A 57,671-nucleotide genomic window follows, 5' to 3' on the forward strand; every position below is an offset into this window, starting at 1 on the left:
CCTGCGCGGAGCCCTGCCCGTCCTGTCCCGCTTGGCCTGCGTGCCCCGCCTGGCCGGGCCCGCCCGGTCGCTGCCCGGGTCCTCCCGGCTGCGGGAGCTGCCCGGGCTGCGTGACCTGCCCCGGGTCACCGGGCCGCCGCTGGCCCGGGTGGCCGCCCGGCCCGGTCTGGCCGGGCCGGACCGGGTCGCCCACGGGAGCGGAACCGCCGGCCGGCGCGCCGAAAGCGGCGGTCCGGGCGAAGGGGTCGGCAGAGGCGAAGGGGTCGGGCCTGGCGAAGGGGTCGGCGGAGGTGAACGGGTCGGGCCTGGCGAAGGGGTCGGCGGCGGGAGCCGGACCGGGACCCGCGGCGGGCGGAGGGTTCCAGCCGGGCCGGGAGTCCGTGCCGTGCGGAGGTGTCAGGTCGGGCCGGGAGTCCGTGGCGGGCGGAGGGTTCCAATCGGGCCGGGAGTCGACCCAGGCCGGGGTGAAGGCGGAGTTCGGCGTCTCGGAGGAGGGGACGCCCCACCCGCCGTGCTCCGCGGGAGCCGGCGCGGGCGGGCGCGCGGCGGCGCCTTCGCCGGACGGGGCGGGCTGCCGGGCGCCGTCCTGAGGGGCGGAGGCGTCCGTGCCGAACATCTGCTGCCACGAGCGGTTGCCGGGGACCGAGGCCGGCCGGGCGGCGGCGCCTCCGGGCGGCCCGTCCTGGGGAAGGGGGAGCCGGGGGCCGGTGCCGAGCGGGTCGCCCGCCCGCGCCGACGGGGTCTCGGGTCCTTCCTGCCATGCCGAAGACTGCTGGGGCCGGCTGGAATGATCCGAGGCCATGGATTCCTTACCTCCCGCACGGGTGCCCGAATTATGGGTATTGGGCATGGTCTCATGTGGGGCAGGGTGATTCGCAGGAAAACGGGAGAACGCTTCCCTGAACTGGAGGCCGGTGGGATCGGTCGGAGGGTCCTGCAGGGGCAGGCCCGCCTCCATGGGATCCGGGCCCTGCCCCGGCTCTGCTGAGTGCGCCACGGTGAAAAGGGTAAACGGCAGGGACGGGCGAGGTCACAACGGATCTATCCCCATAGTGTCTCGATCACCCCGGATGCGTGGACGTCCCCATTGTGCTGACCTGGTGGTTCCGGTGTCTTGGTTTTGCCGTGATCGGGCCCGTCGTTCCCGCTCATGAAGGAGGATTGCGAACTGCGATAGGCTTGCACTATGCGTGCCGCGGCCCTGCTGCTTACCAGGCCGCATCGGCTCTCCCGGCGTTAGGGGGCGCCCCGCAGATCTCGCCGCGCGAGGCCGTACGGCCCGCAGCGACAGGCGCAGGATCGACGGGGTGCGCTCCACGCCTCACCGATGCGGCTGCCCTTCGCGTGAGCGGAGGGTTTTTCTATTGGGGCCGGATGGGTCCAGATCATCTGCGCAGACGTACACCGAGGGAAGAAACGTGAGCGAGCAAGCCGACATGCGACGCGAAGAGCAGCACTACGACCCGCAGGCCCTGCAGGTCAAGTGGGGGCGGCGGTGGGAGGAGCTGGACCCCTTCCGGGCCGCGGACGACCCCGCCGACACCCGCGAGAAGCGCTACATGCTCGACATGTTCTCCTACCCCTCCGGCGACCTGCACATGGGCCACGCCGAGGCGTTCGGCATCGGCGACGTCGTCGCGCGCTACTGGGTCCAGAAGGGCTACAACGTCCTGCACCCCGTCGGCTGGGACTCCTTCGGCCTGCCCGCGGAGAACGCCGCGATCAAGCGCGACGCCCACCCCGCCGAGTGGACCTACGCCAACATCGAGACCCAGGCCGCCTCGTTCAAGCGCTACGGGGTCTCCTTCGACTGGTCGACCCGGCTGCACACCAGCGACGCCTCCTACTACCGGTGGACCCAGTGGCTGTTCCTGCGCTTCTTCGAGCGCGGGCTGGCCTACCGCAAGGGCGGTCTGGTCAACTGGTGCCCGAACGACCAGACGGTGCTGGCCAACGAGCAGGTCGTCGGCGGCAGGTGCGAGCGCTGCGGCGCCGAGGTGGTCCGCCGTGAGCTGACCCAGTGGTACTTCAAGATCACTGAGTACGCCGACCGGCTGCTGGAGGACATGACGCAGCTGGAGGGCGGCTGGCCCGAGCGCGTGCTGAGCATGCAGCGCAACTGGATCGGCCGCTCCGAGGGCGCCGACGTCGACTTCGCGATCGAGGGCCGCGACGAGCCGGTCACGGTCTACACCACCCGCCCCGACACCCTGTACGGCGCGACCTTCTTCGTGGTCGCCCCGGACGCCCCGCTGGCCGAGGAGATCGTCTCCGACGGGCAGCGGGCGGCCTTCGAGGCCTACCGGGCCGAGGTGGCCAAGCTGTCGGACATCGACCGGCTCTCCACCGACAAGGAGAAGACCGGCGTCTTCCTGGGCCGCTACGCGATCAACCCGGTCAACGGCGAGCGCATGCCGGTCTGGGCGGCCGACTACGTGCTGTCCGACTACGGCCACGGCGCCATCATGGCGGTGCCCGCGCACGACCAGCGCGACCTGGACTTCGCCCGCGCCTTCGACCTGCCGGTCCGGGTGGTGGTCCACACGGGCATGGCCGACCCGGGGGAGACGGGGGTGGCGACCTCCGGCGACGGCGTGATGGTCAACTCCGGCCCCCTGGACGGCCTGGACAAGACCTCCGCGATCCGCAGGATCATCGAGATCCTGAGCGAGCGGGGCACGGGCAAGGCCACGGTCAACTTCCGGCTGCGCGACTGGCTGCTGTCCCGCCAGCGCTTCTGGGGCTGCCCGATCCCGATCATCCACTGCGTCGACTGCGGCGAGGTCCCCGTCCCGGACGAGCAGCTCCCGGTCACCCTGCCCGACCTGCGCGGCGAGGCCCTGGCGCCCAAGGGCGTCTCCCCGCTGGCCTCGGCCGCGGACTGGGTCGAGGTGGCCTGTCCCAAGTGCGGCGGCCCCGCCCGGCGGGACACCGACACGATGGACACCTTCGTCGACTCCTCGTGGTACTACCTGCGCTACGTGGACCCGGACTACACCGGCGGCCCGTTCGACGTGGAGAAGGTCCGCCAGTGGGGCCCGATCGACCAGTACGTCGGCGGGGTGGAGCACGCGATCCTGCACCTGCTGTACTCCCGGTTCTTCACCAAGGTCCTGCACGACATGGGCATGGTCGACTTCACCGAGCCCTTCACCCGCCTGCTCAACCAGGGCCAGGTGATCAACCAGGGCAAGGCGATGTCCAAGTCGCTGGGCAACGGGGTGGACCTGGGACAGCAGATCGACGCCTTCGGCGTGGACGCCGTCCGGCTGACCATGATCTTCGCCGGTCCGCCCGAGGACGACATCGACTGGGCCGACGTCTCGCCCGCCGCGTCGCAGAAGTTCCTGGCCCGCGCCTTCCGGGTGATGACCGACGCCGGTACGGCCTCCGCCCCGAGCGTGGACTTCGCCACCGGTGACCTGGAACTGCGCAGGATCGTGCACCGGACCGTCGACGAGGTCACCAAGCTGGTCGAGACCCACCGCTTCAACGTCGCGGTGGCCCGCATGATGGAGCTGACGAGCGCGGCCCGCAAGGCCATCGACTCCGGCCCCGGCGCCGCCGACCCGGCGGTCCGGGAGGCCGCCGAGGCGCTGGCCGTCATGCTGTCGCTGGTCGCCCCGTACACCGCCGAGGAGGGCTGGGAGCGCCTGGGCCACCAGGCCTCGGTCGCCAGGGCGGGCTGGCCGGTCGCCGAGGCCGGCCTGCTGGTCGAGGAGTCCGTCACCTGCGTCGTGCAGGTCGCGGGGAAGGTCCGCGACCGGCTGGAGGTCTCCCCGGAGATCTCCGACGACGACCTGCGGGCCCTGGCCCTGGCCTCGGAGAAGGTACAGGGCTTCCTGTCCGGCGCTCCGCGCAAGGTCATCGTCCGCGCGCCGAAACTGGTCAACATCGTCCCCTGACCGCGCAGGGCGCGGCCCGGGACCCCGGCCGGGGTCCCGGGCCGCACCCGCCTCCGGTCCGGTTCTCCCGTACGGCCCGCCTCCGGGGCGCACGCCGTACGCCGGGGGCGGGCACGACATCCCATCAGTGATCAAGGCTCCTGACCACCGGTGAGGGCACGGTCTGACCCCAGGACTCGAATATCGGTCCAGCGGAGGAAAGTGCTCACTCACCAGCGGCTACCAGGCACCGAGTCTGCCCGATCAGCTGACCCGGTAGCTCCCATTAGCGGAAGAGGATCACGACCGGGACTTCACGGCCCGGGTGATCCGGTCCAGGATCTCCGAGAGGACCGGGCCCGAGGTGGCGAAGTTCAGCCGGGCGAAGCCCTCGCCGCCGGGGCCGAACGGCGGACCCTGGCTGAGCATCACCCGCGCCTCGCGCTTCAGGAACTCGGCGGGGTCCTCGCCCAGGGCCAGGTCCGTGAAGTCCAGCCAGGCCAGATAGGTGGCGTCGGGGATCCGGTAGCGCACGCCCTCGGGGAGCCCTCCGGCGACCAGGCTCCGGTTGCGGGCGAGCACCGCCCTGACCTCCTCCAGCCAGCCGTCCCCGCGCGTCCAGGCCGCGACGGTCGCGTCGACCCCGAACACATGGGCCGCGCCGTACATGTGCCTGGGCTGGGCGGCCATGGCGGCGCGCAGGGCGGGCGGCCCGAAGTGCGCCACGGAGCAGCGGATGCCGCCCAGGTTGAAGGCCTTGGTGGCGGAGGTCAGCGTGACGGTCCGCTCCGGCAGCAGGGTGGCGAAGGGGACGTGCGCGGACGGGGCGTGGGTCAGGTCGGCGTGGATCTCGTCGGAGACGACGAGCAGATCGTGGCGTTCGGCCAGCTCGGCGAGGACCGTCAGCTCCTCGCGGGTGAACGAGCGCCCGGTCGGGTTCTGCGGGTTGACCAGCAGCAGCACCCGGCAGCGGCCCTCGGCGAGCCGGGCGGCCAGGGCGTCGGCGTCGAAGCCCCAGGAGTCGCCCACGGGCTCCATCGGGATCGGGAGCGGCGGCCGGCCCATCTCGGCGAGCGTCTCCAGGAAGGGCGGGTAGGTCGGGACGTGCAGCGCCACCGCGTCGCCGGGCCGGGTGGCGACGTGCAGGACGACCTGGAGGGCCTGGTTGATGTCGGTGAAGGAGCGCACGTGCGCCGGATCGGCGCGCCAGCCGTGCCGCTGCTCCATCCGTGCGGCGAAGACCTCCGCCAGCGGGCCGTCCCCGAGCTGGTCGAGCCAGGCGGGATAACCGAGGTCGCCGTGGATCCGGCGGGCCAGGGCCTCCCGTACGGCGGGGGCGACCGGGAAGTCCATGTCCGCGACCCACGCGGGGATCACCCCGGGCTCGGCGAGGGACCACTTCGCCCCGTCGCGGGTGGTCAGGCTCTCCAACGTCAGATCGTTCAGATCGGATATGTCGCTCACCGCCCCAGCCTAGGCCGGGGCGGTGAGCGGCGCGGAGAACGTGGCCCGGGGCGCGCGAACCGGGCGGGCCCGGGGCCCCCGGCCGTGCGGCCTTCACCGGGCGGAGCCCGTGACTCAGAGCTTGCGGAGGACCGCCACGACCTTGCCGAGGACGGTCGCCTCGTCGCCCGGGATCGGGTCGTAGTTGGGGTTGTGCGGGACCAGCCAGACGTGGCCGTCCTTGCGCTTGAAGGTCTTGACCGTGGCCTCGCCGTCGATCATCGCCGCGACGATGTCGCCGCTGTCGGCGACCGGCTGCTGGCGCACGACCACCCAGTCGCCGTTGGCGATGGCAGCGTCGATCATCGAGTCGCCGGTCACCTGGAGCAGGAAGAGCGTGCCCTCGCCGACGAGCTGCTTGGGCAGGGCGAAGACGTCCTCGATGCTCTCCTCGGCGAGGATGGGGCCACCGGCGGCGATCCGGCCGACCAGGGGGACGTAGGAGGCCGTCGGACGGTTGACGGGCGCCTCGTCGGCGCCCGCGTCGGGGTCCACCCAGAGCACGGGCTCGCCGGGCAGACGGACCTCAAGCGCGCGGGGGCGGTGCGGGTCGCGCCGCAGATAGCCCTTGCGCTGCAACGCCGTCAGCTGGTGGGAGACACTGGAGGTGCTGGTGAGCTGCACCGCCTCGCCGATCTCGCGCATCGACGGCGGGTATCCCCGCTGCTGCACGGAATCACGGATGACCTCGAGGATCCTGCGCTGCCTGGGGGTGAGGCCGAGGGAGTCACGCCTGCGCACCGCCAGGTCACTGACGGCCGCACCGTTCTCTTTGCGCTCGCTCATGCGATCTCCTCGCCTCCCGGTCTGTATTCCTCATGTCGCACACAGCGACCGTACCGCCGTCGAAGATCATCTTCAAACAATTGTTCGAGTCTTCCTCGAAATCGGCGACGGCGTGGTGTACAACATCGTACGGGAGTTCGATCGACACGGTGTTCGATTCACCGATCTTTCTTCGACCTGTGTTCGGCCAGGCCGGGGCGACGGGAGGGCCATGGAGGCGACCACGCGGACGGGGCGGTCCCGGCGGGGGCGGGCTGCGGGGCAGGCCACGGGGCGGACGGCGGGGCAGCCCCGGCCGCACCTGCGGCTGATCGAGGGCGGAAGGGCGCGTCTCCGGGCGGCGGACGGCGGCCGCCCGCGGGCGGCGGGTGAGGGGCGTCCGGGGAGTGCGGGCGAAGTCCGTCCGCGACCGGCTGCGGCGGGCGGGGGGCGGTCGCGCCCGGCCCCGGGCGGCCGGGCGCGCCGGAGGCCGGGGGCCGGGCGGAGGGCGGAGGCGCGCCGAGGGGTCCGCAACCCCGTCGCGCCGCCTCTCCGGCTCACCCGCAGAGGCCGGGGCGCGGCGGTGGCCGCGCTGCTCCTGGCCGCCCTCGTCGCCCTCTGGATGATCGCCCGCCTCGTTCCCGTGTAGAGAGCGAAGGCCGCGGGATTCCCGCGGACCGTGCCCGCCGACGGTTCCGTGCGGCGGAGCTGCGGCGCCGGGCCGCGTCCGCTCCGTGACCTGGTGCGGGAGCGCACCGGACCGCGCCCCGCCCGTGACACCGTGCGCGGGATCCACGCCGGGCCGTACCCGGCCGGTCGCTGCGCGTGCGGGACTCCGGCCTGCCCGGACGGGCGGCCCGGAGGGCGGGGCGGCGACGACACGCCCGGGTGGCGCCCCTGATCAGCGCCTTCACTCGGGACACTCCGATCAACTTGCGTTCATCGTCGCGCACTTCTACGGTTGCACCACAACATCTAGTGGCACCACCCACCCCGTTTCACCATAAGTTGTGTTTCTGTTACCGCACCTCACCTTCGCGGGTGAACGGGTGCGGGCATTCCGCATGGAATGACACGGGGCGTGTGGGGCAGGTGAGCCGGTCAGGGAGGCGACGCACGTGCACTGTCCGTTCTGCCGCCATCCTGACACGCGGGTCATCGACAGCCGCTCCACGGAGGACGGCGGGGCCATCCGCCGCAGGCGCACATGCCCGAAGTGCGGGCGCAGGTTCACCACGCAGGAGACGGTCCTGCTGATGGTGAGCAAGCGCAGCGGGGTGACGGAGCCGTTCTTCCGGGAGAAGGTGATCGCCGGGGTCCGGCGGGCGTGCCAGGGACGGCCCGTCAGCGAGGACTCCCTGGCGCAGCTGGGCCAGCGGGTCGAGGAGAGCATCCGGGCGACCGGATCCGCCGAGATCCCCGCCCACGAGGTCGGGCTGGCGATCCTGGGTCCGCTCCGCGAGCTGGACGAGGTCGCCTACCTCCGCTTCGCCTCCGTCTACCGGGGGTTCGAGACGCTGGCCGACTTCGAGGCCGAGATCAGGCAGCTGCGGGCGGACCGCTCCGCCCCGCAGGACTGAAGAATTCGATCCCCGGGCGCCGGGGGACATGAGGCGGCGCATCGATGTGGTCCGACTCGCGGGCTCCGTTCGGAGTCCCGGAAGGGGGAAAGTCATGACGGAGACGGTCAGCGGCACGGCGGCGCGCGGAGGCAAGCGCCCGCGCAAGGGGCTGAAGATGAAGCGCATCTTCACCACGCCCGGCGTGCACCCGTACGACGAGGTGGCCTGGGAGCGCCGTGACGTCGTCATGACCAACTGGCGCGACGGCTCGGTCAACTTCGAGCAGCGCGGCGTGGAGTTCCCCGCCTCCTGGTCGGTCAACGCGGCCAACATCGTCACCACCAAGTACTTCCGGGGCGCCGTCGGCACCCCGCAGCGCGAGTGGAGCCTCAAGCAGCTCGTCGACCGCGTGGTGGGGGTCTACACCAGGACCGGCGTCGAGGAGGGCTACTTCGCCACCGACGAGGACGCCGAGATCTTCGACCACGAGCTCAAGCACGCCCTGGTCAACCAGGTCTTCAGCTTCAACTCGCCGGTCTGGTTCAACGTCGGCACCGCCTCGCCGCAGCAGGTCAGCGCCTGCTTCATCCTGGCCGTGGACGACCAGATGGAGTCCATCCTCGACTGGTACAAGGAAGAGGGCGTGATCTTCAAGGGCGGTTCGGGCTCCGGCGTGAACCTCTCCCGGATCCGCTCCTCCAAGGAGCTGCTCTCCAGCGGCGGCACGGCCAGCGGCCCGGTCTCCTTCATGCGCGGCGCGGACGCCTCCGCCGGCACCATCAAGTCCGGCGGCGCCACCCGCCGGGCGGCCAAGATGGTCGTCCTCGACGTCGACCACCCCGACATCGAGGAGTTCATCGAGACCAAGGCGCGCGAGGAGGACAAGATCCGCGCGCTGCGCGACGCCGGCTACGACATGGACCTGGGCGGCAAGGACATCGTCTCCGTCCAGTACCAGAACGCCAACAACTCCGTGCGCGTCTCCGACGAGTTCATGCGCGCGGTGGAGAAGGGCGAGCAGTTCGGCCTGCGCGCCCGCCTCAGCGGAGAGGTCATCGAGAAGGTCGACGCCCGCGGCCTGTTCCGCAAGATGGCGACCGCCGCCTGGGAGTGCGCCGACCCCGGCGTGCAGTACGACGACACGATCAACGACTGGCACACCTGCCCGGAGACGGGCCGCATCACCGCCTCGAACCCGTGCTCGGAGTACGTCCACCTGGACAACTCCTCCTGCAACCTGGCCAGCATCAACCTGCTGAAGTTCCTCCAGGACGACGGCTCCTTCGACATCCAGAACTTCGTGAAGATCACCGAGCTGATCATCACCGCGATGGACGTCTCGATCTGCTTCGCCGACTTCCCGACCGAGAAGATCGGCGAGACCACGCGCGCCTACCGCCAGCTCGGCATCGGCTACGCCAACCTGGGCGCGCTGCTCATGGCCACCGGCCACGCCTACGACTCCGACGGCGGCCGCGCCGTCGCCGCCGCCATCACCTCCCTGATGACCGGCGCCTCCTACCGCCGCAGCGCCGAGCTGGCCGCGGTCGTGGGACCGTACGACGGCTACGCCCGCAACGCCGACGCGCACAAGCGCGTCATGGGCAAGCACTCGGCGGCCAACGACGAGCTGCGCACGCTGGACGCCGTGGACGGCGCCATCCACGCCGAGGCGACCCGGCAGTGGACCGAGTGCCTCAAGCTCGGCGAGCGCAACGGCTACCGCAACGCCCAGGCCTCCCTGCTGGCGCCCACCGGCACCATCGGCCTGATGATGGACTGCGACACCACCGGCATCGAGCCGGACCTGGCGCTGGTCAAGTTCAAGAAGCTCGTCGGCGGCGGCTCCATGCAGATCGTCAACCAGACGATCCCGCGGGCGCTGGAGAAGCTCGGCTACCCCGGCGAGCAGATCGAGGCGATCGTCGAGTTCATCGCCGAGCACGGTCACGTCGTCGACGCGCCGGGCCTGCGGCCCGAGCACTACGAGGTGTTCGACTGCGCCATGGGCGAGCGGGCCATCGCCCCGATGGGGCACGTCCGGATGATGGCCGCCACCCAGCCGTTCCTGTCCGGGGCGATCAGCAAGACCGTCAACCTGCCCGAGTCCGCGACCGTCGAGGACATCGAGCAGGTCTACCTCGAGGGCTGGAAGCTCGGCCTCAAGGCCCTGGCCGTCTACCGCGACAACTGCAAGGTCGGCCAGCCGCTCTCCGCCTCGGGCAGGAAGGCCGAGGAGAAGGCGGACAAGGCAGACAAGGCGGAGAGCCCCGCCGAGCCGCAGGTCAAGGTGGTGGAGATCAGCCGCCCGACCCGCCGGCGGATGCCCAACCAGCGCCCCAGCACCACGACCCGCTTCACCGTGGCCGGGGCAAAGGGCTACATGACCGCCTCGTGCTACCCCGACGACGGCCTCGGCGAGGTCTTCCTGAAGATGTCCAAGCAGGGCTCGACCCTCGCGGGCGTCATGGACGCCTTCTCCGTGGCCATCTCGATCGGCCTGCAGTACGGCGTGCCGCTGGAGACCTACGTCAGCAAGTTCGTCAACATGCGGTTCGACCCGGCCGGCATGACCGACGACCCGGACATCCGCATGGCCGCCTCGGTGATGGACTACATCTTCCGCCGGCTGGCCCTGGACCACCTGCCCTACGAGGAGCGCGCCGCCCTCGGCGTCTTCTCCGCCGCCGAGCGGGCCGCCCAGCAGCGCGGTGAGGACCCGGCGGCCGTCCACTCCGAGCAGGTCATCGCCGAGCTGGCCACCTCGGCCCCGATCGAGCGGCCCCAGCAGCGTGGCGAGGCCGCGCCCGAGGCCGCAGCCGGAGCTCCCTCCCGGGCCGTGGCCCGGCAGGAGCCCGGTCAGGGCGGTTCCCTGGAGTCCCACCAGGGCCGCACCGCCGACGCACCGCTCTGCATGACCTGCGGCACGAAGATGCGTCCCGCCGGCAGCTGCTACGTCTGCGAGGGCTGCGGCTCCACCAGCGGCTGCAGCTGACTCCCCGCACGGGGCGGACACGGCGTCCGCCCCGTGCGAGCCGGTGACGGCGGAGGAACAGGGGAGCGGCGAGCCGATCGCCGCCCCCTCGTTCACGATGCGCCGAGGGCCCGGATCCGGGGCGGGCGGAGAGGCTCCCGCAGTCGGTCGAGAGGTCACGGCGCGAGCCGTTCCAGGACCTTCGCGACGCGCTCGACGTCGGCCTCGGTGGTGCGCCAGTTACTGAACGCGGCGCGGAGCGCCGGCACCCCGCCGTAGACGGTGGGGGTGAGGAAGGCCTCGCCGGACTCGATGATCGCCGAGACCAGCTCCCCGGCGCGTTCCGGGGAGTCCTCCGGCGTGAAGCAGACCACGTTGAGCCGGACGGGGGCCAGCAGGCGGTAGCCGGGCAGCGCGGCGACGCGCTCGCCGAGCAGCCCGGCCAGTGCGATGTCGCGCCGGACGATCTCGGCGTGGCCCTCGCGGCCGTAGGCGGTGAGCGTGAACCAGGCGGGCAGGGCGCGCAGCCGCCGGGAGTTCTCCGGGGTCAGGTGGACCAGGTCGACCCGGTCCAGGTCGTCGCCGAGCGGTCCGAGGTAGGCCGCGGAGTTGGCGAAGACCCGGACCTGCAGGTCGCGGCGGCGGGTGAACTGGACCGCGCTGTCGTAGGGGACGTTCAGCCACTTGTGCAGGTCCACGCAGACCGAGTCGGCCTCGCCGAGCCCGTCGAGCAGGTGGGCGTGGTCCGGGGAGAGCGCGGCGAAGGCGCCGAAGGCCGCGTCCACGTGCAACCAGAAGGGATACCGCTCGCGCAGGGCGGCGATCGCACGCAGGTCGTCGAAGTCCACGGTGTTCACCGTCCCCGCGTTGGCGACCACGATCGCGGGCTCGCCGCCGAGGGACTCCAGCGCCTCCTCCAGCCGGGCCGGGTCGACGGCCTCCCGCCCGGGCAGCGCGTCGACCCTCCGGAGCGCGGAGCGTCCCAGCCCGAGCATGGACAGGGACTTGCCGACGCTGGAGTGCGGGCTCGCCGAGAGCACGGGGACGGGGCCGAGGGCCGCCGCCCCCTGCTCGGACACGCGGACACCGCGCCGCTCGCCCACCCATTCCCGGGCGACGGCCAGGCCGGTGAAGTTGGACATCGTCGCGCCGCTGACGAAGGCCCCGGCGTGCTCCGGGGGCAGACCGAACAGCTCGCGCAGCCAGGCGACGGTCTCCCGCTCCAGGTCCGGGGCGCTGGAGTCGATGCCGGAGGTGGGGTTCTGGTCCAGCGCGCCGGTGAGCCAGTCGCCTGCCAGCGAGGCGGGGGTGGCGCCGCCGGTGACGAAGCCTAGGTAGCGCGGCCCGGCGCTGGCGGCGAAACCCGGCTCCCAGCGCCGGGCGAAGGCCTCCAGCGCCCCCGCCGCGCCTGTCCCGGTGACGGGCAGGGGCTCGGGCGCGGGCGGCCCGGTGGTCAGGGCGACCGGGCGGTCGTCCAGCCCGGTGAGGAGCCGTACGGCGTGGGCCCGCGTCTCGTCGAGCAGGCCGGGCAGTCGGGCGAGGTCGTCGCCGAGTCGTGCGTGCATGGCACGACCGTAGGGGGCCTGTGCGTGTCCGGTCCCGGTCCGATCACGGAAACCGGACCGGTGTCCGGCATGCCGCTCGGCCGGGCCGCGGTGCCGCTGCGGGAAGCCGCGAGTGCCCGGCGCCGCCATCGGAAACGGTGTGCACCCCTCCCGTCACGTAAGGTCGCACAGGGGGGAGCGGTCGCCTCATGGGTTGCGCGGTGACCGGGAGCAGGGGGGCGGCCGTGCGGGATCAGGAACGGGAAACGGCGCTGCTGGCGCTGCTGGACGGCGTCACCGCGGCCCTCAGCGCCGGCGACGATCTGGAATCGGCGGCACGGGCGACGCTGCGCGCTATCCGCAAGGCGACCGGTTGGCCACTGGGCCACATCTGGGTGCCGGAAGGCGGCGGCGACCGGTTCGTCTCCTCGGGAGCCTGGACGGGCGCGGTCAAGGAGTTCCCGCTGCTGTACCAGGCGACTGCCGCCACGCGGATCCCGGCCGGGACGGACATCGTCGGCCGGGCCGCGGCCACCGGCGAGCCGGTGTGGTCACGCGACGTCACCCGCGACCCGCTGTTCACCCGCGCCCGGCACGGGGCGGACGTAGGGGTGCGGGCGGCGTTCGCGCTTCCGGTGGTGACCGCCGACGGCGTGGCCGCGGTGCTGGAGTTCTTCTGCCATGAGGCGGTCGAACCGGACGAGTCGCTGCTGCGGGTGCTGGCCAGCCTGAGCCGTCAGATGGGCCGGGCGATCGACCGCCACCGCGCCCGGCAGGAGGCCGAAGCCGCCCGGCGCCGGCTGGAGCAGGTCGTCGAGACCTCGGTGGAGGCCTTCGTGTCCGTCGACGCCGACGACCGCATCGTCGGCTGGAACGCCACGGCCGAGCGCATGTTCGGGATCCCGCGCGACCGGGCCATCGGCACGGTCCTGCACGAGACGATCATGCCGGTCCGCTACCGGGAGGACTACCAGACCGACCTGGCCCGCTTCCTGGCCACCGGACGGTCCCGGCTGATGGGGCGGCGGCTGGAGCTGGCCGCGCTGCGCTCCGACGGCAGCGAGTTCCCCGCCGAGATGGTGTTCTGGGCCACCCGCCAGGCCGATACGTGGATCTTCAACGCCTTCGTCCACGACATCACCGACCGCCGCCGCGTGGAGCAGGCGCTGCGCGAGGCCTACACCCAGCAGCAGGCCGTCGTGACGCGGCTGCAGGAGCTGGATCGGGCCAAGGACGAGTTCATCGACGCCGTCGGCCACGAGCTGCGCACCCCGCTGGTGAGCGTCCTCGGCTACCTGGAGATCCTCACCCTCGGCAACGACGACCTGTCGGCCGACCGGCGGCTGCGGATGCTGGACGCCATGACCCACAACGCCATGCGGTTGCAGCGGCTGGTCGAAGACCTGCTGGCGGTCACCACCACCGCCGGCGGGCTGAGCGTCACCTCCGCCCCGACGCCGGTGGACGAGATCATCGCCGAGGCGGTGCAGGCGATGTCCGCCCAGACGCGCTCCAGCGATCACCCGGTCCTGGTGCGCGTCGACGAGGGTCTTCCCCTCGTCCGGGCCGACCGGGGCCTTCTGGTGCGGGCGCTGGGAGCCCTGCTGTCGAACGCGGCCAAGTTCTCACCGGCGGACAGCCCGATCACCGTGTCGGCCTCGGCGGCCGGTGACACCGTGTCGATCGCCGTCAGCGACGCCGGTGTCGGCATCGACGCCGAGGACCTGCCGCACGTGTTCGACCGGTTCTACCGCACCCGCTCCAGCACCGAGGCCGCCATCCAGGGCATCGGCCTGGGGCTGACCATCGCCAAGGCCATCGCCGAGGCCCATCACGGCACCATCACCGCCACCAGCGTCCCGGGTGAGGGCTCGACCTTCACCCTCCGGGTCCCGGCTCCCGGAGAGGCGCCGGCCGTCCGGGACCTGTGCGGCCGGCGCGAGGCTCCACCGCCGTGAGGGGCGGATCCCGCCGCGTTCCCGCCGGTGGCCGCGACGACGGAGAGGCCGTCCGCTGAGACCGCTCCGCTCCGGCGGACGCCTCCGGTGCGGTGGCCGGGCCGTACCCGCAGGAGGGCGGCCCGTGCGGGCCCGCCCGGTGTCAGGCGGTCGACCAGCGGCGGCCGATCTCCTCCGCGGTGGGCGGCGGGCCCGGCAGCGGACCGGCCGAGGTCAGGCGGAGGGAGTCGAGGACCAGGGCCAGGTAGCGGTGCCTCATCTGCGCGGTGCGCTCCTCGTCGCCGAGCCGGACGGAGGCGAGCTGCTCGAAGATCATCGAAAGGTCGGCGACCTCCAGCCCGGGACGGAGGACCCCGGCGTCCCTGGCCCGTTCGAAGACCTCCAGGGCGAGCCGCTCGGCGCGGGCGGACTCGCGGTGGAGGTCCTCGTCCGGGGTGAAGGTCCCGGCCAGGCTCAGGGTGAGGGAGTGGGTGTCGGCCTCCACGATGCGGCGCATGAAGCGGGCGAAGACGGTCCAGGGGTCGCCGTCGTCGGCCAGGGCCGCCTCCGCCTCGGCGATGTAGAGTTTCAGCCCGTCGGAGCAGAGCTTGCGGAGCAGGATCTCCTTGCCGGCGTAGCGGCGGTAGAGCGCGCTGATGCCCACCCCGGCGCGCTCGGCCACCGCGGAGATCGGCGCGCCGGGATCGGCGACGAAGACCTCCCGGGCGGCCTGCAGGATCACGTGGTCGTTCCGCGCGGCCTGGGCCTTGCGGCCGCTCATCGGCGTGCTGCTGCTCGTCTCCATGAGGCCAATGTAAACCATGGAACGTAATGTTCCGTTCTATGCTTGGGTGGATCCTCGGAACCTCCGCCACGCCGGCCCGGTGATCGGGGGACCCGGGGCCCGGCGGCGGTCCCGGTCCGACGCTCCGGGTGGGCGCCGCCTGACCGGGAGCGGTTCCCGGACGCCGCGCGGCGCGGAGATCCGGCCGGGAGGGGCGGGCCCCGCCCGCCGACGTGGCGGCCGGACCCGACGGCGGTGGCAGGGAACGCGGAAAGACCCGCACGGGGCGGGTCTTTCCGGGACTTCTCAGATCTTCGGACGGTCCGGTTCAGGCTGCGGGGGTGGGACCGCTCGTGAGGGGGAGACGGACGACGTTGCGGCCCGTGTAGGCGCGCAGATCGACGACCTTGGCGTCACCGCTCGTCCTGCGGCGCGTTCCAGAACGGATGTCCCGGATCTTGAGCCGCGTGACATATGGTGGCACGACCACAAGTCTCTTCATTGAGCCCCCCGGCGTGATTGTTCCGTTATGCGCACTATGCACTTAATCGTATAAGACGACCGTAAAGACCTGGCTAGTAGGGCAGTCGCCGCCCCGACGGCGATCGGAGGTCCAGGTCGCAGGCCCGGGTGGGACGGCGGCGGCCGCGCGGCCGGGTGATCCTGATGCGTCGCATGGTCTGCCCCTTTCCTTGCCCCTGACTATGGCCGCTCTCGCTTGACGTGTGATTGGCGGCCGCTTGCCGGGCGGCTGCCTGACGTCCACGGCGGCAAACCTATAGGCGTGGCGCGTCCGGGTTCAATGGGTTTCGTGACTCGGAGGCTCATCGGCCTCACGCCGGGTGACGGCGGACCGGAGCGTCGGATGGGCGGTTCTGGGTAGACCCCTGCGGGAAACGCCACGAGTTCTCGGGGGAGACATGGCACGGTGCGAAGTCTGCGGTAACGACTACGACATGAGTTTCGAGGTGCACGCGCAGGGGGCGGTGCACACCTTCGACTGCTTCGAGTGCGCGATCCAGATGATGGCGCCGATCTGCGAGCACTGCGGGGTCCGGATCGTCGGACACGGGGTCGAGGCCGACCGGCGCTGGTACTGCTGCGCGCACTGCGCCCGCAGCGAGGGCGAGAGCACGATCGTCGACCGGGCCGACATCCCGGCGCAGCAGGGCGTGGAGCAGGGCATGGCGAAGACCGCCCGGCGGTAGGTCCGCCGGGGTCCGCCGGGGACTCGTCCCCGGCGGACGGCTGCGCGAGGATCCGGTCGCGCGGGACCCGGCTTCAGCGGACGGGCGCGGAGGCCCGGACGGGCGAAGGGGCCGCGGTCGGTCGCCTTTCGAGGACGGCCACCGCGCTCACCAGGACGACCAGGACGACCAGCTGGGCCATGGCCGACCAGAGGCCGAGGGCGACGCTCACCGGTGCGGCCAGCGCCCCCGCGATTCTCAGGCGGTTGCGGCCGATCCCGAGCACCCGGCGGAACCAGGCGTTGCCCGCAAGGAAGAGCGCCGCACCGACGGCCAGGGTGACGGCGGCCGAGGGTTTGAGCGGGTCGACCGGGTGGCCGATCGCCTTCTTGACCCCGGCCGCGACCGCGACGATGCCCAGCAGCATCGGGATGTGCGCGTAGAAGTAGGCGCCGAGGACCAGCCGGGTGCGCCGTATCGGGTCGGCCCCGGCGAGGATGTGCTCGGCGCGCGTCTCGTCGTCCCCGCCGAAGTGGATCCACCACAGGCAGGCGGCCAGCGCGAGGCCGAGCGCCGCCGTCACGCCGAGGGCGGGACCGACGTGGAATCCCCGGGCACCGATGCCGAGGGCCACGATCGACTCCCCGAGCGCCACGATCACCAGCAGCCCGTGCCGCTCGACGATGTGCCCGGCCCGCAGCTCGAAGCCCTTCTGCCCGATGAAGTAGGGGCTGCCCCACAGCAGCAGCACCGCCATACCCCAGAGCAGGTGGTCGTACGGCCTGCCGACCACGCCGGCCAGGCCGATCAGCGCGACCCCGCCGAGGTTGAACGGGATCACCCGGGCGATGGCCGCGGTCGACTGGAGGTACAGCCCCGCGTGGACGAGGACCAGGAGCAGGTAACCGACCGCGAACGCCGGGCCGTCGCCGTCGAAGGCCGACGGGATCGCCAGTGCCGTGATCAGGAAGCCGACCATGCCGAGCAGGATCAGCACCCGCCGGGCCGGCCGGACCGGCGGGACCGCGTTGGTCAGCCAGGCGTAGCCCGCGTACATCCACCACAGGACGCCGAACACCAGCAGCACCCGGAGGGCGCCCTCGAGCGGTCTGCCCTCCTGGATGCCGTCCGCCACGAGCCAGGTGAGCTGGGTGACGGTGAAGACGAAGACCAGATCGAAGAAGAGTTCAAGCGTGGAGACGCGCAGTTCGCTCTCGGGGGGAGCGGGCTCCACCCGCTCGGCGAACCAGCCAGGTAGCCGCATGCCGGACATTGTGACGGCAAGATCGGCGATCGCGCATCGAATGAATCATGATGTGAGACGGCGGACCGCCGCGTCCGCCGCCGGACGGGGCGGAGGGGCGGACGAGCGGCCCGGCACGGCCCTGCCGCCGGCGGAGCTCCGCGGACGGCCGGCGGGAGGTCAGCCGTCCGCCGAGGCGTCCTTCTCCCTGGCCACCAGGACGTCTGCCGACTTGCCGGGCACGGGCTGCTCGGCCGTGCCGCGGCGGCGGCCCCGAGGCCGGGAGGGGGCGGGCTCGGCGGTCTCCCCGGTGCCGGCGTCCGGCTTCCCGGAGACCGGCGGGGCGGCCGGTGCGGCCGGTGCGGCCGCTGGCGCCGGGGCGCCGGGGCCTTCCGGGCCGGCCTGCCGTACCGGTGCGCCGGGGGAGGGGACGGCCGCCTCCGGCTCGCGCAGCGAGGCGAGGACGTCGTCGGCCTCGGAGTCGGCGGCGAAGTCCTCCGCGGCCTCGGCCTCGCGCCTCTTGATCACCACCATGTGGTCGACCGACAGGCGCCCGGCCCCGTTGACGGCCAGCAGCACCGAGGCCGCGCCGAGCGCGACGATCAGGTTCACCTCGCCGCCGGTCAGCGGGAGCCCCTGATCACCGTTGGCGATCACGAACACCGCGACGGCCTCGGCGAACAGCAGCAGCCCGCAGACCGGCACGGCCAGGCCCGCCACCAGCAGGGCCCCGCCGATGAGCTCCATCAGCATGGTCGCCCCGGCCCAGACCCCCGGGGCGGGGGCGCCCAGCGTGGCGAACTGCAGGCCGGTCGCGGTCAGGCCCGCCTCCAGCTTGTCCCAGCCGTTGGCGAAGAAGATCCCGCCGACGCCCAGCCTGGCGGCCAGGGCGGCGATATCGTGGAGGGTTTGTCGCACGGCTCCTCATTCTGGTCCGGTCCGCCCTTCTTGCCCATAGCCGCGACCGGGAATCATCCGGACCCGGTCAGTCCGGGCCGCTCCGGTCGTCGGGCCCGCGCGGCACCAGGACCGCCACCGCGGCGGCGGTGACGCCGAGCAGCAGCACGCTGACGGCGATCGTGGAGTGCAGCCCGGAGACGAAGGCGAGCCGGGCCTGCGCGAGCAGCGCCGCCCCGCCCTGACCGCCGAGTTCGCGTGCCACGGCGTCGGCGGCGGCCAGCGACTGGCGGGCCCGTTCCATCAGCTCGGCGGAGACGCCTTCGACGGGGGCGAGCGAGGGCGCGTAGACGGCGGTGGTGACCGTGCCGAGCACCGCGACGCCCAGCCCGGCGCCGAGCTCGTAGGCGGTCTCCTCGATCGCGGCGGCGCCGCCCGCGTGGGACTCGGAGGCCGAGGACATGATCGTGTCGGAGGCGGCCAGCAGCGCGACCTGGATGCCGAAGCCGATGCCGACGAAGCAGAGCGCGAGCGCCAGCGGGTGCTCCTCGGTGCCCCAGGCCAGGGTGGGGGCCAGGGACAGCGCGGTCAGCGCCAGACCGCCGCCCATCGTGGCGCGCAACCCGAGCCGGCGCAGCAGGTGCGCGCCCGCGAGCCCGCCGGCCACCGAGGCGGCCATCAGCGGCAGCATCCGGACCGCGGCGCCCGGCGGGCTGTCACCGAGCACGAGCTGGAGGTACTGGGCGAGCATCAGCTGGAGGCCGACCAGGGAGAAGACGGTCAGCAGCACCGCGGCCACCCCGGTGGAGAAGGACCGCCGCCGGAACAGGCTCAGGTCCAGCAGGGGAACGGCCAGCCGCCGCTGCCGGCGCACGAACCAGGCCAGCAGCGCGACGCCCCCCAGGAACGCCGCCACCCCCTCCGGACGGCCGGCGCCCGCCTCCTTCAGACCGAACGCGAACGCGAGGATGCCCAGCACCGACAGCAGCGCGCTCGGCGCGTCCCACGGCTGCCCGGCGCGGGTCCGGGACTCCGGCAGGATCCGCGCCGCGGCGGGCAGCAGGACCAGCAGGATCGGCACGTTGATCAGGAAGACGGCGCCCCACCAGAAGCGCTCGACGAGCAGCCCGCCGAGCAGCGGCCCGGCCGCAGCCCCGGCCGCCGCGACCGCGCTCCACACGCCCAGCGCGATCGCCCGCTCCCGGCGGTCGGTGAAGACCTGCCGGATGATGGAGAGCGTGGCGGGCATGATCATGGCTCCGCCGACGCCGAGGAGCATCCGCGCGGCGATGAGCGCGGTGGCGGTGGGGGCGAACGCGGCGGCGGCCGAGGCGGCGCCGAACACCACGTAGCCGGTCAGGACCAGGCGCCTGCGCCCGTGGCGGTCGCCGAGCGTGCCGAAGGTCAGCAGCAGCGGCGCGACCACCAGGGAGTAGCCGTCGACGATCCACAGCATCTGCACGGAGCTCGGGTCGAGCGCCGCGGTCAGGGCCGGGCCGGCGATGTGCAGCACGGTGGCGTCCACCGCGATGAGCAGCAGGCTCAGGCAGAGCAGGGCGAGGACCGACCAGCGGCCGGTCCCGGATGAGCGCGTGCCGGTCCCGGCGCGCCTGGTGTCGGCGGCGACCCCCACGGCGGTCATGCGCGGCTGGCGGGGGTACCGGCCCGGGCGAACATGCGTGGCAGCTTAGGCCATCCGCAGGAGTGGGCGGGGGCCCGCCGGAAGATTGATCCGGGATGGAATGCGCCACCCGGCACGGGAATCCGCGACCTCTCTAGAGAGATAGACCCCTCTATCCGCCGTCTAGGCAAACGGTGGTCCTCCCCGCACCATGGCGGTCGTGGGGAGTCAGAGCCAGGTGCGAGAGCCGTCGTGGTGAGCGGTTCCGGCGACCGGGACCTCGTCGGGGTCCCCGTCCCGCCGGATCCGGACGACCCGCACCGGTGGTGCGCCGCGGCCCTGGACCGGCTGGCCCGGGGCAGGCCGGAGGCCGCGCTGGAGGCCGCGCGCCGGGCGGTGGAGCACGACTCCCCGGACGGGCCCGCCGCCGGCTGGGGCTACCGCCTCGCCAGTCTCGCCTTCGAACGGCTCGGCCGCGATGCGGAGGCCGTGGCCGCCGCCGAGGAGGCCGTACGGCTGGCCCCGGGATCCTGGGCGGCGCGGCTGCGCCTCGGCTCGGCCCTCCGCCGGATCCCGGGGCGGTGGTCGGAGGCGTGGTCGCAGGCGGCCAGGGCGGTGCGCTACGCCCCGGAGGAGCCCGACCCGCACGTGCTCGCGGGGGACCTCGCGCTCCTGCGCGGAGAGCACGGGCGGGCCCGGGACGCCTACCGGGCCGCGTTGCGCCGGGCGGGCGACCACCCCGGCGCGAGGGTCAACCTCGGCCTGGCGTTCCTGCGCTGGGAACGGCCCCGCAACCACCACGACCCCGCCTGGCCGGTCGACCCCCGGGAGACCGGCCGGACCCGGCGCGCCCTGGAGACGTGGTCGCGGCAGACCCGGATCCTGCTCGCCGCGGCCCTCCTCGCGGCCGTCGCGGCGGCCCTCGGCCCCGGCCTCACCGCCGAGGCGAGGATCTGCGCCGCGGCGGCGCCCGCCGCGGTCCTGGCGATCACCCTCCGGCAGGCCCGCAGGATCGGGCTCTGGTCCTATGTCCCCGCGATGCTCACGCGCGACGTGTGGCTCGGCCTGACCGTCGCGGCCGCGCCGGTGGCGGTGGCGGCCTACGTCACGGCGGTCGCCACCCTTCCGGAGGCGCTGCCGGGTACGGCGGTGCCGCCCGGTCCCGCGGCGGGTCCGTGGGCGGCTCCGGCGGGGGTGGTGCTCCTCAACGGCGCCGCGCTGCTCGTCGCGCGGGTGCTGGCCGAGGCGTGGCGGGGCCGGCCGGTCCGGGCGCTGGCCGAGTTCTCCGCGGCGGGCGGGGACCGTACGGCCCGGCGCGACACCGGGGTGACGCTCTGGCTCGTGGCGGGCCGCGCGTGGTCGGTCCTGGCCGGGGCCGCGGCGGCCGCCGGAGCGCTGGGCGATCCCCGCTGGGGCCTCGTGGCGCCGGTCGTGACCCTCGCCCTGCTCCGGGTCCACCGCGGCGGCGGCCTGGCCCCGCACCTGCGCGGGATCCTGGCCGCGGACCGCTGCCTGGCCGGGACGCTGGCGCTCCTCGTGGCGGCCTCGCTCGCGCTCGGCGGAGCGGCCGCCGCGGCGCTCCTCGGACTCCCCGGCCGGCTGGTCCGCCTGACGTGGCAGGCGGCGGTCGGGGTGCTGGTGGCGGCGGTGGCCGTCTACGCCATCAGGTCGGTCCGGGCGTGGTGGAGGGGCGCGCCCGGACCGCGGCGGGCCTCGCTGGCCATGGGCGACGGCCGCGGCCGCCGTACGCCCGGCGACGTGCGGCCGCCGGTGCGCCTGAGCGGGGAGGTGCGGCACGCCTTCACCTCCGGCTGCGGGGTGGTCCTCGCTTACGCCGGCCCGACGGGGCCGCGCGCGCTGGCCGTCGGTTCGATCGGCTCGGTCGGCCCGGCAGGGGAGCTGCGGCTGATCGCCGCCGGCGCCGCGCGGGACGCGGCCGAACACGATCCGAGGGTGACGGTGTTCGTCGGCGACCCGCTGCGGCGCAGGTTCTGGGCCGAGGTGCGCGGCATCGCGATCGGCGACGCCGAGGCCGAGACGCTCCGGGTCACCCCCGAGCACGTCGTGGTCGGGGAGTACCCCGGCCGCCACCAGGGCCGCTTCCGCGACGGGTGAGCGGTCCGGCGTCCCCGGCGGCCGGACCGGCGGCCGGGATCGGTGGCGGGGGACCGGTGGCGGGCCCGGCGCGGCGGAGGTCCGCCCGGCGCGCGGTGCGGTGCTCGGACACGCCCAAATCCCCTCCCGGTGCGGTATAACCGGGGGCAGACCGGGGAGGCGTGATGCGGGACTCCGACAGGGCCAGGCCGGCGGGGCGGGCTGCGGCGCGGGACCTGTTCGAACAGGTGCGACTGCGCTACTTCCGCCTTTCACCGGGAAAGCGCAGGCTGATCCATGCCGCCGTGCTGATCGGGGCGGTCGGGCTGGCGCTGGGCCTGGGCTGGCAGCCGGTCACCGCCTTCCTCCTCACGCTCGCCCTGCTCGGCTTCGCCACGCTCGCCCTGCGCTTCCCGCGCGCCGCCGCCACGGTGGCGGTGGTGGTGCCCTGGCTGACGATGACGAGCCTGCTCGACGGGCGGTTCCCGCAGTCGTGGATCCCACTGGGGCTGATGCTCCTGGCCCTCCCGGTGGCGGGGGCCGCACACCTGATCAGCTGGGTCCCGCCGTGGCTGACCGCGCTGGCGGCGCTGGCCTGCGCGGGAGTGATCGCCCTCGTCCTCGTCCTCGCCGGATTCCCGTCCGCCGTCGTCCTGTGGGCCGCGTACGGCACGGCCGCCGCCGTGCTGGTCTACCGGCTGGTCCAGGCCCGTCAGGTCAGGGCGGGGGCGGCGGTCCGGGACCAGCCGGTCCGGGTCAGGCTCAGGGACGGCGGGCCGCCGCCGCAGCAGTCCGCGGACAGGGCCGCGCCGCCGCCCATCTCGGTCGAGGAGGCGCTCGGCGAGCTGGACGGCATGGTCGGCCTGGCTCCGGTGAAGGAGCAGGTCCGCTCCATCGCCGCCTCGATCGAGGCCTCCCGCCTGCGCAGGGAGGCCGGCTACGCCACCGATCCGCCGATGCGCCACTTCGTCTTCGTCGGCCCGCCCGGCACCGGGAAGACCAGCGTGGCCAGGACCGTCGCGAAGATCTTCTACGCCTTCGGCCTGCTGGAGACGCCCTACGTGGTGGAGGCCCAGCGGGCCGACCTGGTCGGGGAGTTCCTCGGCGCGACGGCGATCAAGACGAACGAGCTGATCGACCGGGCGCTCGGCGGGGTGCTCTTCATCGACGAGGCCTACAGCCTGATCAACTCCGGTGACGGCCAGCCCGACCGGTTCGGCTCCGAGGCGGTGCAGACGCTGCTCAAGCGGGCCGAGGACGACCGCGACCGGCTGATCGTCATCCTGGCGGGTTACGAGAAGGAGATGGGCGCCTTCCTGTCCTCCAACCCCGGTCTGTCCAGCAGGTTCGCGACCCGCGTCCGCTTCCCCGGTTACTCGGCCGGGGAACTGGCCGAGATCACCGAGTCGCTGCAGACGCGGCGGGGCGACCGGATGGCCGGGGGGGTGCGGCCCGCGCTCCTGGCCCGGTTCGAGGACCTCCACCGCCGGGGCATCGTCGACGAGCTGGGCAACGCCCGGTTCGTGCGCAGCCTGGTGGAGGCGGCGGCGCAGGCGCGCGACGTGCGGGTGGTCGGCGCGGGCGGCTCGCCCACCACCGAGGACCTGGTGACCGTCACCGGGCCGGACGTCGCGAAGGCGTTCGGCGAGCTCACCGCCCGCTACCAGGACTACCAGGCCACCCCCACCCTGGAGGAGGCGCTCGGCGAGCTGGACGGCATGGCGGGTCTGGAGCCGGTCAAGCGGCAGGTGCACGCGATCGCCGCACAGCTCCGGATGGCGAGGATGCGCCAGGAGCGCGGCCTGCCCACCCCACCGCAGATGCGGCATTTCGTCTTCACCGGACCGCCGGGCACCGGCAAGACCACCGTGGCCCGCGTCCTCGGCCGGGTCTTCGCCGCGCTGGGCCTGCTGGTGCGGCCGGACGTGGTGGAGGCGCAGCGGGCCGACCTGGTCGGCCAGCACCTGGGCGCCACCGCGATCAAGACGAACGAACTGGTGGACCGGGCGCTCGGCGGGGTGCTCTTCGTCGACGAGGCCTACAGCCTGGTGAACGGCGGCTACGCCGGCGGCGACGCCTTCGGCGCGGAGGCGGTGCAGACGCTGCTCAAGCGGGCCGAGGACGACCGCGACCGGCTGGTGATCATCCTGGCCGGATACGAACGGGAGATGGACGCCTTCCTGGCGACCAACCCGGGCCTGTCCAGCCGGTTCAACCAGCGGGTGCAGTTCCCCTCCTACACGCCGGCCGAGCTCACCGAGATCGCCGAGCTGCTCGCCGGGCGGTCGGGCGACCGGTTCGACGCCCCCGCCCGCCACGATCTGGCCGACGTCTTCACCTGGGTCTGCGAGGACGGGCTGATCGACGGCCTGGGCAACGGCCGTTTCGCCCGCTCGCTGTACGAGCGCGCCGCGATGCGCCGCGACGTGCGCCTGGCCGCTCTCGACGGTGCCGCCAGCGCCGCGGACCTCACCACCATCACCAGCGCCGACGTGCGCGCCGCCGTCGACGAACTCGCCGGCCGCTGACCCGGGCCGCCCCACCGCCCCCGAGCCGCGACGCGCAGCGTCGCCGTGGACCCGCGAGGGGGCTCCGGCGTCTGGACTGAGGAGCGCGCGCAGCCCGCGAGGGGGCTCCGTCGTCTGGACTGAGGAGCGCGCGCAGCGAAGCGAGCACGTGACGAGGGAAGACGGCGGTTACCGGCCCCCGAGCCGCGACGCGCAGCGTCGCAGTGTCACAGCGAGCACGTGACGAGGGAAGACGGCGGTTACCGGCCCCCGAGCCGCGACGCGCAGCGTCGCCATCAACACAGCACTTGGCCGAGATCGGACCCCGATTGGCGACTCTATGCGTTCTGATGATTACATCATGTAGCAGTATGGCCGCAGACAGCTGAGTGCTCCGGAGGGAGGGCGATGGCGGGATTCCTTTTCCGCAGGTTGCTCAACTATGTCGTGCTGATCGTCGTCGCCACCAGCCTCGCCTACATGCTGGCGGCCGGAGCGCTCAACCCCCGTGCCAACTACGAGGGGCGCAACCCGCCGATCCCTCCGGCGGTGATCGACGCCCGGCTCACCGAGCTCAACCTCAACGACAGGACCCCGGTCTTCGAGCGCTATCTGACGTGGGCGGGGGGCGTCGCCCGGGGTGACTTCGGCAGGATGGTGACCGGAGGCTCGGTCAACGAGGACCTGGCCCGCCGCATCGGCGTCACCCTGCGCCTGATCACGATCGGGCTGGTCCTCGGCAGCGTCACCGGAGTGCTGGTCGGCGCCTACGCCGCGGTCAGGCAGTACGGCGCGTTCGACCGGGTGTCCACCGGCGCATCCTTCTTCGTGCTCGCGATCCCGACCGTGGTGCTCGCGAACATGCTGATCATCGCCGCGGTCTGGGTCAACGGCCTGCTGCCCCAGCCGATCGTGTACGTCAGCGGCGAGTTCTCCGCCGGCCTGACGGGCGGGTTCTGGGCCCGGGTGGTCGACCGCATCCAGCATCTGATCCTGCCGACGATCTCGCTCTCGCTGGGCCTGATCGCCATCTACAGCCGCTACCAGCGCAACATGATGCTGGACGTGCTCGGCGCGGACTTCATCCGCACCGCGATGGCCAAGGGCCTGCGCCGCCGTACCGCGCTGATCAAGCACGCGCTGCGCACCGCGCTGATCCCGGCGGTCACCTACTTCGCGTTCACCTTCGGCGCGCTGCTGGTGGGCACCACCTTCACCGAGAAGATCTTCGGCTGGCATGGCATGGGGGAGCAGCTGGTCAACTCCATCTACACCAACGACGTGAACAGCGTCGCGGCGATCAGCTGCTTCGCGGCCTTCGCGGTGCTGGTGGCCTCGCTCGCCTCCGACGTGCTGCACGCCGTCCTCGACCCGCGGGTCCGGGTGGGATGATGAGCATCGCCGACGAGGAGCACGCCGAGGAACTGGCGGGCGTCGAGAGGATCGGGACCCCTTCGCGCCTGCGGGTGGTCGCGGGGCGGTTCTTCCGCTCGGGGCAGGGGCGGATCGGGTTCGCGCTGCTGACGGTGATGTTCCTGCTCGCGTTCGCGGGGCCGCACCTGAGCAAGTGGACCTACACCGACAAGGACTTCACGGCGTTCCTGCAGCCGCCCTCGGCCGAGCACTGGTGGGGCACCCTGCAGACCGGCGCCGACGTGTACGCCGTCACGCTGCGCGGCATGCAGAAGTCGCTGATCGTCGGGCTGCTCGCCGCGGTGGTCGGCACCGGGCTGGCGGCGGTGGTGGGCGCCTTCGCGGGCTACTTCCTCGGCTGGACCGACCGCACGCTGATGTGGGTCACCGACCTGCTGCTCGTGCTCCCGGCCTTCCTCATCCTGGCGATCATGTCGCCGCTCTTCGCCGAGGGCCAGTGGCTGCTGTTCGTGCTGATGCTGGCGCTGTTCCTGTGGATGGTCACCTCCAAGATCGTGCGGAGCATGACCATCTCGCTCAAGGAGCGCGAGTTCATCCACGCCGCCAGGTTCATGGGCGTGCACCCGATCAAAATCATCTTTCGGCACGTCATCCCCAACCTGTCGTCCCTGCTGATCGTGGACGCCACGCTGAACGTGAGCGCGGCCATCCTGACCGAGACCTCCCTGTCCTACTTCGGCTTCGGCATCCAGCCGCCGGACGTCTCCATGGGCAGCCTCATCGCCGACGGCGCCAGAACGGCGGTCTACGCCCCCTGGACGTTCTGGTTCTGCGCCGGGCTGCTGGTCGTCACCGTGCTCGCGGTGAACCTGGTCGGAGACTCCCTGCGCGACGCCTTCGACCCCACCGCGAAGAGGAACCGATGAGCGACCCCGTCCTCGAGGTCACCGGCCTCGACGTCACCTTCGGCTCCGGTCCCGGCGCGGTGCACGCGGTGCGGGGGGTCGGCTACGCGCTCCACCCCGGCGAGGTGCTCGGCATCGTCGGCGAGTCAGGCTCGGGCAAGTCGGTGACCTCGCTGGCCGTGATGGGGCTGCTCCCCGCGCACGCCCGGGTCACCGGCTCGGTGCGGCTGAAGGGCCGCGAGATCCTGGGCGCGGGCGAGAAGCGGCTCACCGCCTTCCGCGGCAAGACGATCTCGATGGTCTTCCAGGATCCGCTCTCCGCGCTCACCCCGGTCTACCGGGTCGGCGACCAGATCGCCGAGGCCGTCCGGATCCACCAGGACGTGAGCAGGCAGGCCGCGGACAGGCGGGCCGTCGAACTGCTCGACCTGGTCGGCATCCCCAACCCGGCCCAGCGGGCCAGGGCGTTCCCGCACGAGTTCTCCGGCGGCATGCGCCAGCGGGCGGTGATCGCGATGGCGATCGCCAACGACCCCGACGTGATCATCTGCGACGAGCCGACCACCGCGCTCGACGTCACCATCCAGGCGCAGGTGCTGGAGGTCCTCAAGACCGCGCAGCGGGAGACCGGTGCGGCGATCGTCATGATCACGCACGACCTGGGGGTGGTGGCCGGGTTCGCCGACCGGGTCCTGGTCATGTACGCCGGGCGCCCCGTCGAGACCGGCCCGGTCGACGACATCTACTACCGCCCGCGCATGCCGTACACCATCGGCCTGCTCGGCTCGGTCCCGCGGCTGGACCTGGGCGGACGGCGGCGGCTGGTCCCGATCGAGGGCAATCCGCCGTCGCCGGACGCGCTCCCGCCGGGCTGCCCGTTCGCGCCGCGCTGCCCGATGGTGATCCCCGAGTGCGACGCGGCCGAGCCGCCGCTGGAGCCGGTGGGCTTCGGCGAGCGGCGGGCCGCGTGCATCCGCGCCGGGGAGATCGAGGAGGGGCGGATTCCGCCCGGCGAGGTCTACGCCCGCAGCGGGGGCGGCAGGGCGGGCCGTCCCGCCGCGCCGGGGGCCGGAGCCGGTGAGCGGCGCCTTTCGGTGCCGCGCGGCGAGCGCGGGGCGGTCCTGGCGGTGGACGACCTGATCCGCCACTACCCCCTGATGAAGGGGGCGGTCTTCAAACGCCGGGTCGGCACGGTGTACGCCGTGGACGGCATCGGCTTCGACATCCGCGAGGGCGAGACGCTCGGGCTGGTGGGGGAGTCGGGCTGCGGCAAGACGACGACGCTGATGGAGATCCTGGAGCTGGCCAGGCCCCAGCGCGGCACCGTCACGGTGCTGGGGCGCGACACCGCCGCGATGACCTCCCGCGACCGGATGGCCGTCCGCCGCGACATGCAGGTGGTCTTCCAGGACCCGCTGGCCTCGCTGGACCCGAGGATGACCGTCCACGACATCCTCGCCGAGCCGCTGCGCACGCACGGGGTCGGGGATCCGGGGCCGCGCGTGCGGGAGCTGCTGCTGCTGGTCGGGCTGGACCAGCAGCACGCGGCCCGCTACCCGCAGGACTTCTCCGGCGGCCAGCGCCAGCGCATCGGCATCGCCCGCGCCCTGGCGCTGGAGCCGAAGCTGATCGTGCTGGACGAGCCGGTCTCGGCGCTGGACGTCTCCATCCAGGCGGGCGTGATCAACCTGCTGGAGGACCTGAAGGACCGGCTCGGGCTGTCCTACCTGTTCGTCGCGCACGACCTGTCGGTGGTCCGGCACATCGCCGACCGGATCGCGGTCATGTACCTCGGGAAGATCGCCGAGATCGGCCAGGTGGACCGGGTCTACGACACCCCCATGCACCCCTACACCCAGGCGCTGCTCTCGGCGATCCCGCTGCCCGACCCCGAGAAGGAGCGCTCCCGGACCCGGATCCTGCTCGAAGGGGACCTGCCGAGCCCGGCCGCCCCGCCCTCGGGCTGCCGGTTCCGCACCCGCTGCCCGAAGTTCCGCGACGTGCTGTCCGACGGGGAGCGGGAGCGGTGCGTGGACGAGGAGCCCGTGATCCGGGTGCTGGACGAGGACCAGGGCGCCGCGTGTCACTACGCCGAGAAGATCAAAGTCGTATGAACCAGGAGGAACCGTGATGATTGTCCGGCGCATGGGCGCGCTCGCCGCCGCCCTGACCGTGGCGTGCGCACCGGCTCTGGCCGGCTGCGGGCAGACCGGGCCCGGCGGGGGAGGGCAGAGCGGGGCGTCGCCGGGCGCCCCCGGGTCCCCGGTCAAGGCCTACGACATCAACCCGGTCGCGCGCGACCAGGTCAAGGACGGCGGACTGCTCCGCTGGGGCCTCAACGAGTATCCGACCAACTGGAACCTCAACCACGTCGACGGCAACCTCGCGATGGTCAAGAAGGTCACCGACGCGCTCATGCCCTCGGCCTTCCGCTCGAACGAGAAGGGCCAGATCTCGGTCAGCCCCGACTACGTCACCGCCGCGAAGGTCACGGCGACCGCCCCCAAGCAGGTCGTCACGCTGACGCTCAACCCGAAGGCCAGGTGGTCCGACGGCAAGGCCATCACCTGGCAGGACTACGAGGCCCAGTGGAAGGCGATGAACGGCAGGAACGCCGACTACCGGGTCGCCACCACCACCGGCTACCAGGACATCGAGAGCGTGAAGAAGGGCAGGAGCGACCAGGAGGTCGTCATCACCTTCGCCAAGCCCTTCGGCGACTGGCAGTCGCTGTTCATCCCGCTCTACCCGAAGAGCACCAACGGCAGTCCCGACGCCTTCAACAACGCGTGGGTGAACAAGGTGCCGGTGACCGCGGGCCCGTTCAAGTTCGGCGCGTTCGACCAGACGGCCAAGACCATCACGATCAACCGCGACGACGCCTGGTGGGGCGACAGGGCCAAGCTGGACCAGATCGTCTTCCGGGCGCTGGAGAGCGACGCCCTGGTCGGTGCCTTCAGCAACGGCGAGCTGGACACCTTCGACGTCGGGCCCTCCGCTCCGGACTACGCGCGGGCCAAGGGCACCGCGAACGCGGTCGTACGGCAGGCGGCCGGTCCCGACTTCCGGCACCTGACGATGAACGGCGAGAGCGCGGTGCTCTCCGACGTGAAGGTCCGCCAGGCCGTCGCGATGGGCGTCGACCGGCAGGTCATCGCCCAGTCCGACCTGCAGGGCCTGGACTGGCCGATCGTCCTGCTGAACAACCACTTCTTCATGAACACCCAGGGCGGCTACCAGGACAACGCCGGGGAGGTCGGGACCTACAACCCCGAGAAGGCCAAGCAGCTGCTCGACGCGGCCGGCTGGAAGACCTCCGGCCAGGTCCGCAAGAAGGACGGCAAGGAACTGAGCCTGCGCTTCGTCGCCCCGTCCGGCCTGCAGCTCACCAAGTCCGAGGCCGAGCTGACGCAGAACATGCTGGCCAAGATCGGCGTCAAGGTCACCCTGCAGTCGGTGCCCAGCGACGACTACTTCACCAAATACATCATCCCCGGCAACTACGACATCACCGCGTTCTCCTACGTCGGCACGCCCTTCCCGGTCTCCAGCGGCTACGGCCAGTACGCCAACGCCACCAAGGACTCCAAGGGTGAGCTGCAGTGGAACGCCAACCTCGGCCGCATCGGCTCCAAGGAGATCGACGCCGCGATGAACGCCGCCACCGCCGAGCTGGACCCGGCCGAGGCCGTCGCCAAGGCCAACGCCGCCGACAAGCTGATCTGGCAGGCGGTCAACGTGCTCCCGCTCTACCAGCGCCCGCAGAACGTCGCGGCCAAGAAGACCATCGCCAACCTCGGCGCCCGCGGCTTCTACGACCTGAGATACCAGGACATCGGCTTCACCGAGTGACCCCGGCGCTCCCCCGGCCCGGCGCCGTCGGCGCCCGGGTGTAGAAATGATCTGTGACTCTCCAGGTGACCTGGCCCCAGGTGCTCGCGTGGCGGTTGAGACGGCAGTTCGTCGACCCGGCGGCCGGGCCGGACGCGGTGTCGGTGGTCCGGCGGCTGAGCGGGGTGCAGGCCCAGGTGGTGTCCTCGGCCGAGCTCGCCGTCGCCGTACGGCGGGCGGACCCGCGGCGCGGCGAGATCGACGAGGCCCTGTGGCGCGACCGCACGCTGGTCAAGACCTGGACGGCGCGCGGCACGCTCCACCTGGTCCCCGCCGACGAGCTGCCCGCCCACGCCGCGGTCCTCGGCTCGTTCCGGCACTGGGACAAGGGGTCCTGGCAGCGCGGTCACGGGGTCACCGCGGCGGAGACGGCCTCGATCCTCGACGCGGTCCCGAAGGCGCTCGAAGGCCGGACCCTCACCCGCGAGGAGCTGGTCGAGGCCGTCATCGGGATCACCGGTGACGGCCATCTCGCCGAGGCGCTCACCTCGGGGTGGGGTGCGCTGCTCAAACCGCTCAGCTTCCTCGGCGAGCTCTGCTACGGGCCGCCCCGGGACGGCAGGGTGACCTTCGCCTCCCCCCGCGACCACGTGCCCGGCTGGCCCGCCGCACTCCCCTCCGCGGCGGAGGGCGGCGCGGTCCTGGTCCGCTCCTTCCTCGGCGCCCACGGCCCGGGCACCCCGGAGACCTTCGACACCTGGCTCTACCGGGGCGGAGCCCGCAAGGCCGCCCTGCGCGGCTGGTTCCGCGACCTCGCCCCGGAGCTGGCCGAGGTGGAGGTCGAGGGCCGTCCCATGCTCCTGCTCGCCGAGCACCTCGACGAGCTGGCCGCGACCCCGCCCGCCGGGGGCGTGCACCTGCTCCCCGGCTTCGACCAGTACATCCTCGGCGCCCCCCGCGACCTCGAACCGCTCCTGCCCCGGGAGGCCAGGGCGAAGGTCAGCCGCGCGGCCGGCTGGATCTCCCCGGTGGTGGTCCACCGGGGCCGGGTGGCGGGCGTCTGGGAGGCGAAGAACGGCGAGGTCACCGTGGAACTGTTCGAGGACGTCCCGGCGGCCGCCCTCTCCGCCGAGACCGAGCGGGTGAAGGCCCTGCTGAACCGATAGCACCGCGCGCTTCAGGCGGCCCCTCACGGCGGTCCTTCACAGCGGTCCTTCACAGCGGCGGGGCGAAGTCCCATCCCCGTGCGAGCAGGCCGTCGACCGCCTCGACGGCCTGCTCCAGCCGCGCGCGCGGCGGTCCGGAGACCACCAGGTGCGGCAGCCCCCGCGCGGCCAGCTCCTCGCGGAAACGCGCGTCCATCCGGTGCCGGACCGCCTCGCCGTCCCGCCACCCGTCCTGCTCGAACGGCACGCCCTCCACCGAGGTGTGGATCCACAGGTCGTGCCGGGCACGCGGGTGCACGGCGCCGGGCGAGCCCAGGTAGCGCTCGTGCCACAACGCGGTGGCGAACGCGTCGGTGTCGCACACCAGCAGCGGGGATCCGGCGCGGGCGGCGGCGTCCTCCCAGAGCAACTGCCGCTCGGCGATCAGCGCGAACTCCGCGGACTCCCATTCCAGGTCGTCGAGCCACGGTTCGGGCAGCCCGGCGGCCTTGGCCCGGCGCCGTGCCAGGGCGAGCTTCTCCTCGCAGTACGTCCTGCCGTACTCGGGCACCCACCGGGTCCCCGCCCACGGCCCGCCCCGGGCGGCGTAGTGGGCCGCCAGCTCCCTGGCCAGGGTGGTGGTGCCGCTCGACTCCGCGCCGACGACCACGACACGGCGGGCCAGGTGGCCGCGGACCGCGGGGGAGAGCCACGGCCAGCACGAGACGGGATCGGAGCGGACCGCCGTCCCGCTCACGGGGAAGCGCTCCCGGCCGGGGTCGACGCCGACGTGGACGGCGCCGAACCGGCGGGCCAGCTCCGGGCCGTACTCCTCCGAGGAGAAGACGGCGTCGACGGCCGGGACCTCTCCGTGCGCCAGGGCGAGGGCGTGCCGGAACACCTCGACGTGCGCCGACCAGACCTCCGGATCGTCGTAGTCGATCTCGACGTCGTCGACCACCGGGGCGATCGCGACCCCGGGCTGGGGGTGCGCCTCGCGCAGCCAGGCCGCGCGCAGCGCCAGCGGGACGCTCTCCGCGGTCGAGGCGGCGACCACCACGCTCAGCCGGGCGCACCGCGCCGCCGCGGTGTCGATCAGGTGGTGGTGGCCCGCGTGGGGCGGGTAGAACTTGCCGATCACCAGGCCGTGGGCGAAACGGGGCAGACCGGCGTTCATGCCGCCACCGCGGCGGGCCGGGCCGGGAGGGCCCTGCGCCAGGCCAGCAGCCCCGAGACGCAGAGGGTGAGGAAGACGACGTAGAGGGCGCTGGTGAGGTAGAGGCCCTTGTAGGCGTAGAGCGGGATGTAGACCAGATCGGCCGCGATCCACAACCACCACGACTCCACCAGCTTGCGGGTCTGCCCGTAGGTGGCCATCAGGGACAGTGCGGTGGTCAGGGCGTCCCAGAAGGGCACCGTCGAGTCGGTCCAGGCGGTGAGGGCGAAGGTGAGCGCCGCGGTGCCGGCGGCGCCGCAGCCGGTCAGCACCGCCCACTCGGCGCGCCCGGTCGAGCGGACCGCCGGCCGGGTCCGGCCCGGCCCGCCGTACCGCCACTGCCGCCAGCCGTACAGGCCGAGCGCGACGTAGACGACCTGCAGGGCGGCGTCCGCGTAGAGACCGACGGCGAGGAAGACCAGCCCGAGCAGGAGCACGTTGACGATGCCGATCGGCCAGTTCCAGATGTTCTGGCGGGCCACCAGCCAGACCGTGAGGATCCCGGTGGCGAAGCCCAGGAGCTCGGCCCGGCCGGTCGGGGCCCCGGCGATGGTGAACACAGGTTGGAGGAGGGGTTCGAGGAATTCTGCGAGCGTCATGCCGTCTCCTTAATCGTCACTATGACGATAAAGGGTTTTCGGACATAACGGAACCGGGCGGTACGGACGACGTCCGGCGGGGCGGGAACCACCGCAGGCGTGGACGCGGCCGGTGGCCGGCCGGAGTCGCCGGGAACGGAGACCGGCATGATCACACCGGAGCCGGAGCCGGAGCCGGAGCCGGGGGCCGATGTGATCACACCCGGACCGGAGCCGTCAGAGTGTGATCCCACCCGAGCCGGAAGGCCGAGGCGGAGCCGTCAGAGGCGGAAGCGGAGCCGGTCGCCGGGGCGCAGCTGTGCGGCCGCTGCGAGATCGCCGGAGGCGAGAACCGCGATCACCGGATAACCGCCGGTCGGCGGGTGGTCGGCGAGGAACACGATAGGCCGCCCGTCGGGCGGCACCTGCAGGGCCCCCGCCACCATGCCCTCGCTCGGCAGCTCCCCGCTCCGGGTGCGCTCCAGCGGGGTGCCCCGCAGCCGCACGCCGACCCGGTTGCTGTCCTGGCTCACCTCGTACGGCTCCGCGCACAGGGCGGCCAGCGCCCCCGGGGCGAACCAGTCGTCCCTGGGTCCGGGCAGGATCCGCAGAGAGCCGGGTGCGCCCCCGGGCGGGGGAGCGGCGTCCACGGTGATCGGCGGCAGACCGGCGGACGGTCCCACCGGCAGCATCCGGCCAGGGGCGAGCGGGTCCGGGCCGAGACCGGAGAGCGAGTCCGCCGACCGGCTGCCCAGGACCGGGGGGACGTCGACGCCGCCCCGGACCGCGACGTAGGTCCGCAGGCCGGTCGCCGGAGCGCCCACCCGGAGCTCGCCGCCCGCAGGGACCCAGAAGGGCGCGTACATCCCGGCGGCACCGCCCGGCAGGGCGACCGGGCAGGCGGCGCCGGTGAGCGCGGCCCACGCACCGCCCTGGAAGCGCAGCACGGCCCCGCCGAAGGTCAGTTCGATCGCCGCGGCGCCCTCGGGATTGCCGACCAGGCGGTTGGCCAGCCGCAGGCTCGGCGCGTCGGCGGCGCCGGAGCGGGGCACCCCGAGATGCCCGTAACCGGGGCGGCCCAGGTCCTGCACCGTGGCGTACGGGCCCGGCGCGATCACCTCGATCATGCGGCCGCCGGCCGCGAGGGGACGGGTCTGGCCGTCATCCGGTGACCGCCCGGAAACGTACCCGGGTGCCGGGCGTCAGTACGGCGGGCGGATCGGCCGCCACGTCCCACACGGCCATCGGCGAGCGCCCGAGCAGCCGCCAGCCGCCCGGCGAGGCCGAGGGGTAGACGGCGGAGTAGGGTCCGGCGACCGCCACCGCCCCCGCGGGCACCGAGGTCCTCGGGGTGGCCAGCCGAGGCACGTGCAGCGCGGGATCCAGGCCGGTGAGGTAGGCGAACCCCGGGGCGAACCCCAGCCAGCCCACCACCAGCTCCCGCCCGGTGTGCCGCTCCACCACCTCACCGGCCGTCAGCCCGCTCAGCGCCGCCACCTCGTCCAGGTCGGCGCCGTCGTAGACCACCGGGACCGTCACCAGGCGCCCGGGAGCGGCCCCGCCCGGATCCGGGGAGCGCGCGGCCCGCGCCGCCGCGGCCAGGTGGGACCTGAGCGGTCCCGGCTCGGCGCCCGGCGCGACGACCAGCACGGTGGCGGGGCCGGGCACGATCTCCGTCACCCCGGCCGGGCGGTCGGCCCGCAGCAGCGCGTCCAGGCGGTGCGAGACCTCCAGCGACCCGGTCTCCACCAGCAGCCCGTGCTCCCCGGCCGGCCGGACGGGCACGCCGTCCTGCGGCGCGCCCGGGCCGGGGCCGCCGCTCACGCGAAGGCCTCCAGGGCCACCCCGGCCCGCGCCAGGCCGTCGCGGACGGCCCGCGCCAGCCGTACGGCGCCCGGGGTGTCGCCGTGCACGCAGATCGAGCGGGCGTCCACCGGGACCTCGGAGCCGTCGGCGGCGACGACCGTCCGGGCGGTCGCCATGCGCACGGCCCGGGCCGCGACCGCGTCCGGGTCGTGGATCACCGCGCCGGGGGAGCGGCGGGGGACCAGCGTCCCGGCGGGCGTGTAGGCGCGGTCGGCGAAGGCCTCGGCGACGGTGGCGAGCCCGTGGCGGGCGGCGACCCCGTGGACGGCCGAGCCGGGCAGGGTGAGCACCGGCAGGCTCCGGTCGTAGTCGGCGACCGCCGCCGCGACCGCCTCCGCCTGCTCGGGATCGCGGCAGACGCGGTTGTACAGCGCGCCGTGCGGCTTGACGTAGGAGACGCGGCCCCCCACCGCGCGGGCGACGCCGTCCACCGCCGCCAGCTGGTAGAGCACCTCGGCGCGGAGCTCCTCCGGATCCACCTCCATCTCGCGGCGGCCGAACCCGGCCAGGTCGCGGTAGGAGACCTGAGCCCCGATCCGCACCCCTCGGGCGACCGCGGCCTCGCAGGTGCGGCGGATGGTCAGCGGATCACCGGCGTGGAAACCGCAGGCGACGTTCGCACTGGTCACCAGGTCGAGCAGGGCCTCGTCGTCGCCCAGCCGCCAGATGCCGTAACCCTCGCCGAGGTCGGCGTTGAGATCGATCGCCACGGTGCCCCTACAGCGGGGGGCCGTCGGGGATGTCCGCGATGTCATCGAGCGCGGTGGCCAGCTCCTCCGGGTCGTCGCCGATCCGCTCGGCGATCTCGATCAGCACGTGCAGCACCTCGTGCCGGTCGTGGCCGAGGTCCAGCAGCCGCTGCGCCGCCTCCCACAGCTGCGGCGGGTCCCCCTCCCACAGCCGTGCGGCGATCTCCTCGTGCCAGGCCAGGTGCTCGTCGCGGTCGAACCGGCCGGGCTCGCCGGCGTGGTCGATCTCCAGCAGGATCCGCCGGTCGCCCTCGTCGGCGGGGTTGAGCAGGTCGAGCTTGACCTCTCCGTGCTCGCCCTGCAGAAAAGGGAAGGCGAACACCCGCCGGGCCAGCGCGGACAGGTCGCCGTCCGGGAGCAGCCGCTCGACCAGGTCGCGGTCCAGCCCGAAGGTCGTGGGATCGCGGTAGGTCTCCGGGAAGCGGGCCGTGGCCTCCCAGATGCCGTCGAGGGTCGCCCGCAGCCCCTCCTCGGACAGCCCGGTGCGGGGCGCGGTGAAGCGCGCCCACGCCGACAGGACGTACGGCACGGCCTCCTGCTCGGCGGGGCTCAGCATCACCTTGCGCGGCAGCCAGTCGAGCAGGAACGTCTCGCACTTGGTCGGGCTGACCCGCAGCGGGCGGCCGAAGTCCTGGTCGCAGCCGTAGTCGATGATGTGGTCGGCGCAGCGGGAGGCGGCCGAGGGATCTGACAGGTGCTCGGCCGCGTCCGAGGAGAGGAACTCCGCCGCCAGCATCGCCCTGCGGTCGCGGCTGTAGGGAGCCTCGCTGTGCAGCGGGGCCGGGCGCTTGCGGCCCGGGGGCAGCGCCTTGATCCGGGAGCGGGCGAAGGCGTGGTAGGCGCTGTAGCTGTCGCTGACCGGCGCGGCCGTCTTCCGGTCGCCGTACTCGGCGGTGGCCTTCATGGCCGACTCCAGCAGGGCTCTGGCCTGCTGGGGCTCGATCTCCTCGAACCGGAGCATCGGGTTCGCCTCGGCCTCGGCCCTGGCCTGCTCCAGCAGCTTGTCGACGTGGGAGGAGACCCACGCGTCACGGGCGATGCCCCGCATGTTGTAGTCGACGACCATGACCAGCGCGTGCCGGTCCTCGCCGCTGTCCGCCCCGCGGTAGCCGAAGGTGCAGACCACGGTGTCCTGGTCGCCGTAGGCGTCGCGGGAGACGTAGCAGCCGGTCGGTTTCACCGCCCCCAGCCGGTCGGCCCAGCGGGGTCTGGCCACGTCGCGTTCGATGAGCGCCAGCGCCGCACCCTCGGCCTTGGCGGCCTGCCGGGCGGTGCCCAGGTAGGCAAGCGCGATCAGCAGGGTCAGCGCGGCGGGGGAGCCGGCCTTGGCCGCGTAGTCGACCAGCCCCTCGCCGAGGACCTGCTCGGCGTCTCCGCGCCGCAGCCGCCGCCCCCACCAGGCGCCGACCATGTCGGAGACCATCAGCTCGGCGTCCAGGGGGCTGCCCACCGCGAGCAGCTCACGGGCGGCCAGCAGCATCTCGGAGAAGACCTCGTCGGGCGCGTGGGTCTCCCTCGGGTCCCTGCGATGTCGGCGGTTCAAGCGGCCTCCTCCGTCGACCGGGTGAACCCCGGGCCGCCGGGCCCGCCGGATCGCTCGCTCATGCGGGACTCCTCGCCTGCGGCGGGGGGTGCGCATGAACGAAGGCCGCTGTGTCTCTTGGCTCGCTCGCTGCGCTCGCTCATGCGGGGCTCCTCGCCTGCGGCGGGGGGTGCGCATGAGCGAAGGCTGCTGTGTCTCTTGGCTCGCTCGCTGCGCTCGCTCATGCGGGGCTCCTCGCCTGCGGCGGGGGGTGCGCATGAGCGAAGGCTGCTGTGTCTCTTGGCTCGCTCGCTGCGCTCGCTCACGTTCCAACCTTCTCGCGTCCCCGAGCCGATGGGTGCGCGGAACGCGGCTCGGTGATCCCGATGTTACCGGGGACTTCGCGGCGGCGGCGCGGAGTTGACGATGGCGAGCAGGTGTTCGCGGGCGACCCGTTCGACGACCTCGGGGGTGGCCTCGACACCGAGATGCTCGGTGCAGGCGCGGACATCGGCCACGCAGCGGTCGACGGTGCCGGGGGGGACGGTGAGGAACTCGGCGGCCAGCCGACTGCTCAGGGACTCGTGGAATGCGGTCGTACCACTGGTGGAGCGGGTGGCGAGAGCGGGCATGGATGTCACATTCCTCCGGGTTACCGGGGGCGTGGCCCCGGGTGGACGGCGGGGACGTGCGTTTTCATTCCACAACTTATCGCGCCGGTGTCAAGCCTTCCGGAGGGGGGCGGGCAAGCTGACTTCATCATTGACTGCCCTCGGGGGAGGGAAAGTAAAGAACGTGTCCGCGAAGGGGCAGCCAAAACGGGCGGGAATCAGTAGGCTGATCTTGCCGGTAGGAGACGGCGGAGGCGAGGTGGGCAGTTGTCGGGACGGTCCGGCTCGATCCTGCTAGGGTCCTGGCCGCGAACGCTTGAACGCGCCGACGGTGACGACCGGGGCGTGTGGAAGGGGTGGCGGGGGTGATGGATGCCCCGTCGTCTCCCGCGGTGACGGGGGCGGGAGACCCGCGGGATCCGTGTTCCCGCGCGGATCCGGCGTCCACGGGTCCCGGCTGCCGGTCCGTCGGCCGCGGGGAGGCGGGGATCTCCTCTCCCGCCGGAACCCCGTCGCGTTAACGTGGAGACCCCGGTCCTCGGGCCGGGGAGGTTCGTCGCATCATGGGCGGGACTTCCGCCCGCAGGCGCCCATCGCCGATGATGTACTGCAGGATCCGGTCTCCGGAGCTGCACTACGACAATTCGCAAGTTTGGAGATGTGCCTCGTGGGAGACCATGGCACGCGACGGAGGTGCCGACCATGAGCGCCGAAACCTCCGTGCCCCGTCCCCGGGAGTCGGGTGTGGACATCTCGGACTCCGGCCTGCTGCAGGGCCTGCTGTCTCAGTCGCCGTTCGCCTTCGCCTTCCTCGACCCCGACGGCCGGTTCCAGCGGGTGGACGAGGTCTTCGCCGAGATGGTCGGCCTGCCCGCCGAGCGGCTGGTGGGCCACGCCCCGGGTGAGCTGCTCCCCGCCGACCTCACCGCGCTGGTCGAGGGGGCGGTCCGCGCCGTCGTCGAGGGCGCCGGATCCGAGAGGGACCAGCGGGTCCGGGTGCGCACGGCCGACGGGGAGACCCGTCACTGGTCGCTGACCTTCTCGCCGGTCCACGACGACGAGGGCGTGTTCCGCGCGGTCTGCCTGGTGGGCGTCGACGTCACCGAGAGCAGGCTGGTCGAGGAGAACCTGCGGCGCAGCGAGGAGCGCTACCGGTCGCTGGTCGAGGCGCAGTCGCAGCTCGTGTGGATCACCGCCCCGAACGGCGCGGTCCGGGAGGACGCGCCGCAGTGGCGCGCCATCACCGGTCAGGGGCTGGAGGAATACCTCGCGGGCGGCTGGCTGGAGGCCGTGCACCCGGACGACCGCGCGCACACCGAGGAGGCGTGGCGTGAGGCCCTGCGCGGCCGGACCATGTTCGAGTGGAGCTACCGGGTCCGCACCCGGGCGAGCGGCTACCGCTACTTCGAGGTGCGCGCCGTACCGATCATCCGGCACGGCCGGGTGGTCGAGTGGGTCGGGGCGAACACCGACGTCACCCCGCAGCGCGAGGCCGAGGAGATGCGCGGCCGGCTGACCGACCAGCTCGGTGCCGCGGCCCTGCGCACGGCACGGCTGCAGGGCGCCACGGCCCAGCTGGCCGAGGCGCTCACGGTGGAGCAGGTCGTCCAGGTCATCATCGACGTGGGCCGTACGGCGCTGGCGGCCGACCGGTCGGCCGTGGCGCTGCTCGACTCCGACCGGTCGGTGCTGAAGCTGGTCAACAACGGCGGCATCCCCGACGTCCCGGGCGCGCCGGGCGAGGAGATCCCGCTCGCGCACTCCAGCGTGATGACCATGGCGGTGAACAGCCGCCGTCCGGTCTTCGCCGAGTCGCCCGAGAGCCTGCGGGCCCAGCTGGTCGACGCCGGCGCCGACGAGGAGGCGATCGACGGCTTCCTCTCCCACGGTGACGAGCGGGCCTGGGTGGGCCTGCCGCTGCTGGCCGCGGGCCGCGCCCTGGGCGCGCTGCGGTTCGCCTTCACCCGTCCTCAGAAGATCTCCCAGGAGGACGGCGTCTTCCTGGAGGCCCTCGCCGGGCAGTGCGCGCTCGCCGTCGAGCGGGCCACCCTGTTCGAGCGGGAGCACCGCACCGCGGAGACGCTCCAGCGGAGCCTGCTGCCGGACCGCCTGCCGGTGGTCCGCGGGCTCATGCTGGCCCAGCGGTTCCGCTCGGGCAGCCGCCACGTGCAGGTCGGCGGCGACTGGTACGACGCGTTCGTCCTGCAGGACGGCCGGGTCGCGGCCGTGGTCGGTGACGTCATGGGCAAGGGCGTCAAGGCCGCGGCGGGGATGGGCCGCATCCGCAACGCGATGCGGGCCCTGGCTCTGACCAACCCGCCGCCCGCCGCCGTGCTCACCGGTCTGGACCGCGTCTTCGAGGCGACCGAGGAGGAGGAGCAGGTTACCACCCTCGCCTACATGGTGGTCGAACCCGGGACGGGCGAGGGAACGCTGGCGCTGGCCGGGCACCCGCCGCCCCTGCTGGTCTCACCTCAGGGCATGCCGCTGCTGTGCGACGGGGAGCCGGGCACTCCGCTCGGCTGGCCGGCGAGCCGGCGGCAGTTCAGGTTCTGCGTCCCGCCGGGCCACACCGCGGTCCTGTACTCCGACGGCCTGGTGGAGAACCGCAAGCGCGGGCTGGACGCCGGGCTCGCGGAGCTTTGCTCGGTCGTTACCGAAGCGCCGCCGGAAGTTGTCAGTAGTCCCCATATGTTGTTGGATTTCCTGGTGGATCGCATGCTGGCGGGGTATGAGCAGGATGACGACGTCACGGTACTTGCAATTCATGTCCCGCCAACCACGAAGAGTGACTGAATGAAACAGTCATAAGGGTTGCTTTCGGATATCGGTGCCCCGCTTCCGTACGCACTACTGTCTTCGTCGGCCTAGGGTGGAGGGCAACCGCCAGGAGGCGGCCGTTTGGATCACGGTGTCATGTCAGAATGCTGGGCAGGTGCGTCGCGGTTCGTGCGGCCTCTCTGAGCACCACTAGAGGCATCCGCCCCTAGCGGGCATCTGAGTCCATTCTCGTCACGCTTTCCTTCGAGAGGTGTTCGTGTCGCCTGCAAGTTCGACTCGCTCGAAGCCATCCGAGCTGAACGAGCCCGTCATTCAGCAGCTGATGGAGCGGGGGCGCTCGCAGGGGTTCCTCGAGTCCGAGGATGTCCGCAAGGCCGTCGAGGAAGCGGACATTCCGATGGCGCAGGTCGCTGGAATCCTGCGCAACCTCAGCAAAGAGGGCATCATCGTACGGCTGACCGCCGAGGACTCCGCGGGCCCCAAGAAGCCCAAGGCCCCGGCCAAGCGCCGGACCCCCGCCGCGCCCGCCCCGGTAAAGAAGACCAAGACCGCAGCCGCGGCGGCCAAGGAGCAGCCGGAGACCGTCACCGCGGTCGTCGGCGGTTCCGAGCCCGCACCGGCCCCTGCGCCCAAGAAGCCTGCGGCTCCGGCCAAGAAGGCCGCCCCTGCCGCGAAGAAGCCCTCCTCGGGACCCGCCAAGAGCGCCGGCCCCGAGACGCTCGCACCCAAGGCCGACCCGAAGCCGAAGGCCGCCGGGGAGGACGAGGAGGAGCTCGACCTCGAGGACGTCGAGATCGAGGACTTCGACCTCGAGGTGGAGGTCGAGGACGTCGAGGTCGAGGCGGAGCCCGAGGTCGAGGCCGAAGAGGAGGCCAAGCCCGAGGTCGCCGCCGACGTGGCCGCCCCGCAGAGCGAGGAAGAGGTGCTGATCCTCTCCGACGACGACGACGACGCCCCCGTGGCGCAGGTCGCCGCCGCCGGAGCCACGGCCGACCCGGTCAAGGACTACCTCAAGCAGATCGGCAAGGTCCCCCTGCTCAACGCCGAGCAGGAGGTCGAGCTCGCCAAGCGCATCGAGGCGGGCCTGTTCGCCGAGGAGCAGCTGGGCACCGACGGCGACAAGCTGCCGGTGGACGTCCGCGCAGAGCTGGAGTGGATCGCCGAGGACGGCCGCCGGGCCAAGAACCACCTGCTGGAGGCCAACCTCCGCCTGGTGGTCTCGCTGGCCAAGCGCTACACCGGTCGCGGCATGCTCTTCCTGGACCTGATCCAGGAGGGGAACCTGGGCCTGATCCGGGCGGTCGAGAAGTTCGACTACACCAAGGGCTACAAGTTCTCCACCTACGCCACGTGGTGGATCCGGCAGGCGATCACCCGGGCCATGGCCGACCAGGCGCGGACCATCCGCATCCCGGTCCACATGGTCGAGGTCATCAACAAGCTGGCCCGCGTCCAGCGGCAGATGCTGCAGGACCTCGGTCGCGAGCCGACTCCCGAAGAGCTGGCCCGCGAGCTCGACATGACCCCCGAGAAGGTCATCGAGGTCCAGAAGTACGGCCGCGAGCCGATCTCCCTCCACACCCCGCTGGGCGAGGAGGGCGACAGCGAGTTCGGTGACCTCATCGAGGACTCCGAGGCCATCGTCCCGGCGGACGCGGTCAGCTTCACGCTGCTGCAGGAGCAGCTCCACTCCGTCCTGGACACGCTGTCCGAGCGCGAGGCGGGCGTGGTCTCCATGCGGTTCGGCCTCACCGACGGCCAGCCGAAGACCCTGGACGAGATCGGCAAGGTCTACGGGGTGACGCGCGAGCGCATCCGCCAGATCGAGTCGAAGACCATGTCCAAGCTCCGTCACCCGTCCCGGTCCCAGGTCCTGCGCGACTACCTGGACTAGGTCCCCGTCTCCGGGATCGCCGTGGTGGACCACCGCGGCGATCCCGCGGATCTCCGCGACGAGAGGGTCCGCGCCGACCGGCGCGGACCCTCTCTCCGGTGTCGCACCCGGCCGGTGCTTTCAGGAGCGGGCGGATCCCCCGTCCTCGCGGGGAGTCCCCTCCGGCGGTTCCAGCCGTCGTCACACCAGGACGTCCAGGGTCCACGGGCGCCTGCCGCCCGGCGCGGGCCCGAGCCTGACCACGTGGCCGAGATCGCCGAGGACCTTGGCCAGTTCCTCCGGGGTCCGCGGGTCGGCGCCGCCCTCCAGCAGGCTGCGGGCGATCACACCCCGGGTGGCCTTGGCCATGTGGCTGACGACCTTCCCGTCCTTGAGCACCCGCACCGCCACCCCCCGGCCGCCCGGCTGCCAGGCCGCCGCATAGGTGCTGGAGCGCAGGTCCACGACCAGGCCCGGTTCGGCGTCGAGCACCGGGGTGAGCGCACGGCGCCAGAAGGCGCCCAGTCCGCCGATCGGCGGGAGCCTCACCGCCATGGACAGCCGGTACGGCGGAACCCGGTCGGTGATCCGGAGCAGTCCCCAGAGGCCGGAGAAGATCAGCAGGCTCTCCGCCGCCCGCCCGGCGGCCTCCGGGGACAGGGAGGCGAGGCCGAGGTTGTCGTAGAGCACTCCGGTGTAGAGCCCGGCGGCCGGCAGCGCGGGCGCGGTCCGCAGCCGCAGGTTCTTCGCGATCTCACCGGCCTGGCCTTCCGACAGGCCGAGCACGGCTCGGGCCTCCGGCCGCTCGCACAGTGCGGTCAGCGCCTCCAGGACGGTCTGCCGGGGCAGGGACGGGAAGCTCAGGGAGGCCAGGTCCAGGGCGGGGCCGTCGCCCGCCGCGGCCTTGCCCTCCGAGGGAGGCAGCAGAATCAGCACGGTTCCCGAGCTTAGGGGCCTGCCGGGGGTCACCGGGCCGGGGGAGCGCGGTACCCGGGAGCGGGAGGCGGCGGGCAGAATATATGATCTTGGATCATGACGGACGACGTGTTCGACCGCCTGGTCGACCGGGCGTGGCCGGCCCTCGGCCGGACGGACTCCGGCGGATGGACGCTGCGCACTGCGGCCGGGGTCACCAAACGGGCCAATTCGGTCCTGCCGCTCGGAAGCCGGGGGGACCTGGAGGCGGCCGTGGACGCGGCGGAGGAGTTCTACGCCGGGCAGGGGCGGCGGCGAGGCCCGGGAGACGGCTCGCCGCATCCTCACCGGCGTGCCCGCCGTCTACGGCTCCCTCGGGGTGGAGGCGGTGGGGCGGGGCGTCGTCCAGGGGGAATGGCTGGGCGTCTACTGCATGGCCACCGCGGCGCACGCGCGGAGGAAGGGCCATGCGCGGCGCATACTGAGCGCCCTGCTCTCGCACGGGCGGGAGCAGGGCGCTCGGCATGCGTATCTATGTGTGGTGGAGGCCAACACCGCGGCCCGGTCACTCTACGAGCGGCTGGGTTTCACGGTGTCGGCCCGATATCACTATCGGGTCCGATGAAACGAGGACCCTTATCTTTCGTCGTTGTCGGCGGTCGAGGGGGTCGCGCTGAGACGTGCCGACTCGTCCTGAATGTCGGCACCCTTGTCTCTCAGCACGGCTACGTGCTGCCGCCCGTGGTGGGCGCAGAACAGCAGCTCCCCACCGACAGGAAGGGTGGCGCGGATGTAAGCCTGGGCGCCGCACCGGTCACAGCGGTCCGTGGCCGTCAACGGCTTGGCGGGGGCGAGAGCTCCAGTCACGTATCGCCTTTCGGGTCATCCCCGACGTGGGGGATCGGGCGTCAGTCACTTGAGACAACATCTAACCGGATGCGGACGTTCCCAATCGACCTGCGAGTACGCCGAGAGCGGAATGCCGCCGGGAGTGACGGAGATCTCGCGGGGGGTAACGCGGCCCGGCCCCTGCTGGCAAGCTGGGACGCGCCGCGGCGGGAAGAACGGTAAGCTGCGCACACGTGTTCGAGCAGAGTGGGAGTGGGTGTGACCGCAGTTAGCACGGAGGCGGGTTATACGGCCCGTCATCTGTCGGTGCTGGAAGGGCTCGAAGCCGTCCGCAAGCGCCCGGGCATGTACATCGGGTCCACCGACAGCCGCGGTCTCATGCACTGCCTGTGGGAGATCGTGGACAACGGGGTCGACGAGGCGCTGGCGGGTCACTGCACGCGCATCGAGGTCGAGCTCCACCCCGACGGCTCGATAGAGGTCCGCGACAACGGTCGCGGCATCCCGGTCGACGTCGAGCCCAAGAGCGGCCTGGCCGGCGTGGAGCTCGTCTACACCAAGCTCCACGCGGGCGGAAAGTTCGGCGGCGGCTCCTACGCCGCCTCCGGAGGTCTGCACGGCGTCGGCGCCTCCGTGGTGAACGCCCTGTCCTCCCGGCTCGACGTGGAGGTCGACCGCGAGGGCCGGATCCACGAGATCAGCTTCCGCCGGGGCGTCCCCGGGGTCTTCGACGGCGACGGGCCCACCGCCAAGTTCAAGAAGAAGTCGGGACTGCGCGACGGCGGCCCGCTCGCCCGCGACGTCACCGGCACGCGCGTCCGGTTCTGGGCGGACCGCCAGATCTTCCTGCCCGAGGCCGAGGTCTCCCTCGACGAGATCCACGTCCGCCTCCGCCAGACCGCGTTCCTCGTGCCGGGACTCACCCTGTCCGTGCGCGACAGCCGCGGCGAGGAGCCCTCCGAGGAGGAGTTCCGCTTCGACGGGGGCATCTCCGAGTTCACCGACTTCCTCGCCCGCGACGAGGCCGTCTGCGAGGTGCTGCGCCTGCAGGGGGTCGGCCACTTCCACGAGACGGTCCCGGTCCTCGACGACCTGGGCCACATGACCTCCACCGAGGTGCAGCGCGAGCTCACCGTGGACGTGGCGCTGCGCTGGGGCAAGGGCTACGACGCCACCGTCCGCTCCTTCGTCAACGTGATCGCCACGCCGAAGGGCGGCACCCACGTCACCGGTTTCGAGCGGGCCCTGGTGCGCACGGTGAACGAGCAGCTCCGGGAGACCCGCCTGCTCAAGAGCAACGACGCGCCGGTCACCCGCGAGGACATCGTGGAGGGGCTCACCGCCGTGGTGACCGTCCGGGTGCCCGAGCCGCAGTTCGAAGGGCAGACGAAGGAGGTCCTGGGCACGGCGGCGGCCAGCAGGATCGTCTCCCACATCGTCTCCCGGGAGCTCAAGGAGCTCTTCACCAACCCCTCCCGCACGCTCAAGCCGCAGCTGCGCGCGGTCCTGGAGAAGATCACCGCGGCGGCCAAGGCCCGCATCGCGGCCCGTGAGCACCGCGACAACCAGCGGCGCAAGACCGCCCTGGAGAACTCCGCGCTCCCGGCCAAGCTGGTCGACTGCCGCAGCGACGACGTGGACCGCAGCGAGCTGTTCATCGTCGAGGGCGACTCGGCGCTGGGCACCGCCCGAGCGGCGCGCGACTCGGAGTTCCAGGCGCTGCTGCCGATCCGCGGCAAGATCCTGAACGTGCAGAAGGCGTCCGTCGCCGACATGCTCAAGAACGCCGAGTGCGCCGCCATCATCCAGGTCATCGGAGCGGGCTCCGGCCGGTCGTTCGACCTCGAGGCCGCACGATACGGCAAGGTCATCCTGATGGCCGACGCCGACGTCGACGGTGCGCACATCCGCTGCCTGCTGCTGACCCTGTTCCACCGCTACATGCGGCCGCTGGTCGAGGCCGGCCGGGTCTTCGCGGCGGTCCCGCCGCTGCACCGGATCGAGATCACCAACCCGGGGCGGGGCAAGGAGAAGTACGTCTACTGCTACTCCGACGCCGAGCTCCACCGGGTGCTGCGCGACCTCGAGCGGCGCGGCAAGCGGTGGAAGGACCCGGTCCAGCGCTACAAGGGCCTGGGCGAGATGGACGCCGACCAGCTGGCCGAGACGACCATGGAGCCCCGGCACCGGACCCTGCGCCGGGTCCGGATCGAGGACGTCCAGGAGGCCGAGCGCATCTTCGACCTTCTCATGGGCAGCGACGTGGCCCCGCGGCGGGAGTTCATCGTCGGCAGTGCGGCCGAGGTCGACCGCGACCACATCGACGCCTGAGCCGCCTGGAAGGCCGCAGCGGCCTTCCAGGCGAAGCGGGACTCACAGCTCGACCGGCACGAGCTTCCCGGTGCGGACGTCGTAGATGGCGCCGCCGACGGGCAGCCTCTCCGGCAGGAAGGGGCTGGTCCTGATCCTGACCAGGTCGTGGCGGAGCGCGGCGTCCTGGTCGGGGACCGTGTGGAACTCCAGGCTGCGGGTGTCGACGCCGTGCTGGGCGGCGAGTCCGTGCACGTCGTCGTCGGTGACCTTCGACATGCCGCAGTCGGTGTGCGGCATGACCAGCACCCGGTTCACGCCCAGGAGATAGACGGCCAGGACGAGCGTCCGCAGCACGTCGTCGGTGACCCGGGCCCCGGCGTTGCGCAGGATCTTGGCGTCACCGGGCTTCAGGCCGAACACGCCCAGCGGGTCGATACGCGAGTCCATGCAGGTGACGACGGCCAGTCCCCGGGCCGCCTTGCCGGTCAGCTCCGCGTCGGTGAACGCGGCGGAGAACTTCTCGTTGGCGGTCAGCAGGTCGTCGAACGCACTCACAGGCACACCCCTCGGTCAGTGAAATCAACAACGTCGATGATCCCTCATGTCCGTTTCATCGAGGTTTCCGGGGTCCCACTCCCGGTCTTCTCGGCTAAGATCGCGCCATCGCAGATCACTTTAGGTGATGATGCTCTGACGCAAAGTAGAGAATCTCGGGAAGGGCCATGAGCAGAACCGAATCCCTCGCCGGATACCTGCGCACCCAGGCCAGGAAGAAGCTGGACCGCGTGGAGCCCCGTGACGGGGGGCGCAACGCGCGCTCGGCGCTGGCGCTGCTGGACGCGACGGTCTATGTGGAGGCGCTCGGCGAGGACGATCCGCTCCTGACGGCCCTCGCGGACGTCGGATGCTTCGGTCCGGGAGGCGGCGGCGAGTTCCGGCCGGACGAGGAAGTCGCCCGGATCGTCCGTTTCTGGGAGGCCGGTGAGCCGCGGCAGCTGCTGGCGGCCATCAGGTCCGCCCTCCAGGGATCGCCGGCCTGATCGGTCGTGCATGATCCGATGGTCCGGGGGAAGGGAGGTTCCGACCATGTGCAACACCGTCATGAGGTTTTCACCGGTGACGTCCTGGGAGGAACCATGGGAATCGCACGCATGCGGGCCGTCGTCCTCGACTGTCCGGATCCTAATCGCCTGGCCGACTTCTACAGCGCGCTCCTCGACTGGAAGATCACCACGGTCGAGGACGACTGGGTGACCATCAGCGGAGCCGGGGAGTCGGAGCGCATCTCGTTCCAGAAGGCGCCGGACCACCAGCCGCCGGACTGGCCCGATCCCGCCCGGCCCCAGCAACTCCACCTGGACCTGACCGTGGACGACCTCGACGAGGCCGAGGCGGCCGTCCTGGCGCTGGGCGCGGTCAAGCACACGCACCAGCCGGACGAGAGCGGCTCGTTCCGCGTGTATCTCGATCCGGCCGGTCATCCGTTCTGCCTCTGCGTGGCGTGAGGCCGTGACGGGGCTCCCGGGTCGCCTGAGGCGCTTGCGTGCCTTCCACGACCCGGGAGCGCGGATCTAGCCGGCCGCCTGTGGGTCCCGTCCGGCGGCATCGGCGGCGGCGGAGGAGTCCGGCGAGGACCCCAGGGAGCCGCCCACGGCCGCGACCGCGTGGGTGAGGCGGAGGCCGGAGCCGTCCCGGCGGCCGAGTTCTTCGGGGAGCGGGACCGGCTTGCCGGTGGCCGAGACGGCGCGCGCCGGTCCGGGGCCCGCCCAGGCGAGCAGCAGCACGTCCTCGCCCTTGAGGAACCGCTGGGCGCGGACGCCGCCGGTGGCGCGGCCCTTCGCCGGGTATTCGGCGAAGTCGGAGATCTTGACTCCACCGGTCTGGGTGCCGGGCAGCGCGGTGGAGGAACCGGCGATCGTCACGACCCTGGACTCCAGAGCCGGATCCACGGCACCGAACCAGATCACCCGGGCGCCCCCGTCCAGCCGGACGCCGGCCATGCCGCCCGCCGGGCGGCCCTGGGGCCGCACGATGGAGGCGGAGAAGCGCAGGAGCTGGGCGTCGGAGGTGATGAAGACCAGATCGTGCTCCTCGGAGGTCAGCTCCGTCGCACCCACCACGGTGTCGCCGTCCTTGAGCCCGATGACCTCGAAATCGTCGCGGTTGGCCGGATAGTCGGGCACGACCCGCTTGACCACGCCCTGAGCGGTGCCCAGCGCCAGGCCGGGCCCGTCGGGGTCGAGGGAGCCGATGCCCACGACCGTCTCCCCGGGGTTCAGCGCGACGTATTCGGAGACCGGGTGGCCGCCGGACAGGGACGGCGGATCCGACGACGGAGGGAGCGTCGGCAGGTCCACGACCTGGACCCGGATCATCCGGCCCTGGCTGGTGACCACGCCCACCTCGCCCCGGACCGTGCTCCGCACCGCGGAGACCAGCACGTCGTGGGGGGACCGTCCGCCCTCACGGGGCAGCGGAGAGGCGTCGGCCGTACGGGCCAGCAGGCCGGTGGAGGAGAACAGGACCAGGCACGGGTCGTCGGGCACCTCCAGCTCCAGCGGCGCCGCGGTCTTCCGGGGGGCGCCGGAGGCCTCCAGCAGGACCGTGCGGCGGGGGGTGCCGTAGGTCTTGGCCACCTGGGCGAGCTCGTCGGAGACGACCTTGCGCAGCCGGTCCTCCGAGGACAGGATCGCGGTCAGCTCGGCGATCTCCTCACGCAGGGTCTCCTGCTCCCGGTCCAGCTCCAGCTTGTCGTAGCGGGTCAGCCGGCGCAGCGGGGTGTCGAGGATGTAGGCGGCCTGGATCTCCGACAGCTCGTAGGCCGCCATCAGGCGCTCGCGGGCCTGGGCGGAGTCGTCGGAGGAACGGATGACCCGGATGACCTCGTCGATGTTGAGCAGGGCGATGACGAGGCCCTCGACGAGGTGCAGGCGCTCCTCGCGCTTGCGGCGGCGGTGGGCCGAGCGCCGGCGGACCACGTCGAGGCGGTGGTCCACGTAGACCTGGAGCAGCTCGCGCAGCCCGAGCGTGCGGGGCTGGCCGTCGACCAGCGCCACGTTGTTGATGCCGAAGGTCTCCTCCATCGGCGTCAGCCGGTAGAGCTCCTCCAGCACGGCCTCCGGGATGAAGCCGTTCTTGATCTCGATGACCAGCCGCAGGCCGCGGTGGCGGTCGCTGAGGTCCTTCAGGTCGGAGATGCCGTGCAGCTTCTTGGCCGTGACCAGCTCGCGGATCTTGGTGACCACGCGCTCCGGGCCCACGTTGAACGGCAGCTCGGTGACGACGATGCCCTTGCGCCGGGGGCTGACCTGCTCGACCGCGCACCTGGCGCGCATCCGGAAGGTGCCCCGGCCGCGGGCGTAGGCGTCGCGGATGCCGTCCAGCCCGATGATCGTGCCGCCCGTGGGCAGGTCGGGGCCCGGGACGAACCGCATCAGGTCCTCGAGCGTGGCGTCCGGCTTCTTGATCAGGTGGCGGGCGGCGGCGACGACCTCGCCGAGGTTGTGCGGGGCCATGTTGGTCGCCATGCCGACCGCGATGCCGGTGGCGCCGTTGACCAGGAGGTTGGGGAACGCCGACGGCATGACCGTGGGCTCGGTCTCCTGGCCGTCGTAGTTGGGCTTGAAGTCGACGGTGTCCTCGTCGATCGACTGCACCATGGCCATGGCCGCGGCGGCCAGGCGCGCCTCGGTGTAGCGCATCGCGGCGGGCAGGTCGTCGGGGGAGCCGAAGTTGCCGTGCCCGTCGATCAGCGGCAACCGCATGGAGAACGGCTGCGCCATGCGGACCAGCGCGTCGTAGATGGCGGTGTCGCCGTGGGGGTGGAGCTTGCCCATGACGTCGCCGACGACCCGTGACGACTTGACGTGCCCGCGGTCGGGCCGCAGGCCCATCTCGCTCATCGAGTAGAGGATGCGGCGCTGGACCGGCTTGAGGCCGTCCCGGGCGTCGGGCAGCGCGCGCTGGTAGATCACCGAGTATGCGTACTCGAGGAAGCTGGTGCGCATCTCGGCGGAAACGTCGATGTCGACGATCCGCTCTTCGAAGTCCTCGTCAGCGGGGGGTGTGGTCGTCCGTCGGGCCATATCGAACATTGTGCCGAAGAACAAGGGGTGCCCGCGACTTCAACGCCGAAGCCGGCCGCCGCGCCCGGCCGTCATCCGCGGCCGCGGCGGCTCCGCGGGGCGGCCGCGGCCGGGGCCGGGGGACCGGTGCCGCCGGGCGCGGCGCGGACGCCGGTCCTCGTGTCGTCACCCGCGGTCGCGCGGACCGGCGCCGGGCCAGGGCCCGGGGGTGGAGCCCTCGTCCGCGTCACCGGGGACGCCGGTCTTCGTGTCGTAGACCCGGAACCCGCGCGCCCGGTAACTGGCCAGCGCGGCCGGGCCGTCCAGGGAGCAGGTGTGCAGCCACACCCGGCGGGTCGGTTCGCGGTCCGGTCGGCGCTCGGCCAGGTCCCAGGCGCGTGCCGTACCGGCCTCCAGCAGGTGCCCGCCCGCGCCCCTGCCGATCGCCCAGGGCAGGAGGCCGAAGGAGGTGATCTCGACGGCCGCGTCGTCCTGCGGGAGCAGTTCGGCGTATCCGGCGGGGGTGCCGCGGTGGTAGGCCACCCAGGTCTCCACGCCCCGGTCCAGGAAGTCCGCCCACTGCCGCCAGGTCCACGGCAGCCGGTCGGTCCACTGCCAGTCGCCGCCGACGGCGGTGTAGAGGAAACGGCTGAACTCCGGGGAGGGGACCTCGGCGCGCACGATGTCGAGGTCGATCGCCGGGGGCTTGGCGGGTCGCAGGTCCGCGGGGGAGGTCTGCTCGAGATACCAGGTGGTGACGTCCATAGTGAGCCTCATGAAACCACGTCCTCGCCGGTGCCCGTATCCGGATGCAACCGTGTAGATCACACCAAATATCATCCGACGATGCGTGGACATGGACTGAGACGGATGGCCGCGGCCGTGTGCCTGGCGGGCGCACTGACCGGCTGCGGAGTGATCGAAACGGCGGGGAAGGCCGCAGAGGAGGCGATGGCGGACCCGGCCGTGATCACCGAGGACGCGCCGTTCAAAGGATCCCCCTCGGAGGGGTTCGCCGAGGGGATCGCCGGGATCGAGGTCCCGGAGGCCGAGGCCGTGGGACGTTTCCCGGCCAAGGACGTCCGCGCGGCCTACAAGACCAGCAGACGCCTGCTGGAGGCCGCCTACCTCGACGAGCAGAGCCTGCTCGGCGGTAAGCCCGAGGCCTACGCCCGGCTGCTCGACCCCGAGCAGCGCAGGTTCTTCCTGAAGAACCTCGACCACAAGGACGAGAAGAAGGACACCAGGAGCTGGGTGTTCAGCTTCGCGCCGGGGACGACCGAGCTGGTCGGCGACGTCGTCAAGGTGAAGGGGAGGCTCTCCGCGGGGCCGGGCAAGGACAAGGAGGTCGGCCCCCTGCTGGTGGTGACCTACGAGGCGCGGTTCGTCTACGCGGTCCGGCCCGCGGGCAGGACCGGACCCATCGTCCGGGTGATGGCCTACACCAAGTCACGTCACGAGTTCTGGCGGGACGAGCCCGGCGGCAGGCTGCGCCACTGGGAGGGCGAGAGCATCGACGGGCTGACCGCGGGAGTGGAGTGCGACTCTCCCGACCGCTTCCACCGCCCCGATTTCCGGCCCGCAGACGGCGGCAACGGCCGGCTGTACGACGCCTATGCCGACGATCAGAGCCCACTGAGGGAAGGCGAGTGCGCGACGATCGAGGAGGTCTGACCCGCTCGGAGCGCATGCCGTCCGGCCCCGGCCGCCGGGCCCGCCGGACGGCGCCCCCGCTCCGTGGTCACACGGCTGAGGGCGGAGCCCGTACACGGCCGGACGGCGCGACTGGACGAAACCGTCACCGGGACCTGATAGCAATGACCGGTGAGCGAAGAGCAGATGCTGCGCCAGGAGGCCGAGGAGCGCCTGCGGGCGCTCGCCGGAGAGCACGCCCGGCTGCGCGACGACCAGTGGTCGGCGATCAAGGCGCTGGTCATGGACCGGCGCCGGGTCCTGGTGGTGCAGCGCACCGGCTGGGGCAAGTCGGCGGTCTACTTCATCGCCACCGCGCTCCTGCGCGAGCTGGGCGAGGGCCCGACGGTCATCGTCTCACCGCTGCTGGCCCTGATGCGCAACCAGATCGCCGCCGCCGAGCGGGCCGGGATCCACGCGGTCACCGTCAACTCGGCCAACCCCGAGGAGTGGGAGCAGATCTACGGGCAGGTGGCCGAGGGCACGGTCGACGTGCTGCTGGTCAGCCCCGAACGGCTCAACAACCCCGAGTTCCGCGACCAGGTCCTGCCCGAGCTCGCCGAGAGCGCGGGCCTGGTCGTGGTGGACGAGGCGCACTGCATCTCCGACTGGGGCCACGACTTCCGCCCCGACTACCGGCGGCTGCGCACCCTCTTCGAGGAGCTGCCCGAGGGCGTGCCGGTGCTGGCCACCACCGCCACCGCCAACGCCCGCGTCACCCGCGACGTCGCCGAGCAGCTCGGCGAGGAGACGCTCGTGCTGCGCGGACCGCTGGAGCGCGAGAGCCTCCACCTGGGCGTCGTACGGCTCCGCGGCGCCGAGCAGCGCCTGGCCTGGCTCGCCCAGACCCTGCACGAGCTGCCCGGGTCCGGCATCGTCTACACCCTCACCGTGGCCGCCGCCCAGGAGATCGCCTCCTACCTGCGCGAGCAGGGCCACGAGGTGGCCGCCTACTCCGGCCAGACCGAGCAGGCCGAACGGCTCGCCGCCGAGCAGGCGCTGCTCGACAACAAGATCAAGGCGCTGGTCGCCACCTCCGCGCTGGGCATGGGCTACGACAAGCCCGACCTGGGCTTCGTCGTCCACGTCGGCGCGCCGCCCTCGCCGGTCGCCTACTACCAGCAGGTCGGCCGCGCCGGGCGCGGGGTCGAGCGGGCCGAGGTGATCCTGCTGCCCGGTGCCGAGGACCGGGAGATCTGGTCCTACTTCGCCTCGCTGGCCTTCCCCCCCGAGCAGGTCGTGCGCACCGTGCTGGCCGCGCTGGCCGACGGCGGGGTCATGTCCACCGCCGCCCTGGAGAGCCGGGTCGACCTCAGCAGGACCCGGCTGGAGAGCATGCTCAAGGTCCTGGACGTCGACGGCGCGGTGCGCCGGGTCAAGGGCGGCTGGGAGGCCACCGGCGAGCCGTGGGACTACGACGCGGACCGCTACGCCCGGGTCGCCGCCGAGCGCGAGGCCGAGCAGAAGGCCATGCTCGACTACCTCGACACCACCGGGTGCCGCGAGGAGTTCCTCCGCCGCCGGCTGGACGACGACTCCGCCACGCCGTGCGGGCGCTGCGACAACTGCACCGGGACGCACCGCTCGTCCGAGGTCGAGGCCCGCGCGGTCGAGCGCGCCGCCGAGAGCCTGCACCGGCCCGGCGTGGAGATCGAGGCGCGCCGGCAGTGGCCGACCGGGCTGAGCGACCTCAAGGGCCGGATCAAGCCCGAGCTGGGCGCCGAGCCCGGCCGGGTCCTGGGCAGGCTCACCGACATCGGCTGGGGCAACCGGCTGCGCGGGCTGCTGGCCGAGGGCGCCCCCGACGGCCCGGTCCCCGACGACGTGTTCGCCGCGGTGGTCACCGTGCTGTCGTCCTGGGAGTGGGCGCAGCGCCCGGTCGCGGTGGTCGCGGTGCCCTCGGCCACCCGCCCGCTGCTGGTGCGCAGCCTGGCCGAGCGGCTGGCCCAGGTCGGGCGCCTGTCCTACCTGGGCGACCTGGGCTACCGGGCGGGACCGCCCGCGCAGCGCTTCAACAGCGCCCAGCGGGTCCAGGCCATCCGGGCCACGCTCGCCATGCCCTCCGCCCTCGGTGCGGCGGTCGCCGAGGCGGGCGGCCCGGTCCTGCTGGTCGACGACCGCGTCGACACCGGCTGGACCATGACGCTGGGGGCCGCGCTGCTCCGCCACGCCGGAGCCCCGGCCGTGCTGCCCCTCGCCCTGGCGGTGACGAGCTAGCCCGGGCGCGTTACGGTTTCCCCCCATACGGGTCGGCGGCCCGCCCCCATGGCGGGCGGCCCGCCGGACGCCTAGCGTGGCCGGCGTGATCAGCCTCAACGGATTGAGCAAGCGCTACGGCGAGCGGATGGCCGTGGACGACCTGTCGCTGGAGCTGAAGCCGGGCGCGGTCACCGGCTTCCTCGGGCCGAACGGGGCGGGCAAGTCCACCACGATGCGGATGATCCTCGGCCTCGACCGCCCGACGGCCGGCACGGCGCTCGTCGGGGGCGTGCCGTACCACGAGATCCGGCACCCGCTGCGGACGGTCGGCGCGCTGCTCGACGCGCGCGCGGTGCACCCGGGGCGCAGCTGCCGCGCGCATCTGCTGGCGCTGGCGCGCAGCAACGGCATCGCGGGGAGCCGGGTGGAGGAGGTCCTCGAAGCGGTCGGGCTGGCGGACGCGGCGCACCGGCGCGCCGGTGCGCTGTCCCTGGGCATGAGCCAGCGGCTCGGCATCGCGGGCGCGCTGCTGGGCGACCCCGAGGTGCTGATGTTCGACGAGCCCGTCAACGGGCTCGACCCCGACGGCGTGCGCTGGGTGCGCCGGCTGATGCGCTCGCTGGCCGGCGAGGGCCGCACGGTCTTCGTCTCCAGCCACCTGATGAGCGAGATGCAGCTGACCGCCGACCACCTGGTGGTGATCGGCCGGGGCCGCCTGATCAGGGACGCACCGCTGGCGGAGGTCATCGCCGACAGCGCGCTGACCGCCGTGGTCGTCCGCAGCCCGCACGCGGGCGACTTCTCCGTACGGCTCGCCGCCGCCGGGATCCGGGTGGAGCGGTCGGGTGAGAACGAACTGGTCGCCACCGGCGCCGGGATCGAGCGGATCGGCGACCTGGCGTACGAGGCGGGCATCCGGCTGCACGGACTGAGCACGCGCGAGGCCTCACTGGAGCAGGCCTACGAGGAACTGACCGCGGGCAGCGTGGAGTACGGCGCCCGGAAGGAAGGTGTGAACGATGGGGATCGGTGAGCTGGGCCGGGCGGTCGCCGCCGAGTGGACGAAGCTGTGGTCGGTCCGGTCGACCTGGTGGTGCCTGGCGGGCACCGGCGTGCTCATGGTGCTGAGCGCCCTGACGCTGGGCGGGGCCGCGGTGACGGAGATGCTCCGCGACGGTGGGGCGGCGAGTCTCCCGGCGGGCGAACCGGTGGTCTCGGCGACGATCTTCGCCCAGTTCGCGCCGGTCGCGGCGGCGATGCTGATGATCACCTCGGAGTACTCCTCGGGCGGTGTCCGCACCACCCTGCAGGCCGTCCCGGTCCGCGGCCGGATGCTCGCCGCCAAGGCGCTGGTGGCGGCGGCGGTGGCGTTCACGGCGGGAGTGGTGTCCGGTGCGGCGGCGGCGGCGGTCGTCCACGTCGTGCTGTCCGGCGAGCCGTTCGGCGGCCACGTCACCCTGCCGCCCGCGCGGACCGCCCTCGACCTGCTGGGCGTCGGCGTCTTCTTCGCGCTGGTGTCGGTGCTCACGGTCGGCGCGGGAGCCGCGATGCGCAGTGCGGCGGGCACGCTGACCGTGGTGTTCATGCTGCTGATGGGCCTGCCGCTGCTGCTGGCGGCGACCGGTGCGCCCCCGGCGCTGGAGGCGGCGCTGCGCATGCCGCTGTCGGCCGGGCTGGCGTTCATGGGCAGCACCGACAACCCGACCGGCGGCCCCATCCCCTACCCCGCGGGCGAGGGGCTCGCCTGGCTGCTCGCGTGGACGGCGGCGGCGGTGGCGGCGGGCCATGCCGTACTGCGCCGGCGCGACGCCTAGACTCCGCGACCATGTCGGCCGACCGGATCGCGCGCGTGCTGGCGGGGATCGTCACGGGTACGGTCCTGGGCCTCGCCGAGTTGCTCTTCGTCTGCCTGCTCCGGCCCGCGGCCGTGATACCGGCCGCGCGTCCCGCGGTGGGCAGGGCCGCCGCCCGGCTGGTGGCACTGGAACGGGCCCGGCTGGCGCGCCGGCTCGGCCACGGCGCGACGCGGTCCTCCCCGCCCGGAGCCGGTACGACGCGGTCCTCCCCGCCCGGAGCCGGTGCGGCGCGGCCGGGCGCCCCCTCCTCCCCGGCCGCCCGCCGCGGGGCCGACCCGGCGCCGCAGGGCGGCTGGGCCTTCCTGGCCGCGCGCGGCGTGCTCGGGGCGGCCGGCGGATACGTCTGCGCGGTGAGCCTGTTCACCGGCGGGCTCTTCCTCTTCGGCGGGCTGTGGGACCTGGTCTCGGGCGCGTCCGCCTCCGTGCCGCTGGAACTGCCCGGTGTGAAGCTGATCACCAGCGACTGGGTGCTCGGTCTGACGATCGGCACGGTCGCGCTGGCGCTGGCCGCGGCGGCGGTCCTCGCGGTCGACGCCGCCGACCGGCGGCTGGCCGGGCACTTCCTGGGACCGGCCGGGCAGGAGCTGATGCGCAGGCGCATCGCCGAGCTGACCGCGACCCGCTCGGGCATCGTGCGGGCCGTCGACGACGAGCGGCGCAGGATCGAACGCGACCTGCACGACGGAGTGCAGCAGCGGGGCGTGGCGCTGGCCATGCTGCTGGGCCGCGCCCGGCACGCCCCCGACGCCGCCAGGAGCGCCGAACTGGTGGACGAGGCCTACGCCGAGTCCCGCCGGCTGCTGGACGAGCTGCGCAGCGTGGCCTGGCGG

Annotated in this window: 44 protein-coding genes and 1 pseudogene (2 of these 45 running past the window's edge); 24 read left to right on the top strand and 21 right to left on the bottom strand. The window is 72.8% G+C overall.

Annotated features, from left to right (window positions below; translation table 11 throughout):
* Positions 1-802 carry the 5' portion of a hypothetical protein gene (locus IEZ06_RS10225; protein ID WP_189236436.1) on the bottom strand. The gene continues 896 nt to the left of window position 1, outside the view, so only the first 802 of its 1,698 coding nucleotides appear in the window; its start codon is at positions 800-802; the stop codon falls past the left edge of the window.
* 634 nt (positions 803-1,436) lie between these two features.
* Here IEZ06_RS10225 and leuS point away from each other — a divergent pair.
* Positions 1,437-3,905, top strand: coding sequence for a leucine--tRNA ligase (gene leuS, locus IEZ06_RS10230; protein WP_189236532.1), 2,469 nt, complete (start codon positions 1,437-1,439; stop codon positions 3,903-3,905).
* A gap of 279 nt (positions 3,906-4,184) precedes the next feature.
* Here the strand turns inward: leuS and IEZ06_RS10235 are convergent, their stop codons facing one another.
* Positions 4,185-5,348, bottom strand: coding sequence for a MalY/PatB family protein (locus tag IEZ06_RS10235; protein ID WP_229797920.1), 1,164 nt, complete (start codon positions 5,346-5,348; stop codon positions 4,185-4,187).
* A gap of 114 nt (positions 5,349-5,462) precedes the next feature.
* Positions 5,463-6,173 (bottom strand): transcriptional repressor LexA, encoded by a 711-nt coding sequence (lexA, locus tag IEZ06_RS10240; RefSeq protein ID WP_189236437.1) that lies wholly within the window; start codon positions 6,171-6,173, stop codon positions 5,463-5,465.
* A 1,097-nt stretch (positions 6,174-7,270) separates the two neighbouring features.
* On the opposite strand from lexA, the gene nrdR reads away from it, so the two are divergent.
* Both nrdR and IEZ06_RS10250 read left to right on the top strand, forming a co-directional pair.
* Positions 7,271-7,732, top strand: a complete 462-nt coding sequence (gene nrdR / locus IEZ06_RS10245; RefSeq protein ID WP_189236438.1) for a transcriptional regulator NrdR — start codon at positions 7,271-7,273, stop codon at positions 7,730-7,732.
* A gap of 94 nt (positions 7,733-7,826) precedes the next feature.
* Positions 7,827-10,709 carry a vitamin B12-dependent ribonucleotide reductase gene (locus tag IEZ06_RS10250; RefSeq protein WP_189236439.1) on the top strand — a complete coding sequence of 961 codons (2,883 nt, stop codon included), beginning with the start codon at positions 7,827-7,829 and terminating at the stop codon, positions 10,707-10,709.
* 155 nt (positions 10,710-10,864) lie between these two features.
* On the opposite strand, the gene IEZ06_RS10255 is transcribed toward IEZ06_RS10250, so the two are convergent.
* Entirely contained in the window at positions 10,865-12,253 is a 1,389-nt protein-coding gene (locus IEZ06_RS10255) for a pyridoxal phosphate-dependent decarboxylase family protein (RefSeq protein ID WP_189236440.1), read from the bottom strand.
* Positions 12,254-12,477: 224 nt separating this feature from the next.
* On the opposite strand from IEZ06_RS10255, the gene IEZ06_RS10260 reads away from it, so the two are divergent.
* Complete coding sequence (locus IEZ06_RS10260; protein WP_189236441.1) at positions 12,478-14,190, top strand: sensor histidine kinase; 1,713 nt, start codon at positions 12,478-12,480, stop codon at positions 14,188-14,190.
* Between the two features lie 142 nt (positions 14,191-14,332).
* Here IEZ06_RS10260 and IEZ06_RS10265 read toward each other — a convergent pair whose 3' ends face one another.
* Both IEZ06_RS10265 and IEZ06_RS10270 read right to left on the bottom strand, forming a co-directional pair.
* Positions 14,333-14,974: a TetR/AcrR family transcriptional regulator gene (locus tag IEZ06_RS10265; protein WP_229797921.1), complete on the bottom strand. Its 642-nt coding sequence runs from the start codon at positions 14,972-14,974 to the stop codon at positions 14,333-14,335.
* 307 nt (positions 14,975-15,281) lie between these two features.
* The gene (locus tag IEZ06_RS10270; protein ID WP_189236543.1) at positions 15,282-15,437 is read right to left on the bottom strand and encodes a hypothetical protein; all 156 of its coding nucleotides are present in this window, start codon (positions 15,435-15,437) and stop codon (positions 15,282-15,284) included.
* 436 nt (positions 15,438-15,873) lie between these two features.
* Between IEZ06_RS10270 and IEZ06_RS10275 the strand changes: the two genes are divergently transcribed.
* On the top strand, positions 15,874-16,161 hold the full coding sequence (locus IEZ06_RS10275; protein ID WP_189236442.1) for a metallothionein: 288 nt from the start codon (positions 15,874-15,876) through the stop codon (positions 16,159-16,161).
* A 73-nt stretch (positions 16,162-16,234) separates the two neighbouring features.
* Here the strand turns inward: IEZ06_RS10275 and IEZ06_RS10280 are convergent, their stop codons facing one another.
* The 3 genes from IEZ06_RS10280 to IEZ06_RS10290 all read right to left on the bottom strand — a co-directional run bounded on the left by IEZ06_RS10280 (position 16,235) and on the right by IEZ06_RS10290 (position 19,922).
* The gene (locus IEZ06_RS10280; protein ID WP_189236443.1) at positions 16,235-17,404 is read right to left on the bottom strand and encodes a low temperature requirement protein A; all 1,170 of its coding nucleotides are present in this window, start codon (positions 17,402-17,404) and stop codon (positions 16,235-16,237) included.
* A gap of 159 nt (positions 17,405-17,563) precedes the next feature.
* Complete coding sequence (locus IEZ06_RS10285; protein WP_189236444.1) at positions 17,564-18,301, bottom strand: DoxX family protein; 738 nt, start codon at positions 18,299-18,301, stop codon at positions 17,564-17,566.
* 67 nt (positions 18,302-18,368) lie between these two features.
* Positions 18,369-19,922 (bottom strand): MFS transporter, encoded by a 1,554-nt coding sequence (locus IEZ06_RS10290; protein ID WP_189236445.1) that lies wholly within the window; start codon positions 19,920-19,922, stop codon positions 18,369-18,371.
* A gap of 231 nt (positions 19,923-20,153) precedes the next feature.
* On the opposite strand from IEZ06_RS10290, the gene IEZ06_RS10295 reads away from it, so the two are divergent.
* From IEZ06_RS10295 to IEZ06_RS10325, 7 genes are all read left to right on the top strand, one after another.
* Complete coding sequence (locus IEZ06_RS10295; protein ID WP_189236446.1) at positions 20,154-22,016, top strand: tetratricopeptide repeat protein; 1,863 nt, start codon at positions 20,154-20,156, stop codon at positions 22,014-22,016.
* A 164-nt stretch (positions 22,017-22,180) separates the two neighbouring features.
* A complete protein-coding gene (locus tag IEZ06_RS10300; protein ID WP_189236447.1) occupies positions 22,181-24,523 on the top strand; it encodes an AAA family ATPase in 2,343 nt (780 codons plus the stop codon).
* 387 nt (positions 24,524-24,910) lie between these two features.
* Complete coding sequence (locus tag IEZ06_RS10305; protein WP_189236448.1) at positions 24,911-25,894, top strand: ABC transporter permease; 984 nt, start codon at positions 24,911-24,913, stop codon at positions 25,892-25,894.
* Positions 25,894-26,802 (top strand): ABC transporter permease, encoded by a 909-nt coding sequence (locus IEZ06_RS10310; RefSeq protein ID WP_189236449.1) that lies wholly within the window; start codon positions 25,894-25,896, stop codon positions 26,800-26,802. Before IEZ06_RS10305 ends, IEZ06_RS10310 begins: the two co-directional genes overlap by 1 nt.
* A complete protein-coding gene (locus IEZ06_RS10315; RefSeq protein WP_189236450.1) occupies positions 26,799-28,895 on the top strand; it encodes an ABC transporter ATP-binding protein in 2,097 nt (698 codons plus the stop codon). Before IEZ06_RS10310 ends, IEZ06_RS10315 begins: the two co-directional genes overlap by 4 nt.
* A gap of 16 nt (positions 28,896-28,911) precedes the next feature.
* Positions 28,912-30,633, top strand: coding sequence for an ABC transporter family substrate-binding protein (locus IEZ06_RS37155; RefSeq protein ID WP_268245590.1), 1,722 nt, complete (start codon positions 28,912-28,914; stop codon positions 30,631-30,633).
* Positions 30,634-30,686: 53 nt separating this feature from the next.
* A complete protein-coding gene (locus IEZ06_RS10325) occupies positions 30,687-31,778 on the top strand; it encodes a winged helix DNA-binding domain-containing protein (RefSeq protein WP_189236452.1) in 1,092 nt (363 codons plus the stop codon).
* Positions 31,779-31,827: 49 nt separating this feature from the next.
* Here IEZ06_RS10325 and IEZ06_RS10330 read toward each other — a convergent pair whose 3' ends face one another.
* The 7 genes from IEZ06_RS10330 to IEZ06_RS10360 all read right to left on the bottom strand — a co-directional run bounded on the left by IEZ06_RS10330 (position 31,828) and on the right by IEZ06_RS10360 (position 38,320).
* Positions 31,828-32,934: an AAA family ATPase gene (locus IEZ06_RS10330; RefSeq protein ID WP_203871872.1), complete on the bottom strand. Its 1,107-nt coding sequence runs from the start codon at positions 32,932-32,934 to the stop codon at positions 31,828-31,830.
* Positions 32,931-33,572, bottom strand: coding sequence for a nicotinamide riboside transporter PnuC (pnuC, locus tag IEZ06_RS10335; protein WP_189236453.1), 642 nt, complete (start codon positions 33,570-33,572; stop codon positions 32,931-32,933). The genes IEZ06_RS10330 and pnuC overlap by 4 nt, the downstream gene beginning before the upstream one ends.
* Before the next feature lie 260 nt (positions 33,573-33,832).
* A complete protein-coding gene (locus IEZ06_RS10340) occupies positions 33,833-34,678 on the bottom strand; it encodes a 5-oxoprolinase subunit C family protein (protein WP_189236454.1) in 846 nt (281 codons plus the stop codon).
* 34 nt (positions 34,679-34,712) lie between these two features.
* Positions 34,713-35,336 carry a 5-oxoprolinase subunit B family protein gene (locus tag IEZ06_RS10345; protein WP_189236536.1) on the bottom strand — a complete coding sequence of 208 codons (624 nt, stop codon included), beginning with the start codon at positions 35,334-35,336 and terminating at the stop codon, positions 34,713-34,715.
* Between the two features lie 35 nt (positions 35,337-35,371).
* Positions 35,372-36,127: a LamB/YcsF family protein gene (locus IEZ06_RS10350; RefSeq protein ID WP_203871871.1), complete on the bottom strand. Its 756-nt coding sequence runs from the start codon at positions 36,125-36,127 to the stop codon at positions 35,372-35,374.
* 7 nt (positions 36,128-36,134) lie between these two features.
* Positions 36,135-37,646: a hypothetical protein gene (locus tag IEZ06_RS10355; RefSeq protein WP_189236537.1), complete on the bottom strand. Its 1,512-nt coding sequence runs from the start codon at positions 37,644-37,646 to the stop codon at positions 36,135-36,137.
* 431 nt (positions 37,647-38,077) lie between these two features.
* Positions 38,078-38,320 (bottom strand): hypothetical protein, encoded by a 243-nt coding sequence (locus IEZ06_RS10360; RefSeq protein WP_189236456.1) that lies wholly within the window; start codon positions 38,318-38,320, stop codon positions 38,078-38,080.
* A gap of 681 nt (positions 38,321-39,001) precedes the next feature.
* Between IEZ06_RS10360 and IEZ06_RS10365 the strand changes: the two genes are divergently transcribed.
* Positions 39,002-41,095 carry a SpoIIE family protein phosphatase gene (locus IEZ06_RS10365; protein WP_189236457.1) on the top strand — a complete coding sequence of 698 codons (2,094 nt, stop codon included), beginning with the start codon at positions 39,002-39,004 and terminating at the stop codon, positions 41,093-41,095.
* 241 nt (positions 41,096-41,336) lie between these two features.
* Complete coding sequence (locus IEZ06_RS10370) at positions 41,337-42,974, top strand: RNA polymerase sigma factor (RefSeq protein WP_189236458.1); 1,638 nt, start codon at positions 41,337-41,339, stop codon at positions 42,972-42,974.
* A 180-nt stretch (positions 42,975-43,154) separates the two neighbouring features.
* Here IEZ06_RS10370 and IEZ06_RS10375 read toward each other — a convergent pair whose 3' ends face one another.
* Entirely contained in the window at positions 43,155-43,889 is a 735-nt protein-coding gene (locus IEZ06_RS10375; protein ID WP_189236459.1) for a YaaA family protein, read from the bottom strand.
* 96 nt (positions 43,890-43,985) lie between these two features.
* Here IEZ06_RS10375 and IEZ06_RS37845 point away from each other — a divergent pair.
* Both IEZ06_RS37845 and IEZ06_RS36195 read left to right on the top strand, forming a co-directional pair.
* Positions 43,986-44,117, top strand: a pseudogene (locus IEZ06_RS37845) (GNAT family N-acetyltransferase, cg3035/Rv0428c family); the annotation flags it as partial.
* Between the two features lie 103 nt (positions 44,118-44,220).
* Positions 44,221-44,493 (top strand): GNAT family N-acetyltransferase, encoded by a 273-nt coding sequence (locus tag IEZ06_RS36195; RefSeq protein WP_203871869.1) that lies wholly within the window; start codon positions 44,221-44,223, stop codon positions 44,491-44,493.
* An 11-nt stretch (positions 44,494-44,504) separates the two neighbouring features.
* Here the strand turns inward: IEZ06_RS36195 and IEZ06_RS36200 are convergent, their stop codons facing one another.
* On the bottom strand, positions 44,505-44,735 hold the full coding sequence (locus tag IEZ06_RS36200) for a DUF7455 domain-containing protein (RefSeq protein ID WP_229797923.1): 231 nt from the start codon (positions 44,733-44,735) through the stop codon (positions 44,505-44,507).
* Positions 44,736-44,975: 240 nt separating this feature from the next.
* Here IEZ06_RS36200 and IEZ06_RS10385 point away from each other — a divergent pair, with 240 nt between their 5' ends.
* Positions 44,976-47,048, top strand: a complete 2,073-nt coding sequence (locus IEZ06_RS10385; protein ID WP_189236460.1) for a DNA gyrase/topoisomerase IV subunit B — start codon at positions 44,976-44,978, stop codon at positions 47,046-47,048.
* Between the two features lie 42 nt (positions 47,049-47,090).
* On the opposite strand, the gene IEZ06_RS10390 is transcribed toward IEZ06_RS10385, so the two are convergent.
* Complete coding sequence (locus tag IEZ06_RS10390; protein ID WP_189236461.1) at positions 47,091-47,585, bottom strand: beta-class carbonic anhydrase; 495 nt, start codon at positions 47,583-47,585, stop codon at positions 47,091-47,093.
* Positions 47,586-47,752: 167 nt separating this feature from the next.
* Here IEZ06_RS10390 and IEZ06_RS10395 point away from each other — a divergent pair, with 167 nt between their 5' ends.
* Together IEZ06_RS10395 and IEZ06_RS10400 are read left to right on the top strand one after the other, a co-directional pair.
* On the top strand, positions 47,753-48,070 hold the full coding sequence (locus IEZ06_RS10395) for a hypothetical protein (protein ID WP_189236462.1): 318 nt from the start codon (positions 47,753-47,755) through the stop codon (positions 48,068-48,070).
* Positions 48,071-48,166: 96 nt separating this feature from the next.
* On the top strand, positions 48,167-48,535 hold the full coding sequence (locus IEZ06_RS10400; RefSeq protein WP_189236463.1) for a VOC family protein: 369 nt from the start codon (positions 48,167-48,169) through the stop codon (positions 48,533-48,535).
* 66 nt (positions 48,536-48,601) lie between these two features.
* On the opposite strand, the gene IEZ06_RS10405 is transcribed toward IEZ06_RS10400, so the two are convergent.
* Both IEZ06_RS10405 and IEZ06_RS10410 read right to left on the bottom strand, forming a co-directional pair.
* Positions 48,602-51,115, bottom strand: coding sequence for a DNA gyrase/topoisomerase IV subunit A (locus tag IEZ06_RS10405; protein WP_189236464.1), 2,514 nt, complete (start codon positions 51,113-51,115; stop codon positions 48,602-48,604).
* 165 nt (positions 51,116-51,280) lie between these two features.
* Positions 51,281-51,871, bottom strand: a complete 591-nt coding sequence (locus tag IEZ06_RS10410) for a GNAT family N-acetyltransferase (protein ID WP_373293831.1) — start codon at positions 51,869-51,871, stop codon at positions 51,281-51,283.
* A gap of 69 nt (positions 51,872-51,940) precedes the next feature.
* On the opposite strand from IEZ06_RS10410, the gene IEZ06_RS10415 reads away from it, so the two are divergent.
* The 5 genes from IEZ06_RS10415 to IEZ06_RS10435 all read left to right on the top strand — a co-directional run.
* Positions 51,941-52,768 carry a hypothetical protein gene (locus tag IEZ06_RS10415; RefSeq protein WP_189236465.1) on the top strand — a complete coding sequence of 276 codons (828 nt, stop codon included), beginning with the start codon at positions 51,941-51,943 and terminating at the stop codon, positions 52,766-52,768.
* A gap of 165 nt (positions 52,769-52,933) precedes the next feature.
* Complete coding sequence (locus IEZ06_RS10420; protein ID WP_189236539.1) at positions 52,934-55,003, top strand: RecQ family ATP-dependent DNA helicase; 2,070 nt, start codon at positions 52,934-52,936, stop codon at positions 55,001-55,003.
* Between the two features lie 85 nt (positions 55,004-55,088).
* A complete protein-coding gene (locus IEZ06_RS10425; RefSeq protein WP_189236466.1) occupies positions 55,089-56,018 on the top strand; it encodes an ATP-binding cassette domain-containing protein in 930 nt (309 codons plus the stop codon).
* Complete coding sequence (locus tag IEZ06_RS10430) at positions 56,005-56,799, top strand: ABC transporter permease (RefSeq protein ID WP_189236467.1); 795 nt, start codon at positions 56,005-56,007, stop codon at positions 56,797-56,799. The genes IEZ06_RS10425 and IEZ06_RS10430 overlap by 14 nt, the downstream gene beginning before the upstream one ends.
* An 11-nt stretch (positions 56,800-56,810) precedes the next feature.
* Positions 56,811-57,671, top strand: partial view of a sensor histidine kinase gene (locus tag IEZ06_RS10435; RefSeq protein ID WP_189236468.1) — the 5' portion only. 396 nt of this gene lie beyond the right edge of the window; only the first 861 of its 1,257 coding nucleotides appear in the window; its start codon is at positions 56,811-56,813; its stop codon lies off the right edge, out of view.

The organism is Planomonospora antibiotica (assembly GCF_014647955.1).
In the GTDB taxonomy this organism is placed as follows: Bacteria; Actinomycetota; Actinomycetes; order Streptosporangiales; family Streptosporangiaceae; genus Planomonospora; species Planomonospora parontospora.

What these genes read in the sequence shown, in the direction of transcription:
- IEZ06_RS10430 (WP_189236467.1), top strand. Translation starts at nt 56,005, where the DNA reads ATGGGGATCGGTGAGCTGGGCCGGGCGGTCGCCGCCGAGTGGACGAAG.
- IEZ06_RS10365 (WP_189236457.1), top strand. Translation starts at nt 39,002, where the DNA reads ATGAGCGCCGAAACCTCCGTGCCCCGTCCCCGGGAGTCGGGTGTGGAC.
- IEZ06_RS10395 (WP_189236462.1), top strand. Translation starts at nt 47,753, where the DNA reads ATGAGCAGAACCGAATCCCTCGCCGGATACCTGCGCACCCAGGCCAGG.
- pnuC (WP_189236453.1), bottom strand. Translation starts at nt 33,572, where the DNA reads ATGACGCTCGCAGAATTCCTCGAACCCCTCCTCCAACCTGTGTTCACC.
- IEZ06_RS10280 (WP_189236443.1), bottom strand. Translation starts at nt 17,404, where the DNA reads ATGCGGCTACCTGGCTGGTTCGCCGAGCGGGTGGAGCCCGCTCCCCCC.
- IEZ06_RS10300 (WP_189236447.1), top strand. Translation starts at nt 22,181, where the DNA reads ATGCGGGACTCCGACAGGGCCAGGCCGGCGGGGCGGGCTGCGGCGCGG.
- leuS (WP_189236532.1), top strand. Translation starts at nt 1,437, where the DNA reads ATGCGACGCGAAGAGCAGCACTACGACCCGCAGGCCCTGCAGGTCAAG.
- IEZ06_RS10405 (WP_189236464.1), bottom strand. Translation starts at nt 51,115, where the DNA reads ATGGCCCGACGGACGACCACACCCCCCGCTGACGAGGACTTCGAAGAG.
- IEZ06_RS10250 (WP_189236439.1), top strand. Translation starts at nt 7,827, where the DNA reads ATGACGGAGACGGTCAGCGGCACGGCGGCGCGCGGAGGCAAGCGCCCG.
- IEZ06_RS37155 (WP_268245590.1), top strand. Translation starts at nt 28,912, where the DNA reads ATGATTGTCCGGCGCATGGGCGCGCTCGCCGCCGCCCTGACCGTGGCG.
- IEZ06_RS10275 (WP_189236442.1), top strand. Translation starts at nt 15,874, where the DNA reads ATGGCACGGTGCGAAGTCTGCGGTAACGACTACGACATGAGTTTCGAG.
- IEZ06_RS10265 (WP_229797921.1), bottom strand. Translation starts at nt 14,974, where the DNA reads ATGGAGACGAGCAGCAGCACGCCGATGAGCGGCCGCAAGGCCCAGGCC.
- lexA (WP_189236437.1), bottom strand. Translation starts at nt 6,173, where the DNA reads ATGAGCGAGCGCAAAGAGAACGGTGCGGCCGTCAGTGACCTGGCGGTG.
- IEZ06_RS10355 (WP_189236537.1), bottom strand. Translation starts at nt 37,646, where the DNA reads ATGCTGCTGGCCGCCCGTGAGCTGCTCGCGGTGGGCAGCCCCCTGGAC.
- IEZ06_RS10415 (WP_189236465.1), top strand. Translation starts at nt 51,941, where the DNA reads ATGCGTGGACATGGACTGAGACGGATGGCCGCGGCCGTGTGCCTGGCG.
- IEZ06_RS10305 (WP_189236448.1), top strand. Translation starts at nt 24,911, where the DNA reads ATGGCGGGATTCCTTTTCCGCAGGTTGCTCAACTATGTCGTGCTGATC.
- IEZ06_RS10410 (WP_373293831.1), bottom strand. Translation starts at nt 51,871, where the DNA reads ATGAGGCTCACTATGGACGTCACCACCTGGTATCTCGAGCAGACCTCC.
- IEZ06_RS10290 (WP_189236445.1), bottom strand. Translation starts at nt 19,922, where the DNA reads ATGACCGCCGTGGGGGTCGCCGCCGACACCAGGCGCGCCGGGACCGGC.
- IEZ06_RS10420 (WP_189236539.1), top strand. Translation starts at nt 52,934, where the DNA reads ATGCTGCGCCAGGAGGCCGAGGAGCGCCTGCGGGCGCTCGCCGGAGAG.
- IEZ06_RS10400 (WP_189236463.1), top strand. Translation starts at nt 48,167, where the DNA reads ATGGGAATCGCACGCATGCGGGCCGTCGTCCTCGACTGTCCGGATCCT.
- IEZ06_RS10360 (WP_189236456.1), bottom strand. Translation starts at nt 38,320, where the DNA reads ATGCCCGCTCTCGCCACCCGCTCCACCAGTGGTACGACCGCATTCCAC.
- IEZ06_RS10310 (WP_189236449.1), top strand. Translation starts at nt 25,894, where the DNA reads ATGAGCATCGCCGACGAGGAGCACGCCGAGGAACTGGCGGGCGTCGAG.
- IEZ06_RS10255 (WP_189236440.1), bottom strand. Translation starts at nt 12,253, where the DNA reads ATGCACGCACGACTCGGCGACGACCTCGCCCGACTGCCCGGCCTGCTC.
- IEZ06_RS10340 (WP_189236454.1), bottom strand. Translation starts at nt 34,678, where the DNA reads ATGATCGAGGTGATCGCGCCGGGCCCGTACGCCACGGTGCAGGACCTG.
- IEZ06_RS10330 (WP_203871872.1), bottom strand. Translation starts at nt 32,934, where the DNA reads ATGAACGCCGGTCTGCCCCGTTTCGCCCACGGCCTGGTGATCGGCAAG.
- IEZ06_RS10315 (WP_189236450.1), top strand. Translation starts at nt 26,799, where the DNA reads ATGAGCGACCCCGTCCTCGAGGTCACCGGCCTCGACGTCACCTTCGGC.